The organism is Capnocytophaga cynodegmi, assembly GCF_002302475.1.
GTDB lineage: Bacteria > Bacteroidota > Bacteroidia > Flavobacteriales > Flavobacteriaceae > Capnocytophaga > Capnocytophaga cynodegmi.
Window position 1 is genome coordinate 346,029 of record NZ_CP022378.1, and the last position, 57,671, is coordinate 403,699.

Here is a 57,671-nt window from a genome sequence, read left to right on the forward strand (position 1 = left end):
GAATATTTTAAAAACAAAACTCGAGTTGTCATAGCAGGAAATGAAGGCAAGAAAAACATTCTTAAAATGGTGTTGCACACAATGAATTTCCACGATATTCCTATCAGCTATTTTATTGAAAATAAGATAGATGGAAAGAATTTTCAAATTGTAGAAGATAGTGAATTTGCATTGATTGAAGGTAACGAAAATAGCATAACAAATGACAATCTTCAGGCAAAATTTCTCTCATATCAACCTACAGTTGCCTTAATTTCAGACATTTCTTTCGAAGAAAATTCTGAAAAATATAGCTCTTTTATTGATAGCATTACCAAAGGAGGAATTTTAATCTACAATAAGGAGGATTCTCCGTTAAAAAACATCGTTGAAACTTCTGAAAATCCAATTCGGAAGCTAGAATATAAAACACCTCATTATGAAACAGATGGAAAATCATTATTCTTAACAACCGATGAAGGGCAACTTCTATTAGAAAACGTTCAACCACAAGAAGTTATAAACATAGAAGGGGCAAAATGGACTTGCCAAAATATGGGCATAGACGAAGTAGATTTCTATGAAGCTATGGCTTCTTTCTATTAACTTTCTTCCGCAGTAAAACTTTAAAAAATCGTATCTTTTTCTGTTTTCATCATTGGCATAACAATTGCAAGGTATAAATGTTTATTTGTAGTAAAATACAAATAACATACTGATGTACAGAAATTTATTTAAGTAAAACAATTTTCATTTGTCAGAATTATTCAAACAATCCTGACATAATGACACGTATAAATAATATAGAAATGATAATAGGAAATTTTGACAGCTTTTCGCCAGAATCCTTAGATAGTGATGCGGAATTCATTCCTTTAATGACACCTGAAGATGAGGAGGAAATACAAAATGAATCATTGCCTCAATCGTTGCCTATTTTGCCCTTGCGAAATATGGTTTTATTTCCTGGAGTTGTAATTCCAATTACGGCAGGAAGAGATGCTTCTATCAGGTTAATTAATGAAGCTAATGAAGGCTCAAAAACTATTGGTGTGGTTGCTCAAATTAATGAAAATGTGGAGTTTCCAAAAGGTGAAGATATTTACCATCTGGGTACAGTGGCTCGTATTCTGCGAGTTTTAAAAATGCCTGACGGAAATGTAACCATCATCATACAAGGAAAAAAACGCTTTGAAATAGATACTATTTTAGAAGAAAAACCTTACATAACAGCTACAACCAGAGAAGTAACAGAAACAAAACCGCCTCAGGAAGATAAGGAATTCAACGCCATTATTGATTCTGTAAAAGATGTAGCCACCCAAATTATTCGTGAAAATCCTAACTTGCCATCGGAAGCTACTTTTGCTATCAAAAATATTGAAAGCAACTCTTTTTTGATAAACTTTGTTTCGTCAAATATGAATGCTTCTGTTGAAGAAAAACAGGAAGTGTTACAGATAAATGACCTGAAAGAAAGAGCTTTAGCTGTATTAAAATATCTGAATGTAGAACTTCAAAGATTAACGCTTCGTAATGATATTCAGTCGAAAGTACGTTTCGATTTGGACAAACAGCAACGAGACTATTTCTTGCAACAACAAATGCGAACCATTCAAGAAGAATTGGGAGGCGTATCTTACGAAGCTGAAATAGATGAACTTAGAGCAAAGGCTAAAACAAAAAAATGGGACACGAAAATCGGAGAACATTTTGAAAAAGAGTTAAGCAAATTACAAAGAACAAATCCGCAAAGTCCTGATTATGGAATTCAACGTAACTATCTGGAAGTAATTTTAGAACTTCCTTGGAATGAATTCTCAAAAGATAATTTTGACTTAAAACGAGCTCAACGAATTCTCAACCAAGACCACTATGGATTAGAAGAAGTCAAACGCCGAATTATAGAATATTTGGCTGTATTGAAGTTGCGTAATGATATGAAGTCGCCCATTTTGTGTTTTTATGGACCTCCAGGTGTTGGAAAAACTTCATTAGGAAAGTCTATCGCGAAAGCATTAAACAGGGAATATGTGCGTATGTCGCTTGGAGGTTTACGTGATGAAGCAGAGATACGTGGACACAGGAAAACTTACATAGGTGCAATGCCAGGACGTATTTTACAACTTCTTAAAAAAGCCAAAACCTCGAATCCTGTTTTTGTACTCGATGAGATTGACAAATTAGGTAACCATCACTCAGGTGACCCTTCTTCTGCTATGTTAGAAGTACTTGACCCTGAGCAAAATAAGGAATTTTATGATAATTTCCTTGAAATGGGTTACGACCTATCCAAAGTGATGTTTGTTGCAACAGCCAATGATTTGGGAAGTATCCAACCAGCTCTTCGTGACCGTATGGAAATCATTAATGTTACAGGCTATACCATTGAGGAGAAAATTGAAATAACAAAAAGACATCTACTTCCAAAACAAATTGAAGAACACGGATTAAAGTCTTCTGATATTCAGTTAGGAAAGAAAGAAATTGAGCGTATTGTAGAAGGGTATACGCGTGAGTCAGGAGTTCGAGGACTCGAAAAACAAATAGCAAAAGTAGTTCGAAATAGAGCCAAATCCATCGCTTTAGAGGAAGAATATAGTGTAAAACTTACGCTCGACGACATAACCAAAATATTGGGTCCAGCTCGAATGGAACGAGATAAATACGAGGATAATGGTGTTGCTGGTGTGGTGACTGGCTTAGCTTGGACGAGTGTTGGGGGTGATATTCTCTTTATTGAATCTACTCTGTCTAAAGGAAAAGGGACACTGAACATTACGGGAAATTTAGGACAAGTAATGAAAGAATCTGCTACCATTGCATTGGAGTATATCAAAGCAAATTCAGAATCGTACAAACTTGATTATAAATTATTTGAAAATTACAACATTCATATTCACGTTCCTGAAGGAGCTACTCCAAAAGATGGACCAAGTGCAGGAATTACGATGCTCACTTCTTTGATGTCTCTTTTCACTCAAAAACGTGTTAAAAAACACTTAGCAATGACTGGAGAAATAACCTTGCGAGGCAAAGTTCTTCCTGTTGGAGGAATCAAAGAAAAAATTTTGGCAGGAAAACGAGCTGGAATAAAAGAAATTATTCTCTGCAAAGAAAATGAAAAGGATATTTTGGAAATCAAAGAAGAATATCTTAAAGGGCTTACCTTTCATTATGTTACTGAAATGGACGAAGTAATAAAAATTGCACTTACCGATAAAGATGTAAAAAACAAAAGGAATTTTCAATAAATAACAATAAAATTAATTTGAGTTTGCAAGAAAATCATAGAATACGAAAAGAATTAAAAAAACTTGAGATAGAGAAAAGCACCCATTATCAAATCATTAAAAATACAAAAAAATGGATGGATGACTATCATCTCGATGGATTGATAGGTTTGATTCCTATCGTGGGAGATATTGCAACTCAGTTTTTTAGCTATTCGTTTCTGTATGTGGCTATTGTTAAGGTAAAATCTTACCGATTGACTATGGCTATTTTACTTAATTCCCTGATTGACATACTTGTAGGATTAATCCCGTATGCAGGAATTGTGCTTGATTTTGTGCATCGTTCTTATAAACACAATTTTGAACTGATTGTTGGATTTGTAAATGATGATAAAAAAGTCATTCAACAGGTTAACAGACGAGCATTATGGACAACCATTGGAGTCATTACCGTACTAATATTAATTTTCGTGTTGATATGGCTTATAATAACTACTTTTTCAGGATTATATAAATGGATTTTTACTTAAAAATCGAGACCTTTAAATGTTCATTTTACGCATAAAACTCAAAAAACACGGCAAATAAGTCGTGTTTTTATTTTTTTACTTATATATAAAATATTAAGAAATTGCTTCAAAAATAAAAACTTTTTTTCGACAAGAACTTCTTTTTTCGTAATTTTGGCAATCATTTTTGATTAACTAATTAATTTACATATGAAAAAACTTATTTTGAAGGCTTTAGCCTTACTTTTTACAATTTCTTCTTCCGCACAGGAAGCTAAAACTATCAAAGTTTTTGAAAATGCACTTGTCAATTTTTCCGAAAAAGGAGAAGTTTCCTCAGGAATTATTCGCTTACAACAAGGACGATTGTTAGTAAAAAAAGTTACAGTTCCTGAATATCGAAAAGGTACAGATGTTTCCGTTTCTGTTACAATTCGTTCTAATGGAGATACTTGGGACAAATCAGGCTCTTGTTTTGTTTTTAAAAATGAAGATTTAATAAATGTTATCAATGTAGCTCAAGGCAGTAAAAAACTTCCTTCCGAAAGCGGACACAATAATGATTATCAAGGAATTAAATCAGTTACTGGATACGATCTACCCATCGAGGTACTCCGATTTATGACTCCTTTTGGCGTAGGGCATTACAGTGATGAAACAAAATATCCAAGAATGCGTTATTATCGTCCTGTTTCTGTTCCAAAATGGGAAGAAAAAGTGGTTTGGACACAAGATGTTTCTCAATTGGAATCTCTGCTTACAGGAACATTCTACATCGGAATTTGGATTGATACTTGGACTGACAAAGGTTATCTTGCCGATGTTTCTTTAACATATTCTGGTAGACCTCGACCTAAAAAAGTAGTAACCCCTTTGATTAATACAATTTATTATGTAAACGGACAAAAAATACCAGACCTTTTTGCTAAAACAAGCCTAAAACACACTATAAATCTGAAAAAAGATAGTAAAAATACTGAATTATACTATATAACTACAGGTCACGGAGGGCATTCAGGTGGTGACGAATTTATAAAAATTAATAATTCAGTGTATTTTGACACAAAAAAAGTAATTGATTTTATCCCTTGGCGTGATGATTGTGCTTCATTCCGGCGTTTTAACCCTTCATCAGGAGTATGGACAAAGAAAGACACTGCAATTGCTTACAATGAAAATTATGAACGCGTTAAAAAAGCTGTTGAAGAACGTTTAGCTTCTTCCGATTTATCGCGTTCCAATTGGTGTCCAGGTTCTTCAGTAGTTCCTGAAAGTGTAAAACTTGGCAATTTAAAAAAAGGAACTCACTCTTTGGAAATTGTAATTCCTGCAACAGCCAACACAGGCGACCAACAAAATCACTGGTTAGTTTCGTGTTACTTGGTTTCTGATAAATAATATTTTATTCCTAAGAAGGCTGTGTAAAAATACAAAGAATTTACACAGCCTTCTATTTTTATTGATTGTTTCGTAAAATAGCCAATAAAGTTACACTATTTTTTGTCGATAATAAAAAGATATTCTTCTAAAATTAGCCATCGTTCATCTGTTTTAATTCAAAGATTTTCAATTTTTTCTGTGTGTTTATAACAACTATAGTTTCTACTTTTTTTGTTATATTTGCCATCTAAAAATGAAATCTTAATATATGCTAACAATAAAGCGAAGTCATCAATCAATCCGTGAAATCTTTGAAAAATATATGTCTGCTACCGAATTTGAAGACATTGATTTCATCTTTGATTTAGTTTATTATCACCGAACAAAATACACTCCCAAAACACCCATTGTCCGAATTGAAGAATTACTTTCTGAAATACGTGAAGACAAAGCAAAAGCAGCGTTCTTAACTGAAAAATTGTATTCTGTTTTCTCAAAAAAAGAGAAAACCAATCTTTTAACCGATGCTGGTTTGCTCAGTAGCGTTTCTTTCTTCAAAGAGCTTCGTCGCCGACTTTCTCATCAACTTATTCCAGACCAGCCTTCACACAATAGCATACAATATGTTCTAAATCAAATATTTTACAAATCTTCAGATTTTGTTTGGCTAAAGTCTGTTCCTATGGAAGACTGGCACACTCTTTTCGATGTGCTTTCTTTGCCAACGTTTTACGATGATTCTAAAGACAAAGCCACTTCCAAAGAGATTTTGTTATCGATGATGATTCTCTCACAACGAATGGGTGGATTTGCTCTTCAAACTGATGTAATGCGTATGGTTCCAGAATATTCATCACTTGAAAGCCCTTTTATTGCCATTGATGAAGAGCTCAATGCCATACATCGAAATATGGAAGCCAAAAACAAAGCCTATTTGGATATGGAAGAATACAAGTTGGATTACAAACAACTTAACATTCTTTCCGAACAATGTGAAAACTTTGTAGAACAAGCAGTTAACAACACATCTAAATACGGAATTTCGTTCAGCGTAAACCAAACTCTTCTACTGATTCGTCAGCAAATACAACGAATACAAAAACTTTATAATTTCTTGTTTATCAGCAACGAAGAAGAGAAACGAACAAAAACAATTCAGTTTTATTTGAGTTTGGTAAAGACCAATGCTAAAAAAAATAACGTTCGTAAACTAATAAACGATAGTGTTTACAATATCACTTACGAAATTACGAATTACACAGGAAAAACGGGAGAACATTACATTACTTCTGGAAGCAAAGAATATTTCAGTATGTTCAAAACAGCATTGTGGGGTGGTGTTATTGTAGGTTTTATGTGTTTAGCAAAATTATTTTTATCCAAATTAAACACAAGTGAATTCATTTATGCATTGAATTATAGTTTGAATTATGCTATTGGATTTGTAATCATTTATTTAGCTGGAGCAACATTAGCCACCAAACAACCCGCTATGACGGCTTCAACTATTGCCAAAACCTTAGAAAACCTAAACACGAATGATAAAAAGAAAAAAGAAAAGCAATATTTAGAATTTTCGGCATTATTTACAAAGCTTTTCCGTTCACAATTTATCGCCTTTGCAGGAAACGTTTTAGCTGCCTTTCCCGTAAGTTTACTACTTATTTGGGGTCTTTTTTATCTAACAGGTTACAACTTAGCTGAATCAAAAAGTGATAAATTACTGGCAGAATTAGATATACGTCAAACGCCTGTGTTTCTACATTCGTGTATTGCGGGGGTTTTTCTATTTCTTTCTGGAATTATTGCAGGGAATGTGGCAAGTGTTAATAACTTCAACAATTTTTACTATCGATTATCGGAACACCCCGTTTTAAAAGGAGTTTTTGGTAAGGAAAAGATGGTAAAAATTTCTGGTTGGATGCAAAAAAAATGGCCTGGAATCATTTCTAATATTTGGTTTGGTTTTTTTATGGGTTGTACTGGTGTTGTAGGAACATTTTTAGGATTAGATTTGGATATTCGTCACATTACATTCGCAAGTGGAAGTTTAGCTTTAGGTTTGTTCGGAGCTGGGTTTGAGGTAACTTTAAACATATTAATTTGGACAATTATTGGTATTTTTATCATAGGATTCGGGAATTTTATTGTTAGTTTTTCATTATCTCTGTGGATAGCTTTACGCTCACGTGAAGTTCCTCTTTATGAGTTAAAGAACTTAACTAAGTCCGTTTGGATTCGTTTTAAAGAAAACCCTATGGCTTTTTTCTTTCCCGTAGGTAATGGAGAAACAGATAATCAGAAATAATTTTTTTATCACTTAACAAATTATTCAGCAACAAGTTAAATAAAAGCAATGAAATACAAAATTTTTATATTATTCTTTATCATTCAAAATATTTCTGCCCAAAAAATAAATCCTTTGGTTACAAAAGATGAACAAGAACAAAAAAAATGGGTTGAAAATACATACAAAAATATGTCTTTAGATGAAAAAATAGGGCAATTATTTATGGTTTCCGTTTTTTCAAGCCAAATTGGAACTAAAAACACAGAATATATTAAAGAATTAATCAAAAAATACCACATAGGAGGCATTATTTTCTCAAAAGGAGGACCAAAACGCCAAGCAAAACTAACAAATGAATATCAATCTTTGTCAAAAATTCCTTTATTTATGGCTATGGATGCTGAATGGGGATTAGCAATGCGATTGGACTCCACTTTCGCTTACCCTTGGAATATGACTATGGGAGCTGTGAAAAATAACGAACTTATTGAACGAGCTGGTTTCCGTATTGGTGAACATTGCCGACAACTTGGTATGCAATTTAATTTCGCACCAGATATTGATGTAAACACAAATCCAGCTAATCCAATCATCGGAAATCGTTCCTTTGGAGAAGACAAACAAAATGTGGCTCTTAAAGGAATTGCTTTCACAAAAGGAATGCAATCTGCTGGAGTTCTGGGAAGTGCAAAGCATTTTCCTGGTCACGGCGACACATCAAAAGACTCACATAAAACCCTACCGCTAATTGATTTTCCTTCCGAAAGACTTCACGAAATAGAAATGTATCCTTTCAGAGAATTAATAAATAATGGCGTTGCCAGTGTAATGGTTGGGCATCTGAATATTCCATTACTTGAGTCAAAAGTAGGGCTTCCTTCTTCCCTATCTCACCATATTATTACTGATATTCTGAAAACTCAGATGGGTTTTGAAGGTTTAGTTTATACCGATGCGTTGGGAATGAAAGGTGTTTCGGAATATTTGCCTGTAGGTGAAGTGGAAGTGGCAGCTTTTTTGGCAGGAAATGATATTCTGCTAATGCCCGAAAATCTCGTTAAAGGTTTTGAAGCGATAAAGAAGGCTTATCAAAATAAGAAAATTACTGAAGAACGTCTGGCGTATTCTGTGAAAAAAATATTAATGGCAAAGTACAAAGTTGGTTTATACAAATTTGAGCCTCTGAATTTAGAAACTCTTCATCAGAATTTACACACACTTGAAGATGATTTACTTTTGGAAGAAATCTTTGAAAATGCTTTGACTATTGCCAAAAATGAAAATAAATTATTACCTATCATAAATTTAGATAAAGAAAAAATTGCTTATATAAAATTTGGGAATGATAGCGGTTGGACATTTTACACCAATCTGCGAAAGTATGCTGATGTGGCAATTATTGAGCCAAAATCTACAGAACAATTACTGAAGAATATCGAACCATATCAAACAATTGTTATTGGTCTGCACAAACCGAATAAAACGCCTTGGGACGCCTATAAATTCACAAAGGAAGAACTTATTTGGCTGGAAGAAATCGCTAAGAAAAAGAAAGTAATTCTTTCTATTTTCACCCGACCTTATGCTTTGTTAGATGTAAAAAATTTAACAAATGTTGAAAGCATCATTGTCTCATACCAAAATCACAAAGTTGCCCAAGAAAAAACCGCTCAACTCATCTTTGGAGCTATTGAAGGAAAAGGCGTTTTACCAGTTTCAGCACACCCCGAACTACCTGTAAACACGTCTGTTAGCACACCAAAAATTGGTCGTTTATCCTATGGACTTCCTGAAAGTGTAGGGCTGAGTTCAAAAAAATTAAGTTCTATTGATAGCATTGCTCAAGTAGTTCTTAACAAAAGAATGGCTCCCGGAATGCAAATTTTAGTAGCAAAACAAGGAAAAATTGTATATCGAAAAAATTTTGGCACACTTGATTATAACGAAAAAAATTTAGTAAAAGACAATTCCATTTATGACCTTGCCTCTCTTACCAAAATTTTGGTCACCTTACCCGAATTAATGAAAATATACGCCCAAGAAGGATTCAACATAAATTCTTCCTTTTCTGACTTACTTCCTGAATTAAGAAACACCAATAAAGGAAATTTGAAAATGATGAACGTTTTATCTCATTATGCACAGTTTCCTTCGTGGATACCTTTCTATCTTAAGACACTTGACGTTCAAAAAAAACCACTAAAAGAAATTTATAGCAATGTAAAAACTGATGATTTTTCAGTTCAGGTAGCAAAAAATCTTTACATAAAGAAAGATTATCATAATTTCATTTATCAACAAATTGATGATTGTAACCTCATCAAGAGAAAAAAATATTTATATAGTGACTTGCCTTATTATTATTTCAAAAAGTATATTGAAAAAAAGTCAAATAGTTCACTTTCAGAAGCAATCCAAAAAGATTTTTATCGTAATATGGGAGCGTATCATCTTACCTATTTCCCTTTGGAACACTTTCCTTTAGGAAATATTGCTCCCTCTGAGGTTGATAATTATTTCCGTAGGCAAGAAATACGCGGGTACGTACACGACCAAGGAGCGGCAATGCTTGGTGGTGTGGGCGGACACGCTGGGCTTTTCGGTAATGCAGATGATGTGGCAAAAATGATGCAAATGTTCTTACAAAAAGGCTATTATGGAGGGGAATGGTATTTACAACCGCAAATTGTTAATTTATTCAATACGTGTATGTTCTGTAGTGAAAATAACCGCAGAGGATTAGGGTTTGACAAACCACAAATTGATGGAGAAGGTCCCACTTGTGGTTGTGTTCCTATGTCTAGTTTTGGTCATACGGGTTTTACAGGTACGTATGCTTGGGCAGATCCTGATAATGAAATAGTTATTGTATTTTTATCCAACAGAACCTTCCCAACTGCTGAAAATAACTTATTAATCAAAGAAAATATTCGACCTAAAATTCAACGAATTGTCTACAATGCCATTATAAACTGATTAGAAGACATATAAAAAATCCCTGAAAATTCAGGGATTTTTTTGACTTTATTCTATTCTTGTGGTGGATTCATCTTAAAAGATTCCATAAATTTGGTTGTGTAATTACCTGCCAAATAATCTGGGTCATCCATCAACTGCAAATGGAAAGGAATCGTAGTTTTTATGCCTTCAACTACAAACTCATCTAACGCTCGTTTCATTTTTGCTATTGCTTCTTCACGAGTCTGAGCCGTAGTGATAAGCTTCGCAATCATTGAGTCGTAATTAGGTGGGATTGTATATCCATCGTATACGTGCGTATCCAGACGCACTCCGTGTCCACCTGGTGCGTGGAATGTAGTAATTTTTCCTGGTGATGGGCGAAAATCATTGTAAGGGTCTTCTGCATTAATACGGCATTCTATGGAGTGTAATTTTGGAGTATAATTTCTTCCGGAGATAGGCACTCCAGCAGCAACCAAAATTTGTTCTCTAATCAAATCATAATCAATCACTTGCTCTGTGATTGGATGTTCAACTTGAATACGTGTATTCATCTCCATAAAATAGAAATTGCGATGCTTATCCACCAAAAATTCTACTGTTCCTGCTCCTTCATATTGTATATATTCAGCTGCTTTTACTGCTGCTTCTCCCATTCGTTTACGTAATTCTTCGGTCATAAACGGAGAAGGTGTTTCTTCTGTTAATTTTTGATGACGACGTTGAATAGAACAATCTCTTTCCGAAAGGTGGCAAGCTTTTCCATACTGATCTCCAACTATCTGGATTTCAATATGTCTTGGTTCTTCGATAAGTTTTTCCATATACATACCATCATTACCAAAAGCTGCTGCAGATTCTTGTTTTGCACTTTCCAAAGCCCTTTCAAGGTCTTCTTCTTTCCAAACGGCACGCATTCCTCGTCCTCCTCCTCCAGCAGTTGCTTTAAGCATCACAGGATATCCCATTTCCTTAGCCACTTTTTTAGCTTGTTCAAGTGACTCAATTAATCCGTCTGAACCAGGAACGGTTGGTACACCCGCTGCTTTCATTGTCGCCTTAGCTGTTGCCTTATCTCCCATTTTTTCAATCATTTCGGGAGAAGCTCCAATAAATTTTATGCCGTGCTCTGCACAAATCTTTGAAAATTTCGCATTTTCAGACAAAAATCCGTATCCTGGATGGATCGCATCGGCATTTGTTATTTCCGCTGCAGCAATTATATTAGAAATTTTCAGATACGAATCTTTACTTGCGGGAGGACCTATACAAACAGCCTCATCAGCAAAACGAACGTGCAGACTATCCGCATCGGCTGTTGAATACACTGCTACAGACTTGATTCCCATTTCGCGACACGTACGAATTATACGCAAAGCGATTTCACCTCGATTGGCTATTAATATTTTTTTAAACATATGTCTGTTTAATTATAAATTCAAAATAATTTAGTATTGCTACATACTAATCAAATCCAACAATATGATTTTTAAGCTGGTTCAACCAAGAAAAGAGGCTGATCAAATTCAACTGGAGATGAGTCATCTACTAAAACTTTTACTATTTTACCAGAAATTTCTGACTCTATCTCATTAAATAACTTCATCGCTTCAATAATACAAATCACATCGCCTTTTTTCACTGTGGTACCAACCTCAACAAACAAAGGCTTATCAGGAGCAGGACGTCTGTAAAAAGTCCCAATCATAGGAGACTTAATAGTCACGTACTTACTATCATCTTCTACTGTTGTAGGTTTTGATTCAGGTGTATCGGCAACAGTAGTTTGAGGTAATGTTACTGGTTGTTGCACAGGAATTTGAGGAATTGTGGTTATAGGCATTTGCTGTACAAACACTTGCTCTTTGCCACTTTCTTCTGGATTAGTCTTTATAGTGATTTTGATGTCCTCCATTTCAAGCTTCACTTCACTTGCCCCCGACTTTGCGACAAATTTAATCAAATTTTGAATGTCTTTTAAATCCATAATATTTGTTATTAGGTTGTTATCGTAATATGTTTATTGTTAAAAATTAGTAAGCCCACTTAAGGTATATCGCTCCCCAAGTAAATCCACCACCAAAGGCAGCTAAAATAACATTATCACCCTTTTTAAGCTGATTTTCATAGTCTTTCAACGCCAAAGGAATAGTAGCTGAAGTAGTATTTCCATATTTGTGTATATTAACCATCACTTTATCTTCTGTCAAACCAATTCGTTCAGCTGTAGCATCAATGATACGTTTATTTGCCTGATGTGGTACTAGCCATTGGACGTCTTCTTTTGTCAAGTTATTCTGTTCCAAAATTTCAGCTGCAACACCTGACATTCCAGAAACTGCATATTTAAAGACGGTTCTTCCGTCTTGATAAACAAATTGTTTCTTTTCTCTAAGTCCTTGTTCAGTTATGGGCAACATTGAACCACCCGCTTTTATATGTAAATAATTTCTTCCTATTCCGTCACTTTTCAGAATCTCATCTTGAATTCCTAATCCTTCATAATTAGGTTCAAACAACACTGCCCCAGCTCCATCTCCAAAAATGATACAAGTTGCTCGGTCAGTGTAATCAATGATGGAGGACATTTTATCAGCTCCAATTAATAGAACTTTTTTGTACTTACCTGACTGTATATAACTTGAAGCAACAGAAACCCCATACAAAAAACTTGAACAAGCAGCTTGTAAGTCAAACGAAAATGCGTTTGTAGCTCCAATTTCTGAGGCTACGTAAGGTCCAGTTAAAGCTACTGGCATATCAGGTGTTGCTGTAGCAAGAATTACCAAATCTATTTCTTTAGGATCCAACCCTTTTTTATTGATAAGATCTTGAGCTGCCTTAATTGCTAAATACGATGTTCCTTGAGCTTCTTCTTTTAAAATTCTTCTTTCTTTAATACCAGTACGTGTATAAATCCACTCGTCGTTGGTATCCACCATTGTTTCTAACATTGCATTTGTCAGCACATAATCAGGAACGTAGCCTCCTATTCCCGTTATTGCAGCAGTTATTTTTGTCATAATAATATAAAAAATTGTATGATACTTATTAAAAAAAGTACTGAATAAACTTGGGCAAAAATACACAATTATTGTTTAGTTTTCTAAAAAATACTTTTTTTTATTGGAAATGTGTTCTAAATACGACTTGTTTTCCCAAATTTTTAGCCGAAATCACAATGAAAATCATTTATTTTGGCTGATTTCCCAAGAATTAACCGACCCGCAAAGTTATGAAAAAAACACATCATCTACCAACAAACTACCTACTTTATTGCAAAATTTGAACTAAAAATAACTAAAAAAAGAAAACCTTACAAAATGAATTAAGCAAGATTTTCTTTTCAATAATTTATAGTAAATATTTGTCTGACATATTGATTTTTATAAATTTCACGTTGCTAATTTACGAAAATCGTGGTTTTACTTTACATTTTTATAGCACAAAAAAAGCTGCCTTTTCAGACAGCTTATTAAAAATTTTATTCTTCAACGATATTCGTAAAATATTTTTTCCAATCGGAATTTTCATAAACCGATCTTGCCCCCTTGGGGACAATCAAGGTTTTATTATCAGAAGAATTTTGAAATGGTTTTCCATTTAAAGTAGGCGGTGTTGTCGTCTTAACTCTAAAAGTGTTCAATTTTTTACAAACAGCGAATGCAAAGTTATTAATTTGCTTAATGTTATTACCTATATTAACCGTGGTTAATTCGGATTGAAATGCAAATGCGAAAGTACCTATTTTTTCAATACTTTCCATTGTAACAATTTGAATAGTATTTCTATTTTTATCAAAAGGCTTATGTCCATCACTAATTTCTTTCACATTTTCAGGAATTACCAAATTAGCAACAATAGCTGAAGGCTCAACTGCTGTTAAAACCCCGTTAGCATCTACCGTGAAAGAAGATTTTACCACTACTGAAACTATTTTAGTTTCATCTTTCATAACATCTTTTACCGTGATTTCGGTTGAGCCACTTCCCACAGCAGCAATAGTAAGCACACCATTACTTTCTGTAGCAGTTGCTATTGAAGGATTAGCCGAATTAACTTCATATTTGCCATTTCCTTTGATGTTTATGGTTGTACTTGTTCCTGCTGAAAGTTCCAACGTAGTACGAGGGATAGAAAATTCGCTCAAATTCACAGTAACCTTAAATGTTGTAATCTGCTGTGTTTGTTTATCTTTCACTGTTACAGTAGTTTCCCCTGGTTTTAAACCTGTTACTTTTAAATGATGTCCTTGTGTAGCATCATACCATTGAGGCTCAACATTTACAACATCAGTCGGAGTAGCAGTAATTTCAAATTCGTAATTGCCATTTGCATTATCTCCTCCAAGAATATTTATAATTTCAAAATCTCCGTTAGTTACCGTCAATTCAGATTTTTCCATTTTCAGGTCATTCACTACCTTTACAGTGATGGAATTCTTTTTATTTGTTTTTTTGTCAACCACAACAACTTGGGTTGTTCCTACATTTTTTGCCGTAATTTTAATTTCATTGCTTACAATTTCGGCAGTGGCTATGTTTGCATCTTCTGAAGTCACCTCGTAATTTCCTGAACCTGAGGAAATCTGTACAATGTCAGATTTTCCTGCTATGATACTTATTTCCGTAGCTGATAGTAAAAAGTCAGAAACTGTTACTTTAATTGTAATACTTTTTTGTTTGCTATCGGTTATAGTTAGGGTAGCTTCCCCTGCACTTTTACCTTCCACAGCTATTTGTTTTTCACCTTTTATAGATACAACAGCTTTATTCTCGTCCGAAGATTTTACTTTATAGCCACCATTACCGTCAGTAATGTCAATTACTTGAGTCTCTCCGACCAAAACATTTACAGCTTCTTTGCTTATTTTGATTTCTTTCGCAGGAACTTCCACTTGTTTATTGTCGTCCTTATCACAAGAGACCATGGCTACTAATCCGAAACAAAGTAGCCCTAAAATCAAACCTATTTTTTTCATTTTATTTAATTTATAATTATTGAGCACTTATTTTACTTTCATACTCACTCCAACCTTCAGCTTGTTGGTACTCACTTAAACTTGCTGACAGCACATAAATATGCTTAAAAGCAGTCAATTCATCATCGTACAACGAACCTTCTAATGTAGGAGGCGTTACAGGTTTCATCGTAATAGAAACCAAACTCTCACAGCCTGAGAAAATGTTTTCTCCCATTTCAGTTACTTTGCTTGGAATGGTTATAGTAGTCAATTTCGAACAATCACGGAAAGCTTCACCACCTATATTTTTTACCTCCTCTCCCATAGTTACCGAAGTCAGATTGCTACAATCCCAGAAAAGAGTGGTTGATAATGTAGTAACCTTATTTGGAATTGTGATACTCGTCAAGGCTTTACAATCAGAAAAAGCAGATATTCCTATCTCTTCAAGGGTTTCAGGAAGTTCAATAGAAGCCAATTTTCCGCATCCATTAAACGCAGTGCCTCCTATATGAGTCAATTGTTTTGATAATGTAATGGTAGTCAACTCTCTACAATCTGAAAAAGCATCTGATTCCAATCGTTTTACCTCGTCAGGAATAACTACATTGTTAAGTTTATGACAGGATTTGAAAGCTGATTCTCCAATTTCTGTTAGTGTTTGAGGTAATATTATGGTTGCTAATGTTTTACAACTATAAAAAGCACTACCCTCTATGGTATTTACCCCTTCTGGAATTACTAACGATGTTAATGGAGAATTTTCAAAAGCACGTTCTTTTATAGTTTTCAACCCTTTGGGTAGTGTAATACTTGTTAATTTTGAACCCAAAAAAGCTCTTGCTCCGATGGAAGTTACCTTACTCAGCACTGGGTCATTTTCCATATCAAGAGTTGTAAGCTCATCATTAAGCCATTTTACCAAGGTTGTTTTATCGTTGCTTAAATTATAATAACTTTCTGGAATAGGCGTTTTTACAATTACCTTAACGTGTTGTGCCTTATTGGTTTTGGTATCAGTAACGGTTATTGTAGCTGTACCATCGGCAATAGCTGTGATGGTAATACTTGTTCCTGAAAGCTCGGCAGTTGCAACAGGTTCGTTATCTGAAGCTACGGAATAAGTTCCACTTCCTGATTGTATTACAACTGTTGCTTTTTCAGCCTTTTGAAGAGAAACTTCCGCTTTGTCCAAAACTAATGCGTTAATAGTAACACTGATAGAAACTTTCTTTCCTTTGCTATCAGTCACGGAAATAGTACTTTTACCTGCTTTTTGTCCCGTAATGGTAATTACTCCCTCTTTTTCAGTAACCGCTACGTTATCATTATCCGATTTAAGTTGGTAACCTCCATTTCCTGAAACAATTTTTATGGTTTTGCTCTCCCCCTCTAAAATGGTTAGAGCGTTATTCTCCACTTTTATTTCGTGAACAACAGGAGGTTCTACTTTGTTGTCATCTTTTCCGCAAGAAACAAACATTACCGATGCCATAAGTATCAGTCCTAAAAAAACTTTTATTTTTCTCATTGATTAATGGTTTTAATTAATTTAGCAGGGCAAATATACCTATTTAAACTGAATAAAAATAATATTTAACATAATAATTCTAAAAAAATATTTTTAATACTCTATAAATCAATATAAAACAAAAAGCATTACCAAAACTTACATTTTGATAATGCTTCTATAAAACATCGTATTGTTACAAAAATTATTTATATAGTATAAAAAATCTTCGTTTTGGAATGTTATCTGAAAATAAATTTATTTCGGAAGAACGAACTTAAATCCTTTCCCACGAATTACGAAAGTTGTATCACGAACTTCTTCAACAAAAACAGGATACGTACCTGTACCAATAGAAAAACTTGTAGGATAAGGAAACGATTTTATTTCTACCTGAACATTTTGTCCTTTTTGCGGATTGAATATCTCACCTACCCGAACGGCACTTCGTTGATTAAATCCGTCATTAACACCATACGGAACAGTACTATTAGTAAACCAAGTTCCTACTCCAGCTCGTTTAACAACCAATTTAGGTTCTATATGAGAAAGCGTACGTGAATAACTCGAATAGTAACCTAACTTTTCCAGATTTCCTTCTGAACGAACCACTACTTTAAGTGTTTTGGAAGCCACGCCATCTGATACAGCCGTTATGATAGCTTCCCCCTCGTGTAGGGCATTTATCTCCAGAATGTTAGTCTTCCCGTTCCATTTTAAGTTTAGAATTCCGTAAGGGTCATCAACATCTAAATTAACGATATCACCTCCGCCCGTTAGGCTAACAAACTTACTTTCATCGCGGGGATGAAGCAAAATATAATCCTGACTAATGCTTATCTCCTGAGGAATCACGTTTATTTTAAGGTGTGCCTTTCTGTCGTGCGAAGTAATCGTAGCGAACGTTTCGCCTTCAAACAATCCTTTTATTTTTAGCGTGTCCTTATTAATAGTTACCTGAGCCAATTTTGAATTCTCAACATTTGCCAAAAATTTCTCATTTCCTCCCGATAAAACAATCTTCCTTTCAGTAAGTTTATTTATAGAAATCTCTTTGAGCGACTCACTCCCCTTCCCTACTTTAATTTCCGGATACTCATCTTTGTTTCCTTTTTCACAAGACATCAATCCCAGAAAAATAGCTAACAAACTCATTATTATAGTATGTTTCATAATAATATTATTTATCTTATCAAACTTATTATTCACCTTTCTTTTTATCTTATTTGGCTTTCCTAACAAATAAAAAACATTTCCCAACCTATGGAAAACATCATTTAAAGCATTCTTATACAGATTTTACTTCACATCTAAGTAATAATCCAACTCCCACTTCATATTTGGAGCCTCTTCGATGATGATTTTTAGCGTTTGCTTCCCTTTTTTAGGAAAAGTAAGCTGATTATTGGTCGGAAACACCTGTTTTGAGTTTATAAAATACTGGATTTTTGCATTTTTATTCGCTAAATCATTATAATATAGGTCGATTGTTTGAGAAACTTCTCCATCAATGTTAAGAGTACGCAGATGCGGAACACGTTCCATATCATTCTGACTTCTTCTCATATCGTTGGTAATGGCATTTATCTCTTTTGAAAAGTCAGACACATCGCTTCCTCTTAAAGCACGAACTTTTATTCTATAACTCTTCTGAGGTTCTAAGTCAGTAATCAGAAATCGATTTATTTGCGTCTTGCCTACGGACTGGTCATTGACGAAAACTTCCCATTGCAGCTGTCGGTCGGCTTCTTTGTCCCATCTTACTTCAATTTCTCGCTGATATTCCCTTGTGGAAACCCCTGTTGGAACTGAAACACTACCGCCTCCGCCATTGCCCTGATAGACCAACGAAATATCATCAATACTGATGAAACCATTGCTTTGTGACACATAAAAAGCTATTCCCATTTTGTTAATCCCCACAGGAACGGTAAGTGTAACTTCTCGCTTTTGCCATTGGCTTGTAAAAGAAACCTTTCCGAGAGCTTCCCTTTTGATTCTACTATCACCGTCATACCAAGATACATAAAGCTCCATATTTCGGTCAGATACATCTCCTTTATACCAATATGATAAAACGTATTGAGCATTTGCCTCTACATCAATTACATTTGTTTCTCCTTCTTGATGAAGATAAAAAGTTCCTGAATTAGCGTAAATTTTAGCTGCGTAACTTCCCGAATGAGCATCGGAAGATCGCTGATAAGCAAATCCATTAGGGAAATACCAATTATCAGGTCTGCTTGAACTTCCTCTTTCAAATCCTCCGTTAGGAACTAAGTTACTTTGTGCTTGAGCAACAAGTCCCACGATTAAAAATACTATGAATATTCTGTATTTCATCTCTTTTTCTATTTATATCTGTTTGATATTATTTTATTACTTTTAGTTTCTTGATATAGTTTTATGAATTAAACAAAATCTCATCAAAAAATTTATTCATTCCAGATGATTTAACTCATTTATCATTTTGTTTTCTTTCTAAAAAACCATAAAAGCCTTTTAAATCATCTATTTTTTATTGTTTTTTATCACAGATATACTCAATCCCTGATGATTTTTATGCTTCCCCAGTAGGGATACACTCCTTCCCTAATGATTTTTGTCCTTCCCCAGTAGGGATAAACCCTATCCCTGATGATTTTTATCCTTCCCCAGTAGGGATATGCTTCTTCCCTGATGATTTTTATCCTTCCCCAGTAGGGATAAACCCTATCCCTGATGATTTTTTGAATTTCCTTGTTAAAAATAAGAACAATCTATCTGTTTTTGAATATTTATCAACTTCCTTTTTACTGATTTCTTCTTAATGAAAAGAAAATCCACTTTACTTTATCTTTTTATATCATTGATTGAAATTCCGAAAGGCTTTCCTATTTCGGAAGCAATATTCTTTAAAGAACCTTTATGATTAACATCGGAAAGGAGCTTGTCTTTATCCCACAAACCTTTATCATTTTTAAGTTCTTGCAGGTAACTTTGGATTTCCTCATACGTGAAATAAGGTTTTCCCTCTGCGTTTCTGGCAAATTGCATCGTATAAATGAGTCCGTACGCACGAGAAATAAAAGGAAACGCATAGCCCGTTCCCTCATCCATATTGACTAAGGTGTTTTCACCCACCAAAATATCCACAATCTGAATGGCGATGGCTCGGGAAAGCTCACTTCTGATGGTTTTCAGATGTTTTTTCATATCCTCATAACGATATCTTCCCAACTCAATACGCCCCTGAACAAAAGCATTAAAGAGAGTGCGTTCGCTATCTTTGAGCAAAGCAATTCCCTCAGCTTGTACCAGTGGCCGCAAGAAAGCGAAGTATCCGTACGCCAAATCCCAATGATGTTCCAGCTCGGTGTAATTCCTTCCCACCAGTAACTCCACATTTTCGTGTTTGGCGATAAGCTCAGTATTGTCAAAAAATTGTTCGTCCAAGTGATAATTCAGGATTTTATCCAAATAAATAGCTCCCATTAGTGAATTGTTGAAAATTTCAGCTACCACCAAGCCTTTTTCATCTGCAAAGGAAAGATTTACATCACCGATACTTTGCCCGATATATCCCGTGCGTCCGTAGTTAGCAGGACGATTTCTGTGGTCAGAAGGATTGGCTTCTCCTCTTCCTGCAATCGCACTTGATACATCAATGAGCGTTATTATATCTTGTTCAATAACCGATTTTTTAGCAAGATGCAAAGGCGAAGTAGCTATCTCTTCTTTCGGTTTTAGGTGATACATTCCGTTGGTAAACAATCCCATTACCTCATCGTAATTGCTTTGATTTGAAATCTGAGCTCTTTTCAGATAAGAATTATAGATTCGGTCGATAGGTTCTTTGACCAGTTCGCATTCCAACACGTCAACGCTACTGCTTCCATTGCGGGAAAAGCTGTACTTGAGTTCCGGAGGCAAAGGTTCTATGTATGCCGACTCTACCGTCTCTCCCTCGCCTTTGTTACACCCCAACACCAAAAGGGACACTATTAAAATTGTATATTTCCACATATTTTTTCTGTTTGTAAGAACAAGAAGTGCCTTGTTCAGTTGGTTATTTAATTTTGTGTGTTATCTTCATTCTCAATACAATTTGTTTCGCTGTCGTTCCAACACGTTTATGGCAAAATAATATATTCGCAATACGGAGACGGAATTCTGTTAGGTCCTTCATTGTTTTGCGATTGCTCGGTACTAAGGGTCGGAACAACAATAAGTCCATCTTTTGAAACGGCTGAGATACTTGCTTTTATGTTGGAACCTCTATCACCAATTCCGTTGACTAACAAATACATTGGGTAGCCTGACTTTACTCGAAACGTTTTAGAAAATTCCACGCCATCAGTAAGTTTGTAAGTTATATTACTGTTCGAAGCATCTGACCCCACTGCAACTATTTGCTTTTTGTCATCAATAAAACGAACTTCAAATCTGGCAAGTGAGGAAGTTTGTGGAGCCTCTCTGTACTGGCATTTTATGGTTACGTCGTACTCCCGCTGGTTATCAATGGAAACTCCAGGGTAGCGATAACTACTCAAAGCATCATTAGGATTGCACAATCGGATATTCATATCCTCGTAGGCATTTTCAGGTTTTTCAATTCCTTTCCAAGGAAATAATTTACTGTAATCTTCCTCCATTGGGTCGCTATCTTTTACATTGCAGGAAAAAATCCCCAATAATATTATCAAAAATAAATATTTTCTATTCATTGTTATATTATTTTTTTCGCTTGTTTCTATTTGTCAACTATTTCAGCAACAAAATGCGTCGGTTCGCCATCAGGATAAAGATGTTTGCTTACAAACATATATCTTCTATAAATAGGGTCGTACACTTTAACCAATTCGCATACAAATGTATTTCCTTTTCGCTCAAAATCATAAAAAATATAATCTTTATCGTACCGAATTCCCGTTCTGAATGTAATTCCTTGCTCTGTTCCTACATATCCTGACCCCAAAGCGTAACTCTCATCAGGAACTGTAATATTCGGGTTAGCATTCCATTTCTTACCCGCCAGAAAAACATAATACCGATTGGCAGTCATCGATTTCAAAAAACGATTGTATTCAGGAGTTCCCGTTGTGGTTTTGATAACAACGTCACTTTGGAAAAAAACACGGCTTCCTTTTCGGATAACAATTTGCGGATTTTTCATTTTTGCAAAAAACGTTCTATTTTCGTATGCTTTCTGAACATTATTCTCTGATGGATGCTTCCACGCTTCTTCTGATTTTAGCTTTTCAAAAACGATGTATTCACGAGCAGGTTCGATAGAATTAGTGGTTTTGAACAACAAATTTTGGTCAAAATCCTTACGCAAATACAAAAAATCAGACTTACCTTCTAATTGTTCGTTTACCAATTGATGAATGTAATTATAAGTCGTAAAACTAAGTTCCGTAAAGGTATTTTGCTTGACTTCAAACTGACTTTCTTGTGGTTTTGAACTGCTATTCGCGTCAAAATCAGCCAACATTGTTACCTTTCCTTCGGGAGTAAATTTCATCAGAAAATAATGCCCCCCGTATCCGTATTGGTCTCTGTAATAGAAAATTTCTTTCTTAAAAACTTCGTCTTTATTACTAAAAGCCAATGAATCCGTTTTTGAAAAATACATCACCTTCCAGCCATAAGGAGCCTCCGTAAGTTCCTTACGTAATTCATTGATATTTTGCAGATTTCTTTGCGAAGGAGAAATTTCTTTGTCTTCCTTTTTGCAAGAAAAAAGTCCTATTATAGCCAACAGAATAAGATATTTTTTCATATTTTATTGATTTACGTATGATTTAAGTCGCTGAATGCTGATGGTTTGCATTCGTTTGAGATTGATTTTGATTTCCTTTTTGAAATAATCTTCTACAAATTCTTGCTTTTGACGAAGTTTTTTTACCGCTTCTTGGGCTTCTTGCTGGTCTTCTGGGTCGGAAGGATTAAAAGGTATTCCGCCCAATGCGATAGCGTTTTCAACATCTTTGGCACTGTGCGTCAGATAAGTGCTAACTACCTCAGCCATATCATCTTCAGGAGAAAGCATCGAATGAATGGTAAAAAAACCTCTACGATTGGCTCTAACTCCTTCGGTACTAACCACCTCCGAAACCGGATTTCCGTTATTAAGCACCTCCTCGCAATTGTCTTTGTATAATTTCCCTTGCGTGGTTACATTTTTTCCAACACTGAAAAATCCCATACGAAGTGTCAGGAAATCTTGGTCGGCTTTTACCACATACGCAAACGATTGGTTGGCTTGTACATCTCGGTCTCTTGTACAATCAGAAGCCTTACGGATATATTTGGCAATGGGCTCTCTTTCAGGCAATTCTTTCGTATTAGACACATATCCTCCTGAACTGATTTTCAAAAATTTATCTCGGTCGTAAGGCAATAATTCCATCAATCGTTTGGCAAATTGGTGGTGTACGCTTCGCATTAGAGTAAAGACTTTAGCATAATCTTTCTCATCGAAATTATTGACGTCGTACAAGTGCATTTCTGTCGAAGTAGCCGCAGTGTTCGACAATAATTCCACTCCATTTTCATCAACATTTTGCCCTCCATACATATAAATCTTAATCGGATTTTTTCCTTTTAAGAAATCCTTTCCACCCACATTTGCCAATGTATAGGTTTCGAGCCATAAATGCTTTATGGTTTGCAATACCTTTTGAATATTTTTAGCCTCTGGCGGATAGGTGTAACTTCCCTTTGGAGCCGTATTTCCATCCCAACGATAATTGACCTCAATTCCGTAAGGTAGGGTAAACTCATTGCGTATCCAAGTGTCCAATTCGGTATAATTACGTTGCACAATGTTGGCTTCCACCACGCTTTGGTCGGATAGCTTTTCTTTGTTACAACTGAGCAAAACCAATGTTAATATTATGTATATTCTTCTCATTGTATGTTGATTATTTTTTATTTTAAGCGGAAAGGACGTGTCCATTCCCCACAAATTATCTTGGATTGGGTGCTAAACCTCGATTGATGGCTTCGGCAGGAATTTGCAATAACTTTCGTGGGTCTTCCTTGCGAAGCGGTTGATAAATCGGATTTTTAGAGTTTCGGCGAATAGGAATGTAAAATCGGCGAATATCAAACCAACGCAATCCCTCGTGCAGAAATTCTTTCTGACGAAAATCCGAAATGATTTTAACCAAAGCCAATTGCTTTAAAGTCAACCCATAAAAAGGACTATACACTTCATAAAAACTACTATTGATTGATGTGTACGACTCATTAGAACACGGCGGAACCGCCAAATTTCCGTATTTTCCTCGTATGTATTCTTTCAAATCTTCAACCGATTTTTCGTATTCACGCTTCATTGCGTAGGCTTCCATTCGGTTAAGCAAAACTTCATCAGTGGTGAAAAGCACATTGGTTACGTACAAATCTTTGGGCTTCGTTCCTGTGCTTCCCAAAAGAGACAATTCATCGAACTTGGCAATATACGTTCCGTTATTTACAGGTCGTTCCGAATCGGAAAACAGATAAGTTGTTACGTAATTGAGCTTTCTTCCTGCATCACTATCACAACCATCAATGCCTTTTGAAGCGAATATCTCACTGATTTTTTGGTCAGTAAATCCGTATTTATCAACAGGTAAATTACGTTTCCAACGCGATTCGGTAGTAGTAATTAGCAGATTAGCAGGTTCTTCCGTTGCGGCATAGGTGGCGAACAAAGATTTACGATTACTGCCGTGCAATCTGGCGTAATGTTCCCAATTTCGCAAGGCTTGTTTTGGGTTGCTTCCCAGAACATAATCGGCGTACTCAATAACCAAATCCCATTCGCCTTTTATCAAGTAAAACCTCGAAGCAAAAGCATAAGCCGCCTTTTTGTTAAAATGAAACTTAGGCTTTTTGTAAAAATTATCATCAACCAACGTAATTCCTAACTTCAAATCGGCTTCTATTTTTTCGTAAACTTCAGCAACTGTTCCACGTTTGTAATCGACTAAAGCGTGTTTTTCGGGTTTGGTAAGATACGGAATACCAGCACTATTCTTGGCTTTTTCTGTTCCGTAAGGTTCTGCCCAGATGTTTACCAACATAAAGTGCAAATACGCTCGAAGCAAAAAAGCCTCTCCGTACAGAGCCTTTACGCGGTCCGTTTTCGGATATGAAGCCAACAATTCCAACGCTTTGTTTGCCTGTGCAATACCTGCATAACACGCATTCCAGTAGTTTAAGGGCGTGTCCAAATCTTCTTGGTCGTAATCCTCCCAGAAGTACATCGCTTCGTTCAGACGCGTGTGTACTCCTCCGATTCGCTCCTCGACATTATCGGTTCGGGCTTCCAAAAAAGCAAAATAACTCGCCTGAGGATAAGCTCCTGTGAGTAATTCTGCTATTTTTTCTTCCGAATCAATTGCCACATTGAGCGACGAATCAGGGTCTTTGTCCAAAAAACCTTGACACGAGGTCAGAAACAAGCCTACTAATGTTAGTTTTATGATTGATTTCATATCTTTTTGATATTTACGCATATTTTTTTCTATCTTTTATATTCCCTACCTCGTTCTAAAAGGAAATATTTTATGTTAAAATTCATACTTCTTGTGGTTTATCTTCCTAAATCTAACTGCACGATTCGCTGATTGAAATTTTTATAAAAATACGGAATTTTGTAAAACATTCTCGATATCCACGGGAAGCGTCCGTTGTCGTAATCGCTCATATAAAATTCGTTTTGTAGGTGAATATTTTTGTTCCATTGCTCCATATCTTTGGTGTTGAGTAACGACCATTTGAATTCAGCTTTCCCCGCAGTTTTTTTCACGGAATCGTGGTTCTTCGCTCGTCCAACCCCTTTGTAAAATAGCATATCAAAAAGTACCGAAGTACGCACCCCTTCAAAACGAGAGCAAAGCTCATTGAAAAAATCCTGAACTTCCTTCGGAGTGAAGTACATTAGTACGCCTTCGATGATTATCAAAATGGGCTTGTGATGCAAAAGCACTTTATCTACCCAACGATAATCGAAAAGCGATAATGGCAAAAATGTATTTCGTTCGTCCTCTGTTAATAGTTGTTTTCGGATACTAATAACTTCGGATAAATCAAGGTCGTACCAATGGGTGAAAGACGCTGTTTTCAGTCGGTTATAACGTGTGTCCAAACCTGCTCCCAACTGAATTACCACCGCATCGGGGTACTGATTCAGGAACGCTTTCGTCTGCTCATCAATCAGTTTAGCTCGAATGCAAACACCTACTTGCGACATTTTTGCACCTTCAAACTTTGAAAAATCATAATCAACACGCTCCTTCATTTCGATGGCTTTTTCATCACGAATTAACGCATCAGCTCGTTTGCTTTCTGTGGCTCTCGCCCATAAAGTGATGAGCATCGTTTCGGGAATATCCCCTAATTGAGTTGTTGTTATTTCGTTTTTCATTTTACTTATATTTTTTCAAATACTTTTCATTTACAAATCGGATATATTTTACCTCAACCAATTCATTTTTATGCTTTTTTCCACATTCAAACAAAAAATATGGATTACCAAAAACAAAAACCTTTTATTCTTACTTTTCAGGATTTGCCCGAAGTGTTAATCCGAATGTTTTTACTTTTCGGGATTTGCCCGAAGCATCAATCCAAGTGTTTTTACTTTTCGGGATTTGCCCGAAGCATCAATCCAAGTGTTTTTACTTTTCGGAATTTGCCCGAAGCGTCAATCCGAATGTTTTTAACCTTTCAAGATTTGCCCGAAGCATCAATCCAAGTGTTTTTACTTTTCGGGATTTGCCCGAAGCGTAAATCCGAATGTTTTTAACCTTCCAGTATTTGCCCGAAGCGTAAATTCGAGCGTTTTTTATCATTATCATTTCGAGTAAAGTCGAAAAACTATAATTTTTTTCAAAAAAAGGCTTCGACTTCATTTTTCCTGACAAACTCAACCCCAATCAGCTTGATATTAAACTTGATCCCTTTAACAAAATCCAACTTCATTCAACTTTAATATTCAAAACAAACTTTTTTAAAAAAGAGTTATTTTTCTTTCACTCAACTTCTTTAAAGAACTGCTCTGTACTTACCACCTTTGCATAAAAATAATTCAGTGCAGCTAAAAAAGAATTATGTACCTCACTTGCTGATACTTTTACCTCGTTGTAATCAAGGTTTTTAGTAGTACACGCATCGCCTACAACCACACAATCGAAACCAAAATCCTTAGCAGCTCGTGTAGTTGCATCAATACACATATGTGTCATCATACCGCAAATGACTACTCGCTCTATCTTCATTGACTTTAAATATTCCAAAAGTTCTGTCTCTCTAAAACTATTGGGAAAATGCTTTACTATGACCTTTTCTCCTTTATTAGGAGTTACATCAGAATGAATATCAGCTCCTTTTGTTCCAGCAATAAGAAATGTGGCATTGGCTCTATTGGCTATATGCTGAATATGAACAACAGGTAAGCTCTTTTTTCTAAAATCTTTCAAAAGTAACTTTGCATTCGCACTTGCTTTTTCAGGATTCATCAAAGGCATTGCTCCTCCTTCAAAATAATCATTTTGAATGTCAACAATTAGTAAAGCTGTTTTCATATTTGTATCTCTCTTTTGTCCGTATGTAAAAGTATGCATCATAACTACACATATAAAGAGCAAATATTTTACACTAAAATTCATATTTCCATTCAATTTTGGTCTAATTTTTAAAATAAGCTCTTACTTTCGGAGCGACTTCCTTACCGAAAAGTTCAATGGCTTTCAGTACCGCTTGGTGAGGCAACGAACCGATAGGCATATGTAGCATAAATCGGTCTAATTGCAGGGTTTCAATAGTTTTTATAATCTTTTCAGTAACTACTTGTGGGTCGCCTACAAACATTGCTCCGTATTCCCCTACCGAATTCAAATATTGCTCTTTGGTAAGCGGTTGCCAATGGGGTCTATCTTTCGAGATGGCATCAACTACTTGTTTGGTTGGGTGAAAATACATATCAACGGCTTGTTGGTTATCTTCAGCGATGAATCCCCACGAGTGTGATGCTACTTGCAACTGCTCTGCCGTGTGTCCCCACTGCTTACCTATTTGGCGATATGCATCAATCAGTTGTTTGAATGCACGAGGCTCTCCCCCAATGATAGCAAAAGCGATAGGCAATCCCATTTTGGCAGTGCGAACGGCAGTTTCAGGGCTTCCGCCTGTGGCTACCCAAATGGGTAACTTTTCTTGCACGGCTCTGGGATAAACTCCCCTTGCGTCCACCGAATGCGTTAGTCGTCCTTCCCAAGTAAGAAGTTCTTTTTCGGAAATTTCCAAAAGCATATCCAACTTTTCGTGAAATAATCCGTAGTAATCATCTAAGCTATACCCAAATAGCGGAAATGATTCGATGAAAGACCCTTTTCCGACCATTATTTCGGCTCTCCCGTTGGAAATAGCATCGAGGGTGGCAAAATTTTGATAAATACGAATAGGGTCAGAAGAGGAAAGCACCGTAACAGCACTCGACAGACGAATGTTTTTCGTATTCACTGCCCCTGCTGCCAACACCATTTCAGGCACCGATACGGCAAAATCCGAACGGTGATGCTCCCCAATGGCATAAATATCAAGCCCTACGGCATCGGCAAGTTCCATTTCTTCAACCATATTTTGTATTCTCTCAGCGTGTGAAATGGCTTTACCTGTGGCTTCCAGCGGAGTCGTTTCTCCAAAAGAAGTAATCCCTAATTCTATTTTTTTTGACTTCATTTTTATGTTCTTTCTTGTAGTATTTATTGTGCTATTCTATTTTTATATATTGTTATTTTATTGCTTCCGTGCTACAAATCGGATAACAGAACCTATTCCATTATGAAGAAGACCTTCGGAAAGTGCTACTTCTTGCTCAACCAATGTTTCAAACTCAAAATCAGCAAAATCGGATTGAATTTCTTCCAAAGAGAACAATGACTCAGCATCGGCTGGTCCTCCTATTTTCGGATTTTTCTTCCGATAGTCAAGATGTTTTTTGCTAAATCCTTCAAAAATAATGATACCTCCTTTTTTCAGAAGGGTAATCAACTTTTGATGATAGGCGGAACGTATTTGGGGCGGAAAATGAGCATAAATCAGTGCAATTGCATCGAATGAGGCTTTGTCAAAGTCCAAATTAGGCAGTTCGCCAACCTTGTAGTTTACAAAAACATCATTTTCTTTTGCCAATTGCAATGCTTTTTTCTTTCCCTCTTCACTAATATCGAAAGCGGTTACTTCCCACTGATTTTTAGCCGCATACACTGCATTTCTACCCTCTCCTTCTGCTGGTAATAAGATAGAAAGCGGACGAAGTCTGTCAATTTCCTCCTTAAAAAACCGATTGGGCGACTTGCCATATACAAAATCATCAGTTTTATAATGATTATTCCACTTTTCTATCCAAATATGACTATCCATTTTCTACTATTTCCTATTTTTTTACTTTTAATTATTTAGGCGAAGCTCCAAAACGAGTGTTTTTTACTTTCAACCAATTAGGCGAAACCCAAGACCGAGTGTTTTCTACTTTCGACCAGTTAGGCGAAACCCCAGACCGAGTGGTTTCTGCTTTCGACTAATTAGGCGAAGCCTCAAAACGAGTGGTTTCTACTTTCAACCAGTTAGGCGAAGCTCAAAAACGAGCGTTTTCTACCTTCAACTAATTAGGTGAAGCTCCAAAACAAGTGTTTTCTCAATTCCTAATTCTATTTTTTCACCTAATCTTATTAAAATCACAAGAGGCTAATTTATCTTTATTTAGCTGTTCTATTTTGTTTTTTGGTCAAAATTGCCAGATATAAAGGAAATGCAAATGCCAAAGCCACCATCGTAGCAAGAACGATGTACAATAGCGGATATTTTATCCCATATTTTTTTGACGAAGCAAAAACAAACGTGATAAATGCAATATTTACTATGGTTAAATCTACGGCAAAAGAAGTTGTAACGGCATTGACCGACAAATCAGAAAATAATGTCGCTGAAAAAAAATCACCTCCAGCAGCCATATATTCTAAGTTATACTTCCAAGTAAATAGCAACCCAATAATGGCTATTGCGTAATACAAATTCACCAAATTGAAAATTTTAGATGTTTTTTTTGTTGTCTGCATATTACTTAATAATTGATTATAAAGTTATTTGTGCTGTATGTACTATTTCTTATTGTATTTACTAAGGTTACAATGAACAAGAAGTTAAAACCCAACATTTACCGTCAACGTAAATTGTTTTGGCGTTGGTAGCGATACCCCACCTGAACGATAATATTCAGGGTCTTGACCTTTAAGACGTTTGTCCGAATAAATCAAAAACGGATTGGTAACCTGTCCTCGCACATTGATGGTACTCAAGCCGAATTTCTTTGCATAATGTTCTGGAACGTTGTAACCAAGTGAAATGTTTTTCATTCGCACGAAACTTCCGTCGGCTACCCTATTTTGTGAATAATTATAGGTATTATACGCCCGTTCGATGTTCTCCTCGCCAATAAGTCGGATTAAATCTTGCGAAGGCAACGCAGGAACTTCCGTTCGCCACTCATCACCTGGGGCAATCCATCGGTTGTAATATTCAGTTGAAAAAACATTTAGGTCAGCAAAGGCTGGGTCGAACGACGGATTTAACCGAATTTTATTCCCCGCCTGTGCCGTGATGAAAAACGAAAGCTCCCAATTCTTATACTGAAAGGTATTAGACAAACCACTATTCACATTTGGCTCAATCGAACCGTGATAAATCAAATACGTTTTAGAATACTGGGCGTCCAGAAAATCGGCTCCCGCAATGTTGCCATACGCTCGGTTATTAAGCGGATACAAGCCAAAATCAAAAGTCGGCAATCCGTACGAATTCAAACCTTGATAGTTGAACGAAAAGAGCGACCCTTTCGGAAACCCAACGATGTTCCCGCGTCCCGCCCCAGCAACCATATCAAAGGTGTTGGGCGTATTGAGCAATCGGGTGATTTCCTGATTCATATAACTTATGGTGAAGTTGGTCGTCCATTTGAAATCATCCGTCAAAATGTTTTTAGAATTTAAAGCCAATTCCACGCCTCGCGTACGCATGTCGCCAAAGTTAGCGTATTTGTAGTACTGCCCACCCACGCCCGAAGTGCGGATAAGGTCAATCAGGTCGAACGAATTACGTTGATACACGTCAATGGTTGCATTCAGGCGATTGTTGAAAAATCCGGCATCGATACCAATATTCAATTCGTACATTTTCTCCCACGTAAGGTCGCGATTTTCCAAATGGAGGATACGCAGTGCGTTTTCGCGGTCTTCAAATCGGAAACGATTTAAAATCTGGTTTTTGTACACCGCATTTGAGTTGATGGCTTGTTCGTTCATCTTGGCAGTAAGCCCATAACTGGCACGGAAAGCAAGGGTTGAGAAATAGTTCTGGTCTTTCATAAAACTTTCTTGGTCGATATTCCATTTTCCACCAATATTCCAAGTAGGAAGCCATTGCGAACGGCTGTTTCTACCCGCTGTATTCGATCCCTCGTAGTTAAGCACCGTGTTGAAAATGTATTTTCCTTGGTAACCATACGTACCACTTAGTGAGAAGGTTACTCCGCGTTCGTATCGCTCCAAAAGCGAGAAATAATCCGTTCCTTCATTTAATAATTTTTGGAAAATAAGCGGATTGGTAAAGATTTGATTGCCTTTATCATACTGAATGCCGTATCCTTGAAACGGATTTACGCTACGGTCAGCCGAACGAATTTCGGCAAAGCCAAACCCTTTGATGTCGTGTTCGCCCAATTGTTTGTTGTAGTCCAACGCAAAACGAGCTTGGTAACTTTTGAGGGTGGTTTCGGTTTTGTTGAAAATTCCGCCGTGAGTCAGCCCTACTTTGGGTTGCAAAAGCGGATTATCCTTGTCTTTTATCAGATAGATGTTCTGCTGAGCCACCCAAGGAGTTTCGTTGGCACGAAAAGCCTGAACTACATTCGAACCCTCTTTGATGAAATGCGATGTCGCCGTAAAAGCTTGTCGTGTAGAAAGCAATACAGTTGCTTCCAAGTCGTTATTAAACTTATAAGAGGCTTCTCCTTGTATTTTGAAGTCTAACAGATTTATATTTAGATAATTATTTTGGTATTCGTTTAGAATATTGAAAGGAGCCCAATTGTTGCGATAGTATTCCAACTCGCCATTACTGCTACGCGGACGAAGCGTTCGGCTGGTGGATAAAGCATAGGAAAAAGGATTGATGTCAAAATCACGCTCGAACGAACCAATGGTCGTATTCTTGCGTTGCGTGAACGTTCCTGGGGCTTTTTGCTGACGCATATTTCCTTGTGCGGAAAGTGTCGTTTTGAATTTATCGTTGATGTAGAATGTATTTTTGAGATTAGCCGTGATGCGTTGTACATTGTCGGTAATTGTCCAGCCACCATCATTATAAAATCCGATAGAAGCATACGTTGTGGTATTTTTGCCTCCGCCCGAAAAAGTAATGGTGTGATTCTGAATGGGATTAAGCGTGAAAAGATGATTAAACCAATCAGTATTGGCGTATTCGCGTTCTTTGAAGAAAGCTCGTTTGCCTTCTTCTGTATTTTCATAGTAATATGTTCCTGTATTGGGGTTAATCGTGCTGATGCCTTTGTACCACTGATAATAAATACCACTGCGCCTGCCGTAAAGAGCATCGCGTAAACCGAAATACCCTTTGTTAGCCAGTTCTTGGTAAACGGACATTGTTTCTTGCGAATTTAACAAATCAAAATCTGCATACGAAGGTATCTGACGGAAACTTTGCTCGTAGGAATAGGTAATGCGATTTGGGGTGTCGCGTTTGCCCGATTTGGTTGTGATAACAATTACTCCATTTAACGCTCTCGCCCCATAAACGGAAGTCGCCGAAGCATCTTTAAGTACTTGAATATCCTGAATATCGGTAGCATTGAGTCCGGTTATGGCAGAACTGATAAGGGTTACGGCATCGCCTGAAACCAATTGGTCGAGACTAAGAGAAACTAAGTCCTCATACACTGCTCCGTCGATAACCCACAGCGGTTGCACATTCCCAATGATGGAAGCCCCACCACGAATGTTGATGCGTGGTGCCGAACCGAATGTACCCGTCACGTTTTGAATGGAAAGCCCTGCTACGCGTCCTTCGAGCATACGCGAAACATCTGCTACGCCGTCCATTTTTATTTCGTTCATTTTTACCGAAGCCGAAGCCCCTGTAAAAACACGACTTTTTATCTTCTGATATCCCGTAACAACCACCTCACCGAGCTGCTCAGTTTCTTCCTGAAGTGTAATCTTCAGATTATTGGACGTTATTTTTACTTTTTTCATCTGGAAACCAACATAGCTCACCTCCAACGTTTGCCCTTGTTCGCCTTTGATGGTAAATTTTCCTTCCATATCGGTAGTAACCCCCACATTTCTTTCTTTGAGAATTACAGTTGCCCCTAAAAGTGGCTCGCCTTTGGCGTCAGTAACTGTTCCTTTAATATCCGTCTGTGCCAATGCCCATTGCGAACATAATAAAAGTACGCTATATAGTAGTTTCTTTATCATTGATTGATTCATAAATGATAGATTTATTTTTCTAATGGGTTATCTTTACAATATTTAATAACCTTTTCTACAAATTCTTTGAACTCATTATATCCATTACCATCGTATGAAGTATATTTCCAACCATACCAAAAATCGCTATCAGAAATGAATTTACCCTCTTCATTAAACAACAAGGAGAAGAATTTCTTTATATTTTCTTCTTGTAAACCGCTTGAAAAATGCCTCCCAATTCCATAATATATTTTTCCCGAATATGAACTCCTTTCTATCAAAACTCCAAAAAAATAATCATCTTTTTTCATTTTCAAAACTGCATTTGGATAATCTTTATGGTCTGTATTATTGATAATTTCATAGTTAGAAAAATCATTTTTTAACTTATAGTAACATTCTTTCAAAAATTCGACTTCTATTTGTGATTTAACCATTGCCAATTGATTTTTAACTCTTTCTATATCATCTATTTTTTGATTTAAAACAGTGAGTTTTTCCTGTACCGAGTTTTCTTTGATATTTAATTGCGTTAATATTTCTTCTTGTAATTTTATATTCATTAGTTTTTGTATGGTTCTTAAATTAAAAAATCCTTCTAAATGGTCTGTATATTGTTCAATAGCACTTTTTAAGTGAATATCTTTAATTCGTATATTTGGTAAAATATCTTCTTTTAACCAATTCAATATATCGTCTTTAAAAGTCAGTTGAATATATCTTTTTTTTTCAAAATCGCTTCCTTTGTATTTTCCCCAACTTTCTTCTGTTGGTTCTTTCCTGCCGTCAGCAGAGAGATAAAGTACATAAATTTGATTATCTTTATATTGTGCTGTCAGTTTGTTGATATATTTTTCTATTTGTTTGTCTCGGTCAATGGCATTATGAATCTTATTCTCAAAAATAATGGCGTAATTTTTATCTTTTATAAGTATGTCAATTCTTCCCTTTTCGCAGGATATTGTTGGTTCTTGCACATTCAAATTGGAAAAATTACTATTACGCTCTGCAAGCAAACTCAAAAAAGAATTTAATATCTCATAATTTTTATCGTTTTTTTGTTCTAACAAACGTCCTAAAATTCGGCTATGAGCATTTTCATCAGCTCTCAATAAATCAATAATGTTTATATGATAAGGTAACTTTGCTTCTTCTTGCTTAATTTTCTCTGAAATAACATCACAAAACTCCGTAATTTCTTTAATTGTATTTATTTCGAAATTAGTATTCACTTTTATAATTGAATCTATTAAATCTAATACTTTTTTTATGTTCATAAAACTTATGAGGTACTTTATTTCTGTTTTACTTCATTATCAATTGATATTTGTCTGTTTGATCCGTGTTTTTATCAAAATTGAACTAGGCGATGCTCATTTCACTCGTGTTTTGAGCGAAATACAATTGTACATTCGGCATTTCACTCGTGTTTTAAATAAAATACAATTTTATATTTGGTAAGGACAGGACGTGTCCTGTTCCTACTAAAACTTCACATTTACCCCTGAATAAATACCAAAAGGATGTCCTGCTCGTAAGCCCGAAGGATGCCGCGACACCAAATAGGTTTTATTCGTTAGGTTGATAGCGTTCAGCGTAAGTGTCAAATACTTATTCACACGAGCTCTCGCCGATGCATCAATAATAGTATGTGCAGGTATTTTGTTATGCTCCGCAATACGTCCTTGCCCAGGTGTGGTACGCATATCGCCATTGTAACGCACCCCGATATTCAGTTCAAAACCTTTGTACTCCGCCCCTAAACTTGCATTGAAGCTGTGTTTGTTGATGTACGGAATTTCATCGCCCACAAACACACGTCCCCACGTATTTTCCTCGAAGGAATTAAGCATCTCGGTATCGGTGTAGGTGTATGAAATCTGTAAAGGTAATTTGAATTTGCTCGTTTCAGGCATCGGCTGATAATGTACTAAAAATTCCGCTCCTTTTACTTTGGCTTCTCCCACATCGAATTGCTCCAATGTACCGCTACCTCCAGCCGCTGCCAAATCGCTTCCCAACATATTGCTATATTTGTTGTAAAAACCAATGAGTTCGGCAGTTAAGTTGTTGGTTGTATATCGAGTTCCTAATTCCCAATTCACGCTACTTTCAGGTTTTTGATTCATTCCTGCACTTGGTGGGGAAAATCCTTTATGAATGCCTGAAAATACTGACCAAACGGGCAAAATCTTGTAATGTATCCCCAAACTCGGAATGAAAACTCGTGCGTGATTATCTACCTCACGACGGATTTTCCCCGAACGGCGAACATCATTCTTTGTATAATCTTTTTTATGCAAATCAATATCCTCGTAACGCAATCCAGCAGAAAGGGTAAGTGAACGATGAGTGATTTTCGTCAATAAATACGAAGCTAAGGCAGTTGCCGAAGTAATTCGGTTGGCTTGTGAACCGTGAATTCCTGCAAGGAAAAGCTGCATTTGTCCGTCTTTTATGGAATAACTATCGTCCCACTGAAAGCGGTCTTCTGCATCGGCGTGATAGCGTAAACCTGCTTCTACATCGAAGAAAGTTTCACCAATGTAGAAATGATAATCTGCCTTTGTTTGTAATCCTCTGGAAAAATAATCCCGATTGTTGGCTCGAACGATAAGTCCTTCACCGATATAATCCGCTTTTCCTGTCAAAATATCAAAGTACAAATGATTGGTTTCGGGGTCTTCCAATACGGCATTGATAGAACGCTTTTCGGCAGAAGTAATTCCTGCTTTCACGTCGTTGAGTTTGTACCAATTTCGGTGGAATTTTGTATAATACGCATTGGAAGTTATCTTAAACTTTGAAGAAATGTTGATGACGTACGTCCCCACCCACTGCTGATGCTTGGTTTTCATATTATCCATACGCGAACCTGCGTAGCGAAGGAAAGGTGTTGTTTTAAAATCGGTTTCGGAAACGCCTACGTAAGTTTCATCGGAATTTTCGTCGGCATACCCAAATTTAAGCTCAAAAGAATGATTTACGCCCTCTTCTTTATCGGTTTTTGTCATCATTTTGGCGATAAAATCATTACGTTTGAAACCTGCGTGTTGATTATCGGCAAACTTTTTAAATCCGTTGGACTGGTAACGCAAATATTCTACCAAATATCCAAAATGTTTGCGTTTGTCGCCCAAATTAAAATGACTTTTGAAGGTAGCATTCGTTCCGTAAGAAGTGGTGAGTTTCCCTGAAAATTTATTGGGAATGGGCGTGGAAACCATATTGATAGCCCCTCCGGTAGTGAAAGGACCATATTGCACTTGGCTACTTCCTTTAAGAACCTCAACGGCAGTCATTCGAGCCGCATTGGGGAAATAATACGCCGCTGGAGCGGAATACGGAGCAGGTGCCGCCAAAATGCCGTCTTCCATCAACGTGATTTTCTCACTCCGTTCGGCTTTAGTTCCCCGCAAACTGATATTAGGACGAAGCCCATAACCATCTTCTTCATAGCTGTTTACACCAGGTACGGCTTTGAGCATTCGGTTGATATCGGTATAGCCCAATTTTACGATTTCGGCAGGTGAAATATAATACGCTGAACCTGTTCTGTTTCGAGCTTGGAATTTACTTCCGAGTATTTGGTTGGCACTGATAACTACCTCTTCTAACTGTTGAATGGAATCTTTTTTTTGTTCCTTTTCCTGAGCGAAAACACTCATAGCCGTCAGAAGAAATAAAAAAGAACCTATCTTTTGGTAACACATAAAAACTTCTTACGATTTTTATTTAGATTATTTTTATAAGGCACAAAAGTAAAATTTATTTAGAATAAAGCCAAATAAATTTCTTTGAAAAAATCAACTGCTTACTTAAAAATTTCAGAAGAATAGTGTAATTATTATCAAAATAAATACTTTATAGAACTATAGAATGTATAAATAAATTTTGTGTTTTTTAACTACAAAATCATTTTTAAAAGGCTAAAAAACAATAATAAATAATGAAAAGAAGTTTCTTTTACACTTTCTCAGAAAAAACATAAAAAATAGTTATCCTACTCTATTTAACCAAAAATTAAGAAGTATTTTATTTGTAAATTACTGTATTAGGAGGTCTGTATTGAAAGGTTTGCAATCTGAAATCATCATTTTGTATGTTTGTAATTTTGAAAATATGATTTCCTTCCATAGGTATTCTGGGGAAGTAACACAATGAAAATTGAAAACTTTGAAACATCAAGTAATCATTTGATATATAGAATCCTATAGCTACTTTTGAATAAACATCTGTTTTAAAAAATGGATTATTCTCCTTTCCTAAAAAGCCTACATCTACATTAAAAAATGGATTAAACCTGAAACCCAGCCAACTGAACGGACTATAGGATTGTGTTTGCGAAGAAAGTACAAGTTTCCGAGTTCCATAAACATTGCTATAAAACCCTAAAATTCCTTCTCTTTCATTAAGGCTAACTCTGTCTTTAGGGTGAGCCGTTCTGTTTAAACCTACTACGAAAGATGTTTTAAAAAATTGTCGGAAATGCCAATTTCCCAAAGAGAAAAGATTTGAAAAATAAATACTTTCTCCTTTAAAAACGCTCTGTTTCACATTGTCTTTCATCAGCAAACTTCCCGCCTCCAAGTTCAGAGAATAATACCCTTTATCAGCGTACTTAGCCAATGAAAATCCAAGTCCAAAATAGGGATGTAATTTTTCATTTTTCTGCAATGTACCCAAAGTAAGAAAAATAGAATGCCCTATGTTCACATCTTCAATATCTCCGTGTCTGAAAATATATCTATCCTGAACAAAGTTTGTTTTATTCAAACTGAACTTCGACAATAGCAAATGTTCATTTGAAAAATAATTATCAACATTCAAAGAATCAGGAGTATTTTCTGCATAATTTAAATTTTTATAACGTGCCGATATGACGAAATTATTAACAGAACCAAGAGAATTCTTTTTCAAAGGTATGGCATATCCTCCATAAACATCAAATATTTTTGTTCTCAAAGGAGGACGATACACACTATCTTTAAAGAAAATATCTTCCTGATACCGATTCTCGTGATACCCAATTTTTCCCGCCCAACGTGTATAAGGAGAGTAAAAACGTCTTTCAGCTACCAATTGCTTTGAAAATAAGTTTTCATAATCCCGATAGTATGAAGTAAATAAATCAATATGTGTATTTTGAATATTTTTGGCACGATATCCAAATCCTTTTCCGTTATCACTGAAGTTCTTAAAATATTGCCTGTACAGAACGTATGCCTCGTGTCCTAAACCAAAAAGATTTTGTTCATTAACACGTATCCAACCTCTTTTATCGGTTAAATCACTTGCGAAGAACATTGTCCAGCTATCTAGAGCCACAACCTGAATATCAACAGAATCAGAAACAGCAGAAATTTCCACAGGACGAATAAGTACACGCCTGATGTAATTTTGCTCCCTTAAAAGACGCTCCGATTCCTTCAAAAGTAACGAGTCCATTGGTTTATTTTCAGAAAATAGAAGTTGTTTTTTAACCGTTCTCGCTCGGGTTTTTATATGCAATGCATTCCCATAAACCTCCATTTTCTTTTGAGGAGTTTTTGACAAATCCTTTTCATCAAAACCAAATGGATCTAAAGTAACAACCTCTATTTTCCGTATGATTTTTCCTTGATATTTTACATAGTTCAGATTTAATTCTTTATCAATTTGTTTTGAAGTTGGTGATTTTTTTGATGAATCTGAAAAGAAAGAAGCTAAATTCTTTGTTAATTTATATTTTCCAAAATATCTTTTTACTCTACTGTAAAAGTCTTTATCTTTTTGAATTTCAGTAGAGTCTTTTTTAATTATATCCAATGAATTGGTTGCCTGTGGAAACAAAAATAATGTTCCCATAAAGAATATTACCACACAAAGATATAACCTACGACTCATCTTTTATTCAATTATTATTTTGCTCTCTTATTAGCGAAAAACTGTCGCAAAAGTTGTGAACACTCTTGTTCAAGAACATTTCCTTTAATTTCTGTTTTGGGGTGAAGTTTGCCCCCCATTGCTGTAAAGCCTCTTTGCAAATCACTTGCTCCATAAACCACACGCGAAATTTGACTCCAATATAAAGCCCCTGCACACATCATACAAGGTTCCAAAGTAACATAAAGTGTACAGCTTTTCAGATATTTACCCCCCAAATAATTGGACGCCATCGTAATTACCTGCATTTCGGCGTGTGCTGTTACATCGGTTAAGCGTTCTGTTAAATTGTACGCTCTGGCTATTATTTGATTATCAACTACGATAATTGCTCCGACAGGAATTTCGTTTGCATCAAATGCATTTTCTGCTTCCTGTAAAGCTCTTCTCATAAAATATTCATCGTCAAACATCTGAAACATAATTAAATATCCCTATTTCTATCTTTTTTATCAGATAAAAATAGCTTGATGAAGTTCTTATTATGAACAGCATCAAACTATTTGTTTATATTATTTGTTTTTGGATTGCTATTTTCCTCCTAAAAATCCGCCAAGTAAATCGCCTATCCCTCCTTTATTATCCGATTTTCCTCCTAACATTCCTGCAAGGTCGTCCATAACATTTCCATCTCCGTTGGAGTCTAATAAGGATTTCAACATTCCACCTAAATTATTATTATTTCCTAAAAATCCTGATAATAAATCTCCCAATCCACTGGCTGATGAAACATTATTGTCTGACACTTTTTTCCCTAAAAAGCTCATTAACACTGGAGCTAAAGATTGCAAAATTTGAACAACATTTGAGGAAGAAACCCCAGTTTTAGCACTAATAGCATTTGCCATAGTCGACTCCTTGCCGCCTAACAAATGTCCCAAAATTCCAGCTCCATCTTTAGTCACATCACTATTAACCCCATCATTAAAGAAACTACCAAGATTATCCAACAAACTCCCATCGTGTTTGTTACTCTGCAAAGCACTTAACAGCCCAGTAGCTCCCTCTCCTGAAGTATTATTTTGCATTGCACCCATCAATAAAGTTCCTGCCATTTCAATTACAGAAGAAACTTGTGAAGTAGAAACTCCCGTCTGTTTACTAACTCCATCTACAATTTTTTGGAGATTATCTCCTCCCAGAAAATCTAAAATTCCCGCCATTTTATCAATTTTTAAAATTATTATTGAATTTGCTAAAAGTTATTTGAGTAAACTGACAACCTGTTCCGCTAATTCCGTGCCAATTCTGTCTTGAGCTTCAATTGTTGAAGCCCCAATATGTGGTGTTAACGAAACATTAGGATGCATTAACAATCTGATTGATGGAGTTGGCTCATTTTCAAACACATCTAATCCTGCGAAGCTCACCTTTCCACTTTCTAATGCCTCAATTAAAGCCTCTTCCGAAATTACCCCTCCACGAGCCAAATTTATAACCCCTACTCCTTCTTTCATTAATTCAAATTCCTCTGAATCAATAACATAAACATCTTGAATAGGAGAGTTTATTGTAATGAAATCAGATTGTTTTAAAACCTCTTCTTTTTCAATCGTTTTTACTAAAAATGAGATTGTTCTACCATCGAAAAAAGGAAGTTCTATATCCGCCTCTTTCACATTAGGGTCATACGCTATTACATTCATTCCCAAACCTATAGCCATACGAGCTACTGCCTGACCGACTCTTCCAAATCCAATAATTCCCAAAGTTTTTCCTCGAAGTTCTACTCCGTTGGAATATAATTTTTTCAATTGATTAAATTGTGTATCTCCCTCCAAAGGCATATTTCTGTTGGAATCGTGCAAGAAACGTGCTCCCGAAAACAAATGTGCAAAAACCAATTCTGCTACGGAATTTGCCGACGAAACTGGTGTATTAATCACATGGATATTTTTGCTTTTTGCATATTCAGTATCAACATTATCCAATCCAACTCCTCCACGACCAATTAATTTCAACGAAGGACAGCCATCAATGATATTCTTATCAACCTTTGTTGCTGAACGCACTAAAAGAACATTAATATTATTCTGGTTTATATAATTTATTAATTGATTTTGAGCGACTTTTACTACAATTACTTCAAATCCGTTTTCTTCAAGATGTTGTTTTCCTAATTCGGAAATTCCATCATTTGCAAGTATTTTCATTATTTTTTTAATCCCTTTACAATATTATTAAATAGAACGGCAAAAGTACTATTTTTCTACCAAAAATGTATCTTTCTGGAAGAGTTTATTTACAAAGATTGTTTCGTTTTGGAGAATGTATTTCCAATACAAAGTTTATTTTTTAGAAAATTCAGAAAACTAAAAAGCGTATTTTGACCAAAACTTTACATTGTTTCAATCAAAAATACGCCTATAACACTAAATTTAAACTATTTTGGTATGTCTTTCACATACGTTTCTAACTTCAAAAATTTATCTCTCTTTACAACCTTACTTCCAGTAATTCTATAGCGGTTGTATTTACGTATAATTTCTGGCAACTAGCAGGAAATAAAATTGTTTCTCCTTGTTTTACAGATAGTTCTGTTTTCCCATCAGAAAGTGTTCCTCCACCTTTCACACACATATAAATATGAAAAGAATCCTCTGAACCTATTTCTTTTTCAAAATTTTGTGTCAAATTCAAATAATTCGTGATGAAATATGGACAATTAACCATCGTATTGGTTGTATCTTCAGATTTCGAGTAATTTACTTTAAAATCATCTTTCTTTTGATAATCAATCGCATCAAGAGCTTGTTCGGTGTGAAGCTCTCGCAAATTTCCATTTTTGTCCCTACGATTAAAGTCATACACGCGATATGTTATATCACTTGTTTGTTGAATTTCAGCAATGATAATTCCGCCCCCGATAGCGTGAACCTTACCTGTGTTAATGAAAAAAGTGTCACCCTCACTTACCTTTTCGTAATTCATTATATCCGTGAGCGTTCCGTTATCAAGATGTTGCTGATATTCCTCTTTAGTTACATCTTTGTTGAAACCTACAATGAGTTCTGCTCCCTCATCGGCTTGCATTACGTACCACATTTCTGTTTTTCCGAATGAGTTATGCCTTTTTTTCGCCAGTTCATCATTTGGGTGAACCTGAATTGACAAATCTTCACGAGCGTCAATAAACTTTATCAAAATCGGAAAATCAGCACCGAATTTTTCATAAACGTGTTTGCCTAATAACTCATTGGGATACAAATCAATAAGCTCTTGCAGAGATTTTCCAGCAAATTTACCATTCGCCACCACAGAAATATCACCTTTCACAGCTGACACTTCCCAACTCTCACCTGTAATATCTGTTTCGATGGGTTTGTTAAACAGCGTTTTTAATTTGGTTCCTCCCCAAAGTCTCTCTTTAAGAATAGGGTTAAATTTTATTGGATACATAAATCAATTTTTTATAGTAGTTATTATCTTAAGTCTTGAAAAACAAAAACTCAAAGCCCGTTTTAGAACCTTGAGTTTCTTATATTTATAGAATTACCTGTAATCCTGATTTATTAAGTTTTTCTTCAGCATACTTTTTAGTTACTATGAGTTCTTTTTTGTCAGAACTTGGCAACTCAAACATTGCATCTGTTAAAATACTTTCACAAAGTGAACGAAGCCCACGTGCTCCAAGTTTATATTCCATTGCTTTTTCAACAATAAAATCAAGGGCTTCTTCCTTTATATCAAACTTTATCCCGTCCATCTCAAACAACTTTTTGTATTGCTTTATTATGGCATTTTTTGGCTCTGTCAGAATCATTCGTAAAGTTTCCTTATCAAGCGGATTCATATAAGTCAAAACTGGTAAACGCCCGATAATTTCAGGAATTAAACCAAAATCTTTTAAATCTTTCGGGATTATGTATTGCATCAAATTTTTTCTGTCAATAACTCCAGTTTTTGATGAATTATATCCCACTACTTGCATATTCAGTCGTTTGGAAATCAATCGTTCAATACCGTCAAAAGCTCCTCCTGCAATGAAAAGAATATGTTCTGTATTTACTTCAATATACTTCTGGTCGGGATGTTTACGTCCTCCTTTAGGTGGTACATTTACGATAGAACCTTCCAAAAGTTTCAACAATCCTTGCTGTACGCCTTCGCCCGAAACATCACGAGTTATTGAGGGATTATCACTTTTCCGTGCAATTTTATCTATTTCATCAATAAAAACAATTCCTTTTTCAGCTTTAGAAACATCATAATCAGCCGCTTGTAATAATCTCGAAAGGATACTTTCTACGTCCTCTCCCACGTAACCTGCTTCCGTTAAAACAGTAGCATCAACAATTGCCAAAGGTACGTTTAGCAACTTAGCAATTGTTTTGGCAACAAGCGTTTTCCCTGTTCCCGTTTCCCCCACCATTATTACATTGCTTTTCTGTATCTCTACATTATCATCAGTATCAGGTTGTTGCAACCGTTTATAATGATTGTAAACCGCTACAGAAAGAATTTTTTTAGTAAAATCCTGCCCAATGACATACTGGTCAAGAAATTCCTTAATTTCTTGTGGCTTTTTTAATGTAATATCTTCATTTGAGAAGCTATTTTCTGTTTTGAAATTAAATTCCTCCAAAAGAATTCCGTGAGCTTGTTCAATACAATGATTACAAATTCTTGCTTCTAATCCATTGACAAGCAAATCTGTTTCAGCTTCAGGACGACCACAAAATGAGCAGTAGCTATCTTCTTGTTTCTTTGCCATCTTTTATGCTTTTCGAACCAAAACCTCATCAATCATTCCGTATGTTTTGGCTTCCTCAGCTTTCATCCAATAATCACGCTCAGAATCCTCATATACTTTCTCAAAAGGTTGTTTTGAATGCTTTGCGATAATCTCATAAAGTTCATTTTTTATCTTAAGCATTTCTTTTAAATTGATTTCCATATCAGTAGCTACACCTTGAGCTCCTCCTGAAGGTTGATGGATCATTATACGTGCGTGTGGTAAAGCGGAACGTTTCCCTTCTGCTCCCGCACACAAAAGCACTGCCCCCATAGAAGCAGCCATTCCTGTACAAATCGTTGCTACATCAGGCTTGATAAATTGCATTGTATCATAAATTCCCAAACCAGCATAGACTTCTCCTCCTGGTGAATTAATATATATTTGAATATCTTTAGAACTATTCAAACTCTCCAAAAATAGCAATTGTGCCTGAATTATATTCGCCATTTGTGAATGTACCTCTGTTCCCATAAAGATGATTCTGTCCATCATCAGACGAGAAAACACATCCATTTGAGTTACATTTAATTGACGTTCTTCCATAATATACGGGGTCATACTTGCTACAATTTTATCGTAGTACAAACTATTCACACCGTGTTTTTTAATGGCATATTTTTTAAATTCGTTTTTGTAATTCATAGTTTTATTGATTTTTATAGTAGCTGAAAAGGCGTTAAATTTGGTTTAACGCCTCTACAACTGCAAGTTAAGTTAAAAGCTTTTAGGCTTCCTCTGTTTTATAAACTTCTTTTATAAACTCATCAAAAGTTACCTTTTTGTCATTTATTTTGACATTTTGTTTGTAAAAATCCAATAACTTATTGAATACAAGCTGTTTATTAATTCGTTCTACTTCCTCTCTATTTTGCAGAATTTTTCCTACAATTCCCTCTACATATGTTTCATCTTCCACAGGCATTCCATACTGAAGCATTTGGTTTTTAACATACGTATTTGCGAAGCTTTTTAATTCTTCAAAAGTTGGGTGTAATTTATTGTCAGTAAGTATTTTACCTTCAATAAGCTGATAACGAAGTCCTTTTTCTGAATTTTCATATTCTTTATTTGCTTCATCTTCAGTAAGTTCTTTTTCACCTGCAGTACGTAACCATTTTTTCAAAAATTCAGCAGGAAGGTCAAACTTGGTATTTTCAACCAAATAATCAGTTACTTCATTTAAGAAATGTTGATTTGATTGTTCTGCATACTGAAGTTCAGAGTTTTCTCTGATTTTATCACGCAATTGTGCCTCTGAAGTAACTTCCCCTGCTGGGAATAATTTATCAAAAAGCTCCTGATTAAGTTCAGCTTCCTCACGAACATTAACTTCTTCCAAAGTGAGTGTTACTTCTACATCTAAATCGTGAGCTTCATCGTGTGAAACTTTCAAATAATGCATCAAACTATGTACATCTTCGAACAATCCTTTGGTTTTCAATTGTAACTGTTCACCAATTTTTTTACCAACGAATTTTTTACGATTTTTTTCGCTTACGTCTTCTAACTTGAAAGTAGCTTTGTTGTCGATATTTTTTTCCTCATTGAAGAAAGTTCCCGTAATTTCAATATCATTTTGGTTTAGAACTTCTCCTTTTGAAATCAATTTACCAAATTGCTTACGGATACGCTCAACTTGCTTATCAACTTGCTCATCTTCAACACCTATTTCATAACGAGTAATTCCCTTTGCTGGTTTCAAATCTAACTCAAATGAAGGAGCTAAACCAATTTCAAACTCAAATGAAAAGTCCTCAGCGTCCCAATTAAAATCTTGTTTTGCCTTTGGAAGTGGGTGTCCTAATATATCTAATTTCTCATCAACAAGATATTTATTCAAAGAATCTTGTAACAATTTGTTTACTTCATCAAACAAAACTGCCTTTCCGTATTGTTTTTTTACCATTCCCATAGGCACGTGTCCTTTTCTAAATCCGGGAATGTTTGCTGTTTTTCTGTAATTTGTAAGTACTTTTTCTACTTTATCAGCATAATCATTTTTTTCGATAGCAACCGTAATCACGGCATTCAAAGCATCAATTTGCTCTTTTGTAATATTCATTTTTTAAAATATTTATATCTAAAAATTTCAGTTTGCAAAGGTATGATTTTATATGGAAACTAAAAAATTTTTAAATTACTTTCTTACTTGCGTTTTGTCATTTGCTTAATGGCTTGTTCTAAATTCTTTACAAGTCCAAAAAGATAGTTAAATTGCTCCCAATAAAGATGTACTTCACGCATAGAAACAACTGGTAATAAATCATTTGAAGAAGAACTTAAACTTTGCTGTTGTTCAATTATTTTTTGCATTTCTTGGTTTAGTTCTTCTAATGAAAATTCGTTTTCTTCAACTTGAATAGAAATATCATTGACAAGGGGCTCCAATGCTCTTTTCAGAAGTGAAGTAAGCGAATCAATAGCTCGATTGAATATTTCTTTAGGGAAAGTTACTTTCTTGGATTTCAGACGAACTCCCAAAGAAGCCACGGAAGCCAAAAACGATTGCTGAATTACAATAATCTCATAAATTGATGTATTGTCGTCTTGTTTTGACTTTGGTTCTTGTAGCATTCGCTGAAAAGCTGCATTTAAGTTCGACAATGCTAAAAAAGCTTCTTTCCGAGAGACTTTATATTCATTAGTAACTCCTTGATTTTCATTAAAAACAATTTTCACTTGCTGAAGATAATCAATATTGGTTTTTATTGACTTTTGAACGACCTCCTGATATGTTCGTGATTCCCAAGTTGGAAAAAGTACATAATTTGCAACAAAGGCAAGTCCTACACCGATGGCTGTATCAAGTAACCTGTCGTGTATCACTGAATAAACATCTGGGCTTATCAAAGCAAACATAAAAATAGCTGTAATTGTGATAAAAATTGAAGCGTACATATAGTTTTCCTGCATCAACCCAAATGCAATTGGCATACACAGCACCCCAAAATACAAATACAAACTCGGAAAAGGAAACAAATAAATAACAGCAAAAGCGATTATCCCTCCCAAAATTGTCCCATAAATCCTACTTAAAGAACGTTCCTTTGTCAGTCCAAAACCTGGACGCATTATCAGAAAAATTGTCAAAAGAATCCAATATGCATTGCTTATAGAGAAATAATTCCCTATAAAATAAGCAATTAATGTAGTTACAGAAAGCCGAATAGAATGCCGGAAAAAGGAAGATTCAAAAGATATGTGGTCTTTCAAACGTTTCCAAGAATAATTCTGGTAACTTACGAACTTTCTGTAAGTTTTTTCATCACGTTTTCCAACATCGTTTGTGTAATAATTATCAAATATCACACGTATTTTCTCTATTGATTTATACTGATTTTCAATATAGATATAAAAATTCCGAAGTGTGAGTAGTTTATCTCTATCAGATTTAGTTTGAGCCTGATTTTTCAGTTCCTCATTTTTTCTTTTTGCTTGTAACAATAATGTTTTTAAAGAATTATCCAAATTAATTTGCTTACGAGACCCTATATAAACGGACATTTGTTGCAATTGATTTGAAAGCTCTTTCAGAAAATCAGCATAAATTCTCAATACATCTTTATCTTGTGCAAATTCCTTATCAATTTTATCATACTGAACTGGGTTTGCCAATGCCAACTCAAAAATATCGACCAATTCTATGAACATCAAAAATTGTCTCTGCAAATAGTCTGTTTTACCTGACTTACTTCGCGAATCAAGGATTACTTCTCGCAACTTCTCGTAATTCTCATTCAAGTTGGTTTGCAAATCAATCATTTTTTTGAAACCCTCCGTTCTATTTTCTGACAGTAACAAATCTGAACGAACAGAAAAAAAATCTGACGTCAAAGAGAAACACTTTCCTAAAAGTTGCTCACTATACTGTCTCGGTTTTATCCATAGATATATAAAAACTAAAGATATATACCACAATCCACCAATAAAAATACAAAGCAAATACACATAAATTGCCGCTCCTGTTTGTATGTGAGACAATGTGGAAGCAATGGAAAATAACCCAGAAAAAGCTACCATAGAAGCTCGAAAACCATAAAGTGAAATATAACCATTGAAAAATGTTAAAACAAAAATAGTTAATTCCAGTAGATAAGGGTATGGGTATGTTATATTAACAAAAAAGCAACTGACCATTGCCAATAAAGTAGCTACCAAAAGTCCTCCAATATGATGTTTTCTATTGCCAGGAATATCACTCGGAGAAATAGCTATTATACTTAATCCCACAGGAATACCTATTTCAAGGATATCAAAATACCAACCAATTCCGATAGGAATAAGAACAGCTATCGTTTTCAGTACGCCTTTAAAAAAAGAAAAACTTTTTAGAAAAGAGGTGAGTTTTAAATACATTTTTTAACTATATTCGCCACAAAAATACAAAGTAATTCTGAAATGTTATAACTTCGTATTTTTTGAAATCAGCGAACTTCTATGGATAAAGATATAAAAAAAGCAAGTGAAATACTTATTAATGAAGGAGTTATATTATACCCTACAGATACTGTTTGGGGATTGGGTTGCGACGCTACTAACATCAAAGCTGTTTCCAAAATTTTTCAAATAAAACAACGAAATGAAAGTAAAAGTTTGATTATTTTGATAAATTCAATAGAAATGCTACAGCAATATCTTTCAGAAACACCTAGTTACATACTGAATTTCCTTAAAACGATTCAAAATCCAACTACAATCATATATTCTAATCCTAAAAATTTAGCAAAAAACGTCATTTCATCTGAAAATACAGTCGCTATACGTCTAATTCAAGACGAATTCTGTCAGAAATTAATAAAAAACTTCGGAAAACCTATCGTTTCTACTTCTGCTAACATCAGTGGAGAACCTACACCCCAAATTTTTAGTGACATAAACCCACAAATCATCAAAAATTGTGATTATGTGGTAAAACATCGACAAAACGACACAGAAAAACGAACTCCTTCCAGATTGATACGCTTTGATTCAGAAGGAAATATAGAATTTTTAAGATAACATTATGAATAAACAAGATATCAAACAGATACGTTATGACAAAGCTTATATGCGAATGGCTTTGGAATGGGCAAAACTTTCTTACTGCAAACGAAAACAGGTTGGAGCTATCATCGTGAAAGACAGAATGATTATTTCAGACGGATACAATGGAACACCCACTGGTTTTGATAATTGTTGTGAAGATGAAAAAGGCGACACAAAATGGTATGTACTTCACGCAGAAGCAAATGCAATTATGAAAGTAGCTTCCTCCACTCAATCTTCACAAGGAGCTACGCTTTACATAACAATGTCACCTTGCAAAGAATGTAGCAAATTAATTCACCAATCAGGAATTAAGCGTGTGGTTTACAAAGATGCTTACAAAGACGATGAAGGAATTTTATTTCTTGAAAAAGCAGGTGTTGAAATCGTACATCTTTCAGAAGTAGAATGATTACAATTAAGACGTAAGAACTTAATTAATAAAATATTATTTTTTTACTTTTAAATAAGTTTTATATTTTTGCGGACAAATAAAACATATTATGCCAAAAATTAAGCTTTTAGTTATATTTTTACTTTTTATTGGAAGTTTTCAAACGATTGTATCTCAGAATAATAATAACAATGATATAAATCTTGACCCTCAACAAATTTCTTCAATAAATATTGATAAAATATCGGACGAGCAACTTAGCATTTATTGGGAGAAAGCTAAAAATCAAGGTTATACATTAGACCAACTTATTACCGCTGCCAGAATGCGAGGTATGTCGGACATACAAGCTATGAAACTAAGACAGCGAATTTTACAACTTTCAATCAGAAAAAAATCTGGTAATCAGCAAGATACTTATTCTTTTCAGGATAGAGAAGAAGAAACTTTCGGATTTACAGGAAATGAAAATAAAGACTCTTTGGCGACACAAAACAAAAAGGACTCCATATTTGGTATGAATTTCTTTAAAAATCCAAAAATTTCATTCACGCCAAATATGAATATGGCAACTCCTGAAAATTATCAAGTAGGACCTGGTGATGAACTCCTGATTGAGGTTTGGGGAGCCACCGAAGGCTCATTTAAACAAAAAGTTGATACACAGGGAAATATTTTCATAAATGCTATTGGAAAAATCAACGTTTCGGGTTTATCTTTTGAAGATGTAAAAACAAAAATTAACTCACATTTAAAACGAATTTATTCTGGAATTTCTGCACCTAATGGAAGTTATAACAAAGTCTATACAGGAGTTACCATTACTCAAGTAAGAACCGTAAAAGTAAACATCATAGGGGAAGTCACCGTTCCTGGTACTTACTCACTAAGTGCTTTATCAACCGTTTTGAATGCGTTGTACGCTTGTGGAGGTCCTACGGAAAATGGGTCTTTCAGAGAAATAAATTTGGTGCGAAACGGGCAGAAAATAGCTACTTTTGACGTTTATGAATTTCTAATTCACGGAAGCGAGAAAGGGAATTTACCTCTTAAAGATCAAGATGTTATCATAGTTCCTCCTTACTTAAATCGGGTTTTGATTGAAGGAGAAGTAAAACGAAAAGGAGCGTACGAAACTAAAGAAGGAGAAACTTTGGCTAATTTAATCACTTTCTTTGGAGGTTTCACTTCTGATGCTTTTACGAACACTTTGGTTGTTGAACGTATCAAAAATGCAAAACGGGAAGTGAAAGAAGTAGCTTTTGAAGATATTTCAAACTTCCTGATACAGAATGGTGATAAACTCAAAGTTCACCCTATTACAGAAGAATATCAAAACAGATTAAGTATTGGAGGTGCTGTTTACCAGCCTGGTACATATGAATTTAAGGAAGGAATGACCGCTTATGACTTATTAAATCGGGCGAATGGAGTTAGGAAAGAAGCTTCTTTAGACAGAGGACTGATATTTAGAACCTTAAACCGAGTAGATTATCAAACTATCAATTTTTCTGTAAAAGACTTGATTGAAGAAAGAAATAATATTCCACTCAAAGATAACGATAGCATTCATATTTTCTATAAAGATTCTCTTCAAATGGCTCGTTTTATAAAAGTGGAAGGAGCTGTTAATAAGCCAAAAGAACTTCCTTTTATGGAAAATATGACTGTTGAAGATGTTATTGCTCTGGCAGGAGGTCTTTCACAAGGGGCAGATGCTTCAACTATTGATATTTTTCGTGAAATTAATGACGGAGATTTTCGAAAACTGAGCCAAGATTTTAAAGTATCTGCTAACAATGAATTAACACCTGTCGAAGGCGATGTTATCACATTACAACCTAATGATATTGTTTCTGTTAGATATATAAAAGGTTATACACCAATGCAAACAATCACTGTGGAAGGAGAGGTCGTATACCCAGGAATTTACAGCATTCGCAGTAAAGATGAACGTATCTCTGACATTATTGAGCGAGTGGGAGGTTTTTCGCCCTATGCTTACATCAAAGGAGCTACACTTATAAGAAAGAAACTAGACGAAGGCGACATCAAACAAGAGCAATTCCTTGACGAAATTGTTATGGCAAGTAGTATTGGGAACGATAACGATAAGGCTTTAAAAAAGGTAGAAAAAAAATCTACCGAATATCGCATCGGAATTGATTTGAAAAAGATTTTACAAAATAAACACAGCAAATACGATTTAATTTTAAATGAAGGAGATGTTTTGTTAATTCCTTCTGAAAAACAAACCATTGAAATTAAAGGAGAAGTTCTGGCTCCTTCATTAGTACGTTATGAAAAAGGATTATCTTTAAGAGACTATGTAAATCGTGCTGGTGGATTTTCGGACAGAGCCAAAAAACGCTCTATATACGTAATGTATGCCAACGGAGACATAAAATCAACTAATAATTCTCTTTTCTTTAAAAACTACCCTGAGCTGGAACCTGGAGCTATAATTATCGTTCCTTCAAAACCTGAGCGTCAACGAATTTCAACTTCTGAAACAATTGGAATTATCTCTGCAATTACAACAATGGGTGTATTAATTTTTAACGTCTTAAAAAAATAATGATGAGCAATAATCAACAAAAAAATGAAGATGAAATAGATTTACTTGAATTGTTAAATAAACTATGGATTAAAAGAAAATCTATACTGAAAGTTACCTTATTTTTCTTCGTTTTGGGAATCATTATTGCTTTGATATCTCCAAAACAGTACACAGCTGTTACTATTATGGTACCTCAATCCTCTGGCGACAAAATGTCTGTTGGTGGTTTAGGAGGACTTGCGGCTATGGCAGGGATTAATTTGGGAGGAAGCTCAAATGAAAGCATTCCGTTAAATACCTACCCAAAAATAGTAGAGAGTATTCCTTTTAGAAAAAAACTCATACAAACTCCATTAAAATTCAGCAACTTGAATGAGCTTATCTCTTACGAAAAATATTACAAAGAATACAACAAGCCTAGTATTTTTAGTAGTATAAAAAAATATACTATTGGCCTACCAAGTTTGCTTTTTGGTAAAAAAAGTGATGAAAAATCGGAAATTTCTGAAAAAACGGATTCTATTTGGTATTTATCACTTGAAGACAGGACTATTTTAGAAGATATTAGTGGGCAACTAGCAATTGATATCAGTGAAAAGGAAGGAATAATTACTTTGTCATATTCAATGCCTGAAGCTTTACCAGCCGCTCAAATGTTGCAGAGTGCACAAACGTTACTGCAAGAAACTGTTACAAAATTTAAAACCCAAAAGGCTAATGATGAATTAAAATTCATCGAACAACGATACGAAGAGGCTAAAAGTGATTTCAAAACAAAACAATTTGCCTTAGCTCAATTTCAAGACAGAAACAGAGACCTTTTTGGTTCGTTGCCACAAACAAGATTGGAGCAACTACAGGCCGATTACAATCTTTCTTTCAGTGTGTATTCCGAACTCGCTAAACAGCTCGAAACAAAAAAAATAAAAGTAAAGGAGGAACACCCTATTTTCACGATTGTAGAACCTGTTAGTGTTCCAAATGAGCGTTCAAAACCTAAAAGAGTTATGATTGTTGCTATTTGGAGTTTTCTTGGTCTCGTGTTAGGAGTCGGTTTTACTTTTATTCGGGATTTTATGAAAAAGTTTAAACAACCTAATATTGATAATCAGTAAAAGTTTAGTATATTATTTCAAAAAATTCTGATAAATAAAATATTATTGTATCTTCGCGACCTGTATGAATATTAAAGATATTGAATTTATAAAGTTATTGCTTGATAAGCAATTGAAAATAAGTATTATTCCTCACAAAAATCCTGATGGCGATGCTATAGGTAGTTGTTTGGGATTGTATCACTATCTAAAAACTCATAATCAAGATGTTAAGGTCGTATCACCAAATGATTTTCCTGATTTTTTAAAGTGGCTACCTGAAGCTGAAAACATTCTTGTTTATGACAATGAACCAGAAAAAGCTACTGAACAAATCGAAAAGTCGGGATTAATTTTTACATTAGATTTCAACTCACTTAAAAGAGCTGATGTACTAACTCCGTTGTTGGAATCTTCAGAGGCTACCTTTGTTATGATTGATCATCACCAAGCTCCTGAAGATTATGCTCAAATTACGTTTTCTAATCCTAATGCAAGTTCAACGTGTTCAATGATTTACTCTTTCATTGATGCTATGGGAGACAAAAACTCTATAAATCAAATCATTGCAACTTGCTTATACACAGGAATTATGACCGATACAGGCAATTTTAAATATGCATCAACCACAAGCAATACATTCAAAATAGCTTCTTTTTTAATCGAAAAAGGTGCTAATAACAGCCAAATAAATAGTAATGTATTTGAAAATAATTCTTACAACAGAATACAGCTAATGAGTGTAGCTCTTAAAAATATGGTTTACCTGAAAGAATACAACACAGCCTATACTACACTCACTTCTGAAGAATTAGCACATTACAACAGCCAGAAAGGAGATACTGATGGATTTGTGAACTATGGCTTGACCATCAAGGATACGAAGTTAGCTGCTATTTTCATTCAGGAGAAAAACTATATAAAAATTTCTTTTCGCTCTAAAAATCAGCACGATGTAAATTCTTTTGCCCGAAAGTTTTTTAATGGAGGAGGACATATCAATGCTGCTGGAGGAAGATTTGACGGCTCAATGGAGGAAGCTACCGCTTTTTTTCTAAAGGTGTTACCCGAATTTCAGTAACAAAATCAAAACAGGAGAATTATGTTTAAAAAATTGACTTTTTTGATTACAATGGCTCTTTTGATAATGAGTTGTAGTGAAAAACCAGCTCGTCGCCCAATTTCTGTCAAGAGTGGTAATACTTTTTTGAAAGAATCAGCAGAAAAAAACAAACAACTTCTTAGCTCGGAAGAAGCTTTGATTGATTCCATAATCAAAAAAGATACATTACACAACTTTGTCGATTCGCAACACGGGTTCAAATTCTACTACACGCAACAAAATCCTGACGCTACCTATACAGCTCAGTTTGGCGATAAAGTAATTTACAACTATAGTATTTCTGACATCAACGGAAGTGAAATTTATAGTGAATCAGAAGATGGGAATTATCAATATTTTGTTGAAAAAGAAGAGCTTTTTTTGGGACTTCGATCTGCTTTAAAAATTTTAAAAGAGGGAGAAAACGGTGTTTTCTTCTTTCCTTCAGAAATTGCTTACGGGTATCGAGGCGATAAAGACAAAATTGAAAATAATCAGCCAATCATTGCCAAAATACGAGTAATAAAAATCGAGAAAAATAAAAATACACAGGAAATAGATACTAAAAAAGATACAATTTTATCAAATCAATAAAGTTTTCAAGTAAAAATTTAATTAAAAATCAATATTTTATGAAACGAATGAACATCATTATGTTGTTTTTTGCAACGGCAATTTTCTTTAGTTGCAAATCGCAGAAACCTTCTAACTTAGGAGATGGATTATTTGCTGATATTCAGACTAATAAAGGGAATATCATCATAAAACTTAATTACGAAGAAACGCCCGTTACTGTGGCAAACTTTGTTACATTAGTAGAAGGGACAAATTCTTTTGTGAAAAGTGAATTCAAAGGGAAACCTTACTACAATGGTGTAATTTTCCATCGTGTTATCAAGGATTTTATGATTCAGGGTGGGGACCCAACAGGAACTGGAATGGGCGACCCAGGCTATCGATTTGAAGATGAATTTGTTGACCATCTAAAGCACGATAAAAAAGGAATACTTTCAATGGCAAATGCAGGACCTGCAACCAATGGTAGCCAGTTCTTCATAACTCACGTACCAACTCCTCACCTTGATGGCAGACATACAGTTTTTGGTGAAACCGTTGAAGGATTGGAAGTAATTGACTCTATTGCTAATGTAGCTACTGCGGAGGCAAACAGACCTATTGAAGATGTGAAAATCAACAGCATATCAATCATACGTAGTGGAAAAGGAGCTGAAAAATTCAATGCCGTTAAAACCATCGAAGATTATTTTGCTAATGCAGAAAAAAGAGAAAAAGAAAGAGAAAACAAAATTAAAGAGTCTACAAATAAATTTTTAGCTGAAGTTAAAGTACAAGAGACTGAAGCTAAGGCGTTCCCTTCTGGAATAAAAGTTCTCATTTTAAGAGAAAGTGAGGGAGAAACTCCTAAACACACACAACAGGTTCTTGTAAATTACGCTGGATATTTGACCGATGGAACACTATTCGATTCAAACGTAAAAGAGGTAGAAGAAGCTTTCGGAAAATACAATGTAGCACGTGAAAGAGGTAATGGATATACCCCAATACCAATGGATTACAACAAATCTGCTCAATTAATTCCTGGCTTTAAAGAGGCTTTACTTACTTTAAAAGTAGGTGAAAAAGCTCGAGTTTTCATTCCTTCTGCGTTAGGATATGGAGAAAGAGGGGCTCAAGGAGTTATCCCTCCAAATAGCGATTTAATTTTTGATATTGAAATTGTTGGAATTGCACAATAAAAAATGATTTATAAAATAAAAAAAGCGGCTAAAATAAAGCCGCTTTTTTATTTACAGAAAAGAACTACTGAAAATCAGCATCTGAAACTCCTTCATTCAATTTTAAGTCTGTAACTTTAAATTCAAAAGCCTGACCAGCCATTGAAGATGAAATCACAAAAGGAAATCTAATCCCCTTAACTTCACGATAATCACCATAAGTTACAATAGTTTCAAAAGTTTGACCACCCATCTCTGCAACAGAAACTTCTGCAACTTTCAAACCTGAAGCTACATCATAGAAAACCTTTTTACTATCAGAAAGAGCAATCACATAAACGTCTTTCCCCTCGTGAGATTCTATCCCTATCAATCTCAAACTACTATCACTAATTTGATTAACTTCAGGAAAAACACCTGCTTCTTTCTTCAACACTTCAGCATCTTTATCCGAAAGAGGAATTTTCTGTCCTTGTGCCTCTGCTGAAACAATATTTCCGTTAACCAATTGTTTGGAAAGCATCATTCCCATTGCTCCCATCGTTTGTAAAAACTTGTCATTACCACTACGTTTTATGGAAAAATCTACTGGCATTCCTTGTATCTCTCCTTTTGCCTCCATCAGTATTGTTTTTACAGATTTCACATCTCCGATAGCTTTTAAATAATTTTCTAAAATAGTTTTTACACTTACCCCAGCAGGAACTTCTTTTTTCTGAGTAATCTTTGTGGTTGGGTTTCCGTATTTATCAAAATAAAAAACTGGTAACTTTTTCCCTTCAAATGTCAAATTCTCAAATTTATCGGCTACATCACTCGCCTTACTAACAATCGTAAAACGCAGATTATCAATATTAAAATATTTATTAGCAACGCGTTTGATATCTTCCTTAGTTACCGCATTTATATTTGCAATATAATTTTTATAGAAATCATCAGGCAAGTTTTGTGTTTTTATATTAATTGCATAACTTGCTGTTGTTTGAGGATTTTCTGTCGCCATTATGAACTTACCTAAATATTGAGATTTTGCTTGGGCAAGATGTTCATTACTAACATATTCATTACGAATACGTTGAATTTCTTTTAAAATCTCCAGAACAGCACGGTCCACTACATTATTTCCTACTTTGGTCGAAACTCCAAAATTCCCTTTTGTCCATTTATTTGGTTTGGTATAGGACCCTGCACCATAAGTAAATCCATTTTTTTCACGCAGATTCATATTGATGTAACTTCCAAAACCTCCTCCCAAAATATAATTGGCTATAATCACAGGAAAGTAATCTTTATCAGACATTTTCAAATCAATCAAATTATCCACACGTATTTCAGATTGAACCGCACTGGATAAATCCACCAAATTGATTTGTGTAGTTTCTGCATTTTTAGGAGTTATCAATTCTTCAGAAGTTGTTCTTATTGACTTCCACCCTTTAAAATATTTAGTTATCAGATTTTTAGCTTCCTTCGGATTAATATCTCCTGAAACTACCATATATGCATTTGTTGGTAAAAAATGCTTTTTATAGAAAGCTTTAACATCTTCCAAAGTGATGCTATTAATAGTTTCTTCCGTTAGATATTCTCCGTAAGGGTGATTTTTCCCATAGACTAACACACCTTGTACACGCCCAACGATTGACTCTGCACTATTTTCTCCAGCCTTAATTCCTTGAACTAATTTGGCTTTTTCTTTATCCAATTCCTCTTGGGTGAAATTGGGATTTAGTGCAGCATCTG

44 protein-coding genes (2 of these 44 cut by a window edge) are annotated in these 57,671 nt (G+C 35.2%); 14 read left to right on the forward strand and 30 right to left on the reverse strand.

Features of this window, described 5'->3' with window-relative positions:
• The 6 genes from CGC48_RS01665 to CGC48_RS01690 form a co-directional block, all read left to right on the forward strand.
• Positions 1–585: the 3' portion of a Mur ligase domain-containing protein gene (locus CGC48_RS01665; protein ID WP_098028199.1), read on the forward strand. Its footprint begins 213 nt before the window's first position; only the last 585 of its 798 coding nucleotides appear in the window; its start codon lies off the left edge, out of view; it ends in the stop codon at positions 583–585.
• A gap of 203 nt (positions 586–788) precedes the next feature.
• Positions 789–3,233, forward strand: a complete 2,445-nt coding sequence (lon, locus tag CGC48_RS01670; protein ID WP_098029728.1) for an endopeptidase La — start codon at positions 789–791, stop codon at positions 3,231–3,233.
• Between the two features lie 116 nt (positions 3,234–3,349).
• Positions 3,350–3,745, forward strand: a complete 396-nt coding sequence (locus tag CGC48_RS01675; RefSeq protein WP_232780525.1) for a DUF4112 domain-containing protein — start codon at positions 3,350–3,352, stop codon at positions 3,743–3,745.
• Between the two features lie 189 nt (positions 3,746–3,934).
• A complete protein-coding gene (locus CGC48_RS01680; RefSeq protein ID WP_098028201.1) occupies positions 3,935–5,122 on the forward strand; it encodes a PNGase F N-terminal domain-containing protein in 1,188 nt (395 codons plus the stop codon).
• Positions 5,123–5,372: 250 nt separating this feature from the next.
• The gene (locus CGC48_RS01685; RefSeq protein WP_098028202.1) at positions 5,373–7,412 is read left to right on the forward strand and encodes a recombinase; all 2,040 of its coding nucleotides are present in this window, start codon (positions 5,373–5,375) and stop codon (positions 7,410–7,412) included.
• Between the two features lie 48 nt (positions 7,413–7,460).
• On the forward strand, positions 7,461–10,370 hold the full coding sequence (locus tag CGC48_RS01690) for a glycoside hydrolase family 3 N-terminal domain-containing protein (protein ID WP_098028203.1): 2,910 nt from the start codon (positions 7,461–7,463) through the stop codon (positions 10,368–10,370).
• Between the two features lie 53 nt (positions 10,371–10,423).
• Here the strand turns inward: CGC48_RS01690 and accC are convergent, their stop codons facing one another.
• The 13 genes from accC to CGC48_RS01755 all read right to left on the reverse strand — a co-directional run bounded on the left by accC (position 10,424) and on the right by CGC48_RS01755 (position 26,231).
• Positions 10,424–11,773: an acetyl-CoA carboxylase biotin carboxylase subunit gene (gene accC, locus CGC48_RS01695; RefSeq protein ID WP_098028204.1), complete on the reverse strand. Its 1,350-nt coding sequence runs from the start codon at positions 11,771–11,773 to the stop codon at positions 10,424–10,426.
• A gap of 71 nt (positions 11,774–11,844) precedes the next feature.
• On the reverse strand, positions 11,845–12,342 hold the full coding sequence (accB, locus tag CGC48_RS01700) for an acetyl-CoA carboxylase biotin carboxyl carrier protein (RefSeq protein WP_018278542.1): 498 nt from the start codon (positions 12,340–12,342) through the stop codon (positions 11,845–11,847).
• Between the two features lie 46 nt (positions 12,343–12,388).
• Entirely contained in the window at positions 12,389–13,378 is a 990-nt protein-coding gene (locus CGC48_RS01705; RefSeq protein WP_098028205.1) for a beta-ketoacyl-ACP synthase III, read from the reverse strand.
• Between the two features lie 461 nt (positions 13,379–13,839).
• Entirely contained in the window at positions 13,840–15,336 is a 1,497-nt protein-coding gene (locus tag CGC48_RS01710; RefSeq protein WP_098028206.1) for a leucine-rich repeat protein, read from the reverse strand.
• Positions 15,337–15,352: 16 nt separating this feature from the next.
• Positions 15,353–16,849, reverse strand: a complete 1,497-nt coding sequence (locus CGC48_RS01715; protein ID WP_098028207.1) for a leucine-rich repeat domain-containing protein — start codon at positions 16,847–16,849, stop codon at positions 15,353–15,355.
• 237 nt (positions 16,850–17,086) lie between these two features.
• Positions 17,087–18,001: a hypothetical protein gene (locus CGC48_RS01720; RefSeq protein WP_232780526.1), complete on the reverse strand. Its 915-nt coding sequence runs from the start codon at positions 17,999–18,001 to the stop codon at positions 17,087–17,089.
• 126 nt (positions 18,002–18,127) lie between these two features.
• Complete coding sequence (locus CGC48_RS01725; RefSeq protein ID WP_098028209.1) at positions 18,128–19,171, reverse strand: carbohydrate binding domain-containing protein; 1,044 nt, start codon at positions 19,169–19,171, stop codon at positions 18,128–18,130.
• 489 nt (positions 19,172–19,660) lie between these two features.
• Entirely contained in the window at positions 19,661–20,833 is a 1,173-nt protein-coding gene (locus tag CGC48_RS01730) for a DUF4856 domain-containing protein (protein WP_098028210.1), read from the reverse strand.
• A gap of 107 nt (positions 20,834–20,940) precedes the next feature.
• Entirely contained in the window at positions 20,941–21,534 is a 594-nt protein-coding gene (locus tag CGC48_RS01735; RefSeq protein ID WP_232780527.1) for a hypothetical protein, read from the reverse strand.
• A gap of 26 nt (positions 21,535–21,560) precedes the next feature.
• Positions 21,561–22,592, reverse strand: coding sequence for a DUF4302 domain-containing protein (locus tag CGC48_RS01740; protein WP_098028212.1), 1,032 nt, complete (start codon positions 22,590–22,592; stop codon positions 21,561–21,563).
• A 3-nt stretch (positions 22,593–22,595) separates the two neighbouring features.
• Entirely contained in the window at positions 22,596–23,726 is a 1,131-nt protein-coding gene (locus tag CGC48_RS01745) for a putative zinc-binding metallopeptidase (protein ID WP_232780528.1), read from the reverse strand.
• Between the two features lie 55 nt (positions 23,727–23,781).
• Positions 23,782–25,299: a RagB/SusD family nutrient uptake outer membrane protein gene (locus tag CGC48_RS01750; RefSeq protein ID WP_098029729.1), complete on the reverse strand. Its 1,518-nt coding sequence runs from the start codon at positions 25,297–25,299 to the stop codon at positions 23,782–23,784.
• Positions 25,300–25,397: 98 nt separating this feature from the next.
• Positions 25,398–26,231 carry a class I SAM-dependent methyltransferase gene (locus CGC48_RS01755; protein WP_232780529.1) on the reverse strand — a complete coding sequence of 278 codons (834 nt, stop codon included), beginning with the start codon at positions 26,229–26,231 and terminating at the stop codon, positions 25,398–25,400.
• A 99-nt stretch (positions 26,232–26,330) separates the two neighbouring features.
• Between CGC48_RS01755 and CGC48_RS11770 the strand changes: the two genes are divergently transcribed.
• Positions 26,331–26,612 (forward strand): hypothetical protein, encoded by a 282-nt coding sequence (locus CGC48_RS11770; RefSeq protein ID WP_198537146.1) that lies wholly within the window; start codon positions 26,331–26,333, stop codon positions 26,610–26,612.
• A gap of 226 nt (positions 26,613–26,838) precedes the next feature.
• Here the strand turns inward: CGC48_RS11770 and CGC48_RS01765 are convergent, their stop codons facing one another.
• The 16 genes from CGC48_RS01765 to CGC48_RS01840 form a co-directional block, all read right to left on the reverse strand.
• On the reverse strand, positions 26,839–27,474 hold the full coding sequence (locus CGC48_RS01765) for a cysteine hydrolase family protein (protein ID WP_232780530.1): 636 nt from the start codon (positions 27,472–27,474) through the stop codon (positions 26,839–26,841).
• Positions 27,475–27,493: 19 nt separating this feature from the next.
• Positions 27,494–28,546: an LLM class flavin-dependent oxidoreductase gene (locus CGC48_RS01770; RefSeq protein ID WP_098028215.1), complete on the reverse strand. Its 1,053-nt coding sequence runs from the start codon at positions 28,544–28,546 to the stop codon at positions 27,494–27,496.
• A 57-nt stretch (positions 28,547–28,603) separates the two neighbouring features.
• The gene (locus CGC48_RS01775) at positions 28,604–29,230 is read right to left on the reverse strand and encodes a class I SAM-dependent methyltransferase (RefSeq protein ID WP_098028216.1); all 627 of its coding nucleotides are present in this window, start codon (positions 29,228–29,230) and stop codon (positions 28,604–28,606) included.
• Between the two features lie 335 nt (positions 29,231–29,565).
• Positions 29,566–29,925, reverse strand: coding sequence for a DUF2834 domain-containing protein (locus CGC48_RS01780; protein WP_095919758.1), 360 nt, complete (start codon positions 29,923–29,925; stop codon positions 29,566–29,568).
• Between the two features lie 84 nt (positions 29,926–30,009).
• Entirely contained in the window at positions 30,010–33,372 is a 3,363-nt protein-coding gene (locus CGC48_RS01785; protein WP_232780531.1) for a SusC/RagA family TonB-linked outer membrane protein, read from the reverse strand.
• An 11-nt stretch (positions 33,373–33,383) separates the two neighbouring features.
• Entirely contained in the window at positions 33,384–34,586 is a 1,203-nt protein-coding gene (locus CGC48_RS01790; RefSeq protein ID WP_157909843.1) for a PD-(D/E)XK nuclease family protein, read from the reverse strand.
• 252 nt (positions 34,587–34,838) lie between these two features.
• On the reverse strand, positions 34,839–37,067 hold the full coding sequence (locus CGC48_RS01795; protein WP_098028218.1) for a TonB-dependent receptor family protein: 2,229 nt from the start codon (positions 37,065–37,067) through the stop codon (positions 34,839–34,841).
• 322 nt (positions 37,068–37,389) lie between these two features.
• On the reverse strand, positions 37,390–39,240 hold the full coding sequence (locus CGC48_RS01800) for a hypothetical protein (RefSeq protein WP_232780532.1): 1,851 nt from the start codon (positions 39,238–39,240) through the stop codon (positions 37,390–37,392).
• Positions 39,241–39,254: 14 nt separating this feature from the next.
• Positions 39,255–39,701 (reverse strand): nucleoside deaminase, encoded by a 447-nt coding sequence (locus CGC48_RS01805; RefSeq protein ID WP_098028219.1) that lies wholly within the window; start codon positions 39,699–39,701, stop codon positions 39,255–39,257.
• Positions 39,702–39,809: 108 nt separating this feature from the next.
• Positions 39,810–40,442 carry a DUF937 domain-containing protein gene (locus CGC48_RS01810; protein WP_098028220.1) on the reverse strand — a complete coding sequence of 211 codons (633 nt, stop codon included), beginning with the start codon at positions 40,440–40,442 and terminating at the stop codon, positions 39,810–39,812.
• 39 nt (positions 40,443–40,481) lie between these two features.
• On the reverse strand, positions 40,482–41,432 hold the full coding sequence (locus CGC48_RS01815) for a D-2-hydroxyacid dehydrogenase (RefSeq protein ID WP_098028221.1): 951 nt from the start codon (positions 41,430–41,432) through the stop codon (positions 40,482–40,484).
• A 283-nt stretch (positions 41,433–41,715) separates the two neighbouring features.
• Positions 41,716–42,678 carry a type I phosphomannose isomerase catalytic subunit gene (locus CGC48_RS01820; RefSeq protein ID WP_098028222.1) on the reverse strand — a complete coding sequence of 321 codons (963 nt, stop codon included), beginning with the start codon at positions 42,676–42,678 and terminating at the stop codon, positions 41,716–41,718.
• An 85-nt stretch (positions 42,679–42,763) separates the two neighbouring features.
• Positions 42,764–43,993 (reverse strand): ATP-dependent Clp protease ATP-binding subunit ClpX, encoded by a 1,230-nt coding sequence (gene clpX, locus CGC48_RS01825; RefSeq protein WP_098028223.1) that lies wholly within the window; start codon positions 43,991–43,993, stop codon positions 42,764–42,766.
• Between the two features lie 3 nt (positions 43,994–43,996).
• The gene (locus tag CGC48_RS01830) at positions 43,997–44,659 is read right to left on the reverse strand and encodes an ATP-dependent Clp protease proteolytic subunit (RefSeq protein WP_098028224.1); all 663 of its coding nucleotides are present in this window, start codon (positions 44,657–44,659) and stop codon (positions 43,997–43,999) included.
• 82 nt (positions 44,660–44,741) lie between these two features.
• Positions 44,742–46,079, reverse strand: coding sequence for a trigger factor (gene tig, locus CGC48_RS01835; RefSeq protein ID WP_098028225.1), 1,338 nt, complete (start codon positions 46,077–46,079; stop codon positions 44,742–44,744).
• A gap of 83 nt (positions 46,080–46,162) precedes the next feature.
• Entirely contained in the window at positions 46,163–48,373 is a 2,211-nt protein-coding gene (locus CGC48_RS01840; RefSeq protein WP_098028226.1) for an FUSC family protein, read from the reverse strand.
• An 81-nt stretch (positions 48,374–48,454) separates the two neighbouring features.
• Here CGC48_RS01840 and CGC48_RS01845 point away from each other — a divergent pair, with 81 nt between their 5' ends.
• The 7 genes from CGC48_RS01845 to CGC48_RS01875 all read left to right on the forward strand — a co-directional run bounded on the left by CGC48_RS01845 (position 48,455) and on the right by CGC48_RS01875 (position 55,949).
• Positions 48,455–49,015: an L-threonylcarbamoyladenylate synthase gene (locus tag CGC48_RS01845; protein ID WP_098028227.1), complete on the forward strand. Its 561-nt coding sequence runs from the start codon at positions 48,455–48,457 to the stop codon at positions 49,013–49,015.
• Positions 49,016–49,019: 4 nt separating this feature from the next.
• On the forward strand, positions 49,020–49,454 hold the full coding sequence (locus CGC48_RS01850) for a deoxycytidylate deaminase (RefSeq protein ID WP_098028228.1): 435 nt from the start codon (positions 49,020–49,022) through the stop codon (positions 49,452–49,454).
• Positions 49,455–49,545: 91 nt separating this feature from the next.
• On the forward strand, positions 49,546–52,014 hold the full coding sequence (locus CGC48_RS01855) for an SLBB domain-containing protein (RefSeq protein WP_098028229.1): 2,469 nt from the start codon (positions 49,546–49,548) through the stop codon (positions 52,012–52,014).
• A complete protein-coding gene (locus CGC48_RS01860; RefSeq protein WP_098028230.1) occupies positions 52,014–53,111 on the forward strand; it encodes a Wzz/FepE/Etk N-terminal domain-containing protein in 1,098 nt (365 codons plus the stop codon). The genes CGC48_RS01855 and CGC48_RS01860 overlap by 1 nt, the downstream gene beginning before the upstream one ends.
• Before the next feature lie 64 nt (positions 53,112–53,175).
• A complete protein-coding gene (locus CGC48_RS01865; RefSeq protein ID WP_098028231.1) occupies positions 53,176–54,171 on the forward strand; it encodes a DHH family phosphoesterase in 996 nt (331 codons plus the stop codon).
• A 21-nt stretch (positions 54,172–54,192) separates the two neighbouring features.
• Complete coding sequence (gldI, locus tag CGC48_RS01870) at positions 54,193–54,786, forward strand: gliding motility-associated peptidyl-prolyl isomerase GldI (RefSeq protein ID WP_098028232.1); 594 nt, start codon at positions 54,193–54,195, stop codon at positions 54,784–54,786.
• A 38-nt stretch (positions 54,787–54,824) separates the two neighbouring features.
• Positions 54,825–55,949 (forward strand): peptidylprolyl isomerase, encoded by a 1,125-nt coding sequence (locus CGC48_RS01875; protein ID WP_098028233.1) that lies wholly within the window; start codon positions 54,825–54,827, stop codon positions 55,947–55,949.
• 64 nt (positions 55,950–56,013) lie between these two features.
• Here the strand turns inward: CGC48_RS01875 and CGC48_RS01880 are convergent, their stop codons facing one another.
• A protein-coding gene (locus CGC48_RS01880) for a M16 family metallopeptidase (RefSeq protein WP_232780534.1) crosses the window boundary here: on the reverse strand, positions 56,014–57,671 show its 3' portion. 367 nt of this gene lie beyond the right edge of the window; the window shows 1,658 of its 2,025 coding nt (coding positions 368–2,025); the start codon falls outside the window, past its right edge — the gene reads right to left on this strand; the stop codon is at positions 56,014–56,016.

Bases quoted from the DNA above. Each gene is read 5' to 3' on its own strand.
- CGC48_RS01685 (WP_098028202.1), top strand. From the start codon at position 5,373: ATGCTAACAATAAAGCGAAGTCATCAATCAATCCGTGAAATCTTTGAA.
- CGC48_RS01830 (WP_098028224.1), bottom strand. From the start codon at position 44,659: ATGAATTACAAAAACGAATTTAAAAAATATGCCATTAAAAAACACGGT.
- CGC48_RS01875 (WP_098028233.1), top strand. From the start codon at position 54,825: ATGAAACGAATGAACATCATTATGTTGTTTTTTGCAACGGCAATTTTC.
- CGC48_RS01800 (WP_232780532.1), bottom strand. From the start codon at position 39,240: ATGAGTCGTAGGTTATATCTTTGTGTGGTAATATTCTTTATGGGAACA.
- accB (WP_018278542.1), bottom strand. From the start codon at position 12,342: ATGGATTTAAAAGACATTCAAAATTTGATTAAATTTGTCGCAAAGTCG.
- CGC48_RS01820 (WP_098028222.1), bottom strand. From the start codon at position 42,678: ATGTATCCAATAAAATTTAACCCTATTCTTAAAGAGAGACTTTGGGGA.
- CGC48_RS01720 (WP_232780526.1), bottom strand. From the start codon at position 18,001: ATGAAACATACTATAATAATGAGTTTGTTAGCTATTTTTCTGGGATTG.
- CGC48_RS01725 (WP_098028209.1), bottom strand. From the start codon at position 19,171: ATGAAATACAGAATATTCATAGTATTTTTAATCGTGGGACTTGTTGCT.
- CGC48_RS01675 (WP_232780525.1), top strand. From the start codon at position 3,350: ATGGATGACTATCATCTCGATGGATTGATAGGTTTGATTCCTATCGTG.
- CGC48_RS01680 (WP_098028201.1), top strand. From the start codon at position 3,935: ATGAAAAAACTTATTTTGAAGGCTTTAGCCTTACTTTTTACAATTTCT.
- tig (WP_098028225.1), bottom strand. From the start codon at position 46,079: ATGAATATTACAAAAGAGCAAATTGATGCTTTGAATGCCGTGATTACG.
- CGC48_RS11770 (WP_198537146.1), top strand. From the start codon at position 26,331: ATGGATTACCAAAAACAAAAACCTTTTATTCTTACTTTTCAGGATTTG.
- gldI (WP_098028232.1), top strand. From the start codon at position 54,193: ATGTTTAAAAAATTGACTTTTTTGATTACAATGGCTCTTTTGATAATG.
- CGC48_RS01775 (WP_098028216.1), bottom strand. From the start codon at position 29,230: ATGGATAGTCATATTTGGATAGAAAAGTGGAATAATCATTATAAAACT.
- lon (WP_098029728.1), top strand. From the start codon at position 789: ATGATAATAGGAAATTTTGACAGCTTTTCGCCAGAATCCTTAGATAGT.
- CGC48_RS01795 (WP_098028218.1), bottom strand. From the start codon at position 37,067: ATGTGTTACCAAAAGATAGGTTCTTTTTTATTTCTTCTGACGGCTATG.
- CGC48_RS01780 (WP_095919758.1), bottom strand. From the start codon at position 29,925: ATGCAGACAACAAAAAAAACATCTAAAATTTTCAATTTGGTGAATTTG.
- CGC48_RS01735 (WP_232780527.1), bottom strand. From the start codon at position 21,534: ATGAATAGAAAATATTTATTTTTGATAATATTATTGGGGATTTTTTCC.
- CGC48_RS01710 (WP_098028206.1), bottom strand. From the start codon at position 15,336: ATGAAAAAAATAGGTTTGATTTTAGGGCTACTTTGTTTCGGATTAGTA.
- CGC48_RS01785 (WP_232780531.1), bottom strand. From the start codon at position 33,372: ATGAATCAATCAATGATAAAGAAACTACTATATAGCGTACTTTTATTA.
- clpX (WP_098028223.1), bottom strand. From the start codon at position 43,993: ATGGCAAAGAAACAAGAAGATAGCTACTGCTCATTTTGTGGTCGTCCT.
- CGC48_RS01810 (WP_098028220.1), bottom strand. From the start codon at position 40,442: ATGGCGGGAATTTTAGATTTTCTGGGAGGAGATAATCTCCAAAAAATT.
- CGC48_RS01705 (WP_098028205.1), bottom strand. From the start codon at position 13,378: ATGACAAAAATAACTGCTGCAATAACGGGAATAGGAGGCTACGTTCCT.
- accC (WP_098028204.1), bottom strand. From the start codon at position 11,773: ATGTTTAAAAAAATATTAATAGCCAATCGAGGTGAAATCGCTTTGCGT.
- CGC48_RS01770 (WP_098028215.1), bottom strand. From the start codon at position 28,546: ATGAAGTCAAAAAAAATAGAATTAGGGATTACTTCTTTTGGAGAAACG.
- CGC48_RS01845 (WP_098028227.1), top strand. From the start codon at position 48,455: ATGGATAAAGATATAAAAAAAGCAAGTGAAATACTTATTAATGAAGGA.
- CGC48_RS01765 (WP_232780530.1), bottom strand. From the start codon at position 27,474: ATGAATTTTAGTGTAAAATATTTGCTCTTTATATGTGTAGTTATGATG.
- CGC48_RS01860 (WP_098028230.1), top strand. From the start codon at position 52,014: ATGATGAGCAATAATCAACAAAAAAATGAAGATGAAATAGATTTACTT.
- CGC48_RS01690 (WP_098028203.1), top strand. From the start codon at position 7,461: ATGAAATACAAAATTTTTATATTATTCTTTATCATTCAAAATATTTCT.
- CGC48_RS01840 (WP_098028226.1), bottom strand. From the start codon at position 48,373: ATGTATTTAAAACTCACCTCTTTTCTAAAAAGTTTTTCTTTTTTTAAA.
- CGC48_RS01805 (WP_098028219.1), bottom strand. From the start codon at position 39,701: ATGTTTCAGATGTTTGACGATGAATATTTTATGAGAAGAGCTTTACAG.
- CGC48_RS01715 (WP_098028207.1), bottom strand. From the start codon at position 16,849: ATGAGAAAAATAAAAGTTTTTTTAGGACTGATACTTATGGCATCGGTA.
- CGC48_RS01855 (WP_098028229.1), top strand. From the start codon at position 49,546: ATGCCAAAAATTAAGCTTTTAGTTATATTTTTACTTTTTATTGGAAGT.
- CGC48_RS01850 (WP_098028228.1), top strand. From the start codon at position 49,020: ATGAATAAACAAGATATCAAACAGATACGTTATGACAAAGCTTATATG.
- CGC48_RS01750 (WP_098029729.1), bottom strand. From the start codon at position 25,299: ATGAAATCAATCATAAAACTAACATTAGTAGGCTTGTTTCTGACCTCG.
- CGC48_RS01745 (WP_232780528.1), bottom strand. From the start codon at position 23,726: ATGAGAAGAATATACATAATATTAACATTGGTTTTGCTCAGTTGTAAC.
- CGC48_RS01755 (WP_232780529.1), bottom strand. From the start codon at position 26,231: ATGAAAAACGAAATAACAACAACTCAATTAGGGGATATTCCCGAAACG.
- CGC48_RS01865 (WP_098028231.1), top strand. From the start codon at position 53,176: ATGAATATTAAAGATATTGAATTTATAAAGTTATTGCTTGATAAGCAA.
- CGC48_RS01815 (WP_098028221.1), bottom strand. From the start codon at position 41,432: ATGAAAATACTTGCAAATGATGGAATTTCCGAATTAGGAAAACAACAT.
- CGC48_RS01730 (WP_098028210.1), bottom strand. From the start codon at position 20,833: ATGTGGAAATATACAATTTTAATAGTGTCCCTTTTGGTGTTGGGGTGT.
- CGC48_RS01740 (WP_098028212.1), bottom strand. From the start codon at position 22,592: ATGAAAAAATATCTTATTCTGTTGGCTATAATAGGACTTTTTTCTTGC.